Raw genomic sequence first — 57,671 nt, 5'->3', positions numbered from 1 at the left:
ATCTCTAATGGGTGTGGAAGTTACATACTCATTCTAATTTAGCGCTGAGCTAGACTCAGTTGCTTATTAGATAGAAGAGGGGCTTTTAGCCCCTCTTTTTTTATGTCTAGCGTTTGGTGTTTTTGGTATAGTTTGGGTGAGTGACTGCGGTGGTATTAACTAGTTGTGCAGTTGCTGAAATTGCGGATGACAGGCTGAAGGCCTGTCACCGGTGTTTTTCCAAACTACGAAGTGACGGTGACTGGCTTTCAGCCTGTCAACTGCTTTCTCGGATACGAATGAACTTCATCGAACGCTACTCACTCTGGCTACTAATTACTCTCCAAATCCTCGTTTGGGGTGTTATAGCACCTGCCTTCCACACATCACTACCGCTGGATGTTGCAGATATCCTTACTTTAAGCAGCGAAGGTGTCATCGCAAACTACAAACACCCAAATCTACCGGGTTTGTTACTTGATCTTTTTATCGGTGTTACGGGAGAAGTTGAGGTTGTCTATCTACTGTCTCAGCTCTCTATCGTTGTTGCCTACGTTGCTATCTACCTATTAAGCAAAGAGTTTATCGGCAAGCAGAAAGCGCTAGTAGCTACGCTACTGACTAGCTCTATCTTCTACTACCACTGGCCTACGCCGGAATTTAACCACAACGTACTACAGATGCCGTTATGGGCGCTGGTTACCCTGTTTGCTTGGCGAGCGGTGACAGTTCAAAAGCTGCTTTATTGGATAGCTTTAGGGTTGACTGCAGGTGCTATGGTCTGGACCAAGTACTCTGCGGGTATTCTGCTCTTATGGGTATTCATCTGGCTGCTAGTAACTCCATCTGGGCGTAGATCATTTAAGAGTATAGGTCCTTGGTTTACGGGGATTCTCTTTTTGGTAATTGCCTTACCACAGGTGTCGTACTTGATCGATTCCGATTTTCTTCCTATTCACTACGCGCAAGATCGTGCCAGTAGTGGTGGCATTGCGGACAGTGTCTCGTTTTTAGGTGCACAGCTGGCTGATCATCTCTTCTTTATCATTTTGCTTATTATTGGTGGCTTAATAGGGCGAGGTGCTTTAGTTGCTAAGGCATCGCGTGTATTTGATAAAACCAACTTCCTATGGTTGGTTGTCATTGCTCCAGTGGGAATGGTTGCTTTACTGCCGGTTATTGCGGGTATGGGGCTTAAGCCGATGTGGGGCACGCCTATGTTCAATTTTAGTGGATTGGTGATCCTCTACTTCTTGGGCGGTCGTGTAACGGATGCTCGGGTGCGACGAGTCATATTGGGTGCGCTGCTAATAATTCCTTTGGTGGGAATGCTTTATGCAACTCAACATATCTATCGTGCAGATATGAGTGATAAACCGATGCGCACCTTATGGCCTCAGGCTGAAATTGCTGGTGAGTTAAGAGCTGCGTATCAGGTGGAAACAGGTTTGCCATTAAAAATAGTGGCAGCTACAGATTGGTTGGGTGGTTTGATTGCCTCTAGTGGCGGTGAGCAGTTACGTGTGCGTATTGATGCTGACCTAGTCAAATCGCCCTGGGTGACGGATAAAGATGTTTCAGCGAATGGAGTGCTGGTTGCTTGGCTATCAGGGCAGGCGTTACCTGCTTCCATGACTGATTTTATAGAATCTAAAGGATACAAACCTTCGGATGCTAAAAGCCGGTCATTCATTTGGCACCCTTCAAAAGCTGACAAACCGATTCAAATTGAATACATTGCTATACCACCATCCATTAATAAGTGACCTTGCTTGTGAGCGCTACTCCATCATCTCCCTATCTCTCTATTGTTGTTCCTATCTTTAATGAGTCGGAGAGTCTTGCCCCCTTTTTTGAGCGAATTACACCGATTCTTAAATCGACTGGCTTAGATTACGAGATTGTCTGTGTCAATGATGGGAGTCGAGATACCACCTACGAGCAGCTTTGCGAAATGCGAGCAGAGTACCCAGACATCAAGGTAGTCGATCTATCGCGTAACTTCGGTAAAGAGCCCGCTTTAACGGCTGGATTGGAACTATGCAGTGGCGATATTGTGATCCCGATGGATGTCGATCTGCAAGATCCACCAGAATTGATACCTGAAATGATCGCTAAGTGGCAAGAGGGTTTTGATGTCGTATTGGCGATTCGCTCGGATCGCTCGACAGATAGCTTCATGAAGCGTTTTACCGCCAATAGCTTCTATAAGCTGTTTAGTCGTGTCAGTGATGTTGATCTGCCCGATAACGCAGGAGACTTCCGTTTGATGGATAGGCGTGTCGTAGAGGCGCTTAAAACTCTCCCAGAGCGTACACGGTTTATGAAAGGATTGTTTGCCTGGCTCGGCTTTAAAACCACTCAGCTCTACTTCAAACGTGAAGAGCGTTTTGCGGGTGAAGGTAAGTGGGGCAGTTGGAAATTATGGAACTTTGCCTTAGACGGTATTTTCTCTTTTAGCACTACGCCACTGCGTATCTGGACCTATTTAGGTTTTGGTTTGTCAATGCTATCTGTTATGTATCTTCTCTATGTTGTGGTCAGTACCTTGCTATACGGGAATGAAGTAGCGGGTTATCCATCTTTAGTGGCAATTATGCTTTTTTTTAATGGCGCAATCCTCATGGGATTGGGTGTGGTTGGAGAGTACGTTGGTCGTATTTTTCTTGAATCTAAACGCCGACCAATCTATCTAATTAGAGAAAAAGTCGGATTTGATGAAGAAAAAGGTTAAGCATGGATTTAAAAGAGAGTGAATTACTTGGTAATCAGGTTGATAATCATTGGTATTACAGGGCGAAAGCGATTGCTCTTGAAAAAATTTTAGATAACAGAAAATTTAATTCACTATTGGATGTAGGTTCAGGTTCAGGTTTTTTCACTAAGCATTTACTTAATAAAACAACTATAAATGATTCTATATGTGTAGATATCGGTTATGAAGTTGAAACTAAAGAGTTTTTAGGTGAGAAGCATGTTAGTTATTTAAAATCTGTTGAGAATAGTGATGCTGACTTAGTAGTTTTAATGGATGTTCTTGAACATGTAGAAGATGATCATGCTTTATTGAAAGAGTATGTAGATAAGTGTAAGCCTGGAACTACATTCATAATATCTGTTCCAGCTTTTCAATTTATGTGGAGCGATCATGATGTGTTTCTTGAGCATTTTAGAAGATACAATGTCATTGAACTAGAAAGCCTTGTTTCTGGAGCAGGCTTAAAACTAGAGAGAAGTTGTTACTTTTTTTCGTTGGTTTTCCCAATTGCATTTGCAGTTAGAATGTTAGAGAAGATATTTAAGAAGCCTTCCTCGCCTAAGAGCAGTTTGGTAAAGCATTCTCGTATTGTGAATACGGTTTTATTTAGTTTGTGTAAAATTGATTTGTCTTTTTTTAAGTATAATAGATTGTTCGGATTGACTGTTTTTTGTGTTGCTAAAAAATAAATTAACTAATTATAGATTTTTTAAGTTTTTATCGGTTGGCGGTTCTGCAACCCTATTGCATATTATTGTTGTTGTATTTTGTATCGAGTTTTTAGGCTTTAATCAATTGCTTTCTAACTCCATTGCTTATGTGATTTCTAATTTTTTTGCATTTAGTGTCAATACAAAATGGAGTTTTAAGGGAGTGCTTACAAAAAATACATTTTTTAAGTATCAGGTTGTTTCAGTTACTTCTTTTTTTGTGTTGATATTTATATCTTCAGCTAGTGACAGCTTTGGACTCCATTACTTAATAGGTCTTCTTTTTGTTATTTTAGTTATTCCTGTATTTACCTTTATGATGCATAAATATTGGACATACAGGTGACTCAATAAATATGTGATACGATTACGGGCAAGAGTCGCCGATCAGCAGCTCCGTCGGCATTACCACATCCTCACTCATGCGATTCTCAATGAACAGCTTTGCAGCCATACGGCCTTTTTCGAACGAGTGCTGTTGTATAGTGGTGATCGCCTTGGGCATGGCCTGTGCTTCTGGTATGCCATCAAAACCGGTAATTCTGAGCTCTTCTGGGAATTTGATGCCCATTTGCAGTGCTGCACGCATGGCGGCGATAGCCATGACGTCGGATTGGCACAGCAGTAGATCGGGCCTATTGGGTTGGCTTAATACTTGGTAGGCCAGTTTGAACGCTTCGTCATAGTCGTTGACGTGAAGGTTCCAGATCTGATCCATGGGGCGTTCGATTTCTGCTTCATCGAATGCATCAAAATAGCCATTTAGGCGATCGAGAGAGAGACGAAGGCCGACGGTTTTTAGGGTTTCTTCGTTGGCTTGGCTAATGCCTTCATCGGAGGTGATACGCAGTGCCAGTATGGCCGGGTTCTTGGATGTCTGCTTCAGTGCATGTTTAGCGATCTGGTAGCTCGCTTCGCGGTTATCAATGTTAACCGACCCATAACCCTCTATCTTATGATCCACAACAATCAGGCGCTTCTGCTGACGTTTTAGGTGTTCTAGCGTTGGGCCAGGTGGGATAAAGCCGTAGACAATAAATCCATCCACCATTGATTCATGCAGGCGCTGACGGTTGGCGTGATCCAAATCCCTTGCCGACAGCAGCAGCATATTGAGATGCGCCTTATCGAACTCATCGGCTAAGCCAGAAAGAAAGTGGCTAGCGACGTAGTCGTTCATGGAGTAGGCAAGACGATCGGTTAGCACAATGCCTACTACACCCGAGCGGCCTGTGCGTAGATAGCGCCCAGCAGCGCTAGGGCCGACGTAACCGAGCTCTTGGCACTGAGCCAGGATTTTGGTGCGAAGCGCTTCTGAGAGCTGATCAGGGCGGTTAAAGGCGTTTGAGATGGTGGCTGTAGAGACACCAATCGCTTTCGCCACCTCTTTTATTGTCATCTTTTTCATAATCATCTCTACCTGTTGGAGCCTTATTGTCTCTACCCGTTGGAGCCTTATCGAAGATGAGGCGATCCCATTTAAGTTAAAAGCATCGCGACCTTTTTAAGGACGCTCCAACAGCCTGCTAAGAGCACATCCACGTTATTCAAACCTCCGCAAACAAGGCCTGATAGGGCGGCAGTACAATCGCACCATGTTCGTATCGGCCGCTAAAACCGTGCCCAGTTAAAACTGCTTTGATCGCTCCGCTGTAGGGCACCGTTAACTCTGTACCGGTCATATTGATCGCGACTAACAGTGACTGTTCATCAGATTGACGCGTGAATATAAAGGCTTCGCCTGTTTCTTCAACCAACTCCATATCGCCTTTAATCAGTGCAGGCTGTTGTTGGCGCCATTGAATGAACTGACGCATTTTATGAAGCATTGAATCGTTTTGCTGCTCTTGCGTTTCAACGGACAGAGCTAGATGCCTTGGATCGACTGGCAACCAAGGTTTAGCTTCAGAGAAGCCTGCACCTTGGTCTGCATTCCAAACCATCGGGGTACGACAGCCGTCACGGCCTGTGTACTCTGGCCAGAATTCAATGCCGTAGGGGTCTTGTAGTGCTTCAAAAGGGACATCGGCTTCTGGTAGCCCTAGCTCTTCGCCTTGATAGAGACAGACGCTACCGCGCAGGCTCATCAGCATGGCCATAGAGACCAGTGGGAATTGGTTTGGATCCTCTTGCTCGCCCCAGCGTGTCGCGCTGCGCTTCACGTCATGGTTTGATGACGCCCAGCAGGGCCAAGCATCACCCGCGTTCGCTTTAAAGGTGGTCATCACTCGACGGAAGTAGTCCGCACTGTGTTCGGGTGATAACAGGTCAAAGGTGTAGGCCATGTGCAGCTTATCACCACCGGCCGTGTACTCCGCCATGCGCTGCAGTGGATCGGTATGATCGACGCCGATCTCACCGACCATGCTTCGATCGTCATACTCATTGAGCAGGTCTCGCATCGCTTTCAGGAAATTCAGGTTTTCTGGCTGACTCAAATCGTACTGGTGAGTTTGGCGAACATATGGGTTCGAAGCGTCGACACTGTTGATGTACGGTGTGCCCTCTGGATGCGGTGGGTTATCTTGCAGACCAGCGCTGTGGTAGTAGAGGTTCACAGTGTCAAGACGGAAGCCATCGACACCCAAGTCTAACCAGAAGCGCATGTTATCCAAGTTCGCTTGGAACACCTCAGGGTTGTGGAAGTTAAGGTCCGGTTGGCTCGTTAAAAAGTTGTGCAGGTAGTACTGCTGACGTTGTGTATCCCACTGCCATGAAGAACCGCCAAAGATCGATAGCCAGTTATTGGGCGCGGTGCCATCCGGTTTTGGATCAGCCCAAACATACCAATCGGCTTTCGGGTTGGTTCTATTAGACCGGCTTTCAGTAAACCAGGGGTGTTGATCCGAGGTGTGTGACAGCACCTGATCGATCATCACTTTTAAACCGAGTTCGTGTGCGCGAGCAACCAGCGCTTTGAAGTCATCGAGCGTGCCAAACATAGGGTCGACATCGCAGTAGTCAGAGACGTCGTAGCCAAAGTCTTTCATCGGTGACTTGAAGAAAGGGGATAGCCAGATGGCATCGACACCCAATGAAGCGATGTAATCTAGCTTGGATGTGATACCGGGGAGATCACCAATCCCATCGCCGTTGGAGTCCATGTAGCTGCGAGGATAGATTTGGTAGATGATACCGCCTTTCCACCAGGGGTTGTTGTTCATAGTGTTGTCTCTACTTTTATCATTCTATTAGTGGTGTCAGACCAGAGGTCAGACACCGGTATAAATGTTTGGGTCTGACCTCTGGTCTGACCCTGCTTTTGTTGGAGCTTTATCGAAGATGAGGCGATCCCAGATCTATTTAAAGCTTCGCGACCTTTTTAAGGACGCTCCAACACTCTTTTAAGGGTGCTCTGGAAACGACCTTTGCGTAATACTCATCAATCCATCAGCCAGCAGCATCTCTAGCCCTGCTTCACTGAAGATCCACTCTACATTCAGCGGCCCGTTTACACTCAAATCCCGGCTGTATTGATGCGAAAAGTGTCGGTTTAACTCGTCATCAACGGTATTAACAGAGCGACCAATACTTATCTGGTAACGCTCTTCTATACGTTTGATCTCAATGCGATGCTCTTCATCGTTAGAAGCAAAATAGGCCGATTCACCGTCGTTCAAATTGAATTGAGTGCTCTGGTGTTTGCCCTTGTTCAACCTAATAGAGTCGGTTGGCTGAATGACCTCGGCTTCTGAACGACACGCAAACTGTTGTGCGACTCTTAATCCATCAGCGCTCTCTATCAGTTTCAACTGACGAGGCAGTGTCATCTGGCCATTGGTGACTGAGCAGGGGAGCTCATTTGCGTAGCGCCAGTTGCTAAACCATGAGATGGCCAGTCGTTGATTGTTGGGTGCGTCTGACCAGCTCTGTGTCGCATAGTAGTCGCGCCCCTCATCTAACAGCAAAACAGTGTCGGCCGAGTTGCGGTTAGTAAACTGCACTCCGTCAAAGTCACCAATAAAGTATTGGGTGTACGAACCGTAGTGGATGTCGGGTGTCATGCCAATTCCGACTACCAGTACCCAAGCGGTTTGACCCTCTTCGGTGATTAACTCGAATAGATCAGGGCACTCCCAAGGGTGCCATTCGTGAGCCCCTTGGCCTTCACCAAACTCTGAGCAGAAGCTCCAATCGAGTAGATTTTTGGAGCGGTAGAAAGAGATGGTTTGACGTGTTGCCAGACACATAATCCAGTGCTGACTCTCTTCGTGCCAAAAGACTTTAGGGTCACGGAAGTCAGAAAAACCGGGGTTGCTCAAAACAGGGTTGTTTGAATATTTTGTCCAGGTCTCGCCACTGTCGCTAGAGTAGGCGATGCATTGATCCTGCTCGTAGCCGCGATCAAAACCCTTTTTGTCACGGTGAGCGGTATAGAAAGCGATCAGGCCCGCTTGGCCATCAAATAGGCCTGAGTCATCCTTCCAATCGACAATGGCACTGCCAGAAAAGCACATTCCCTGCTCGTCAGGCTCTAAAGCAATGGGTTTGTGCTGCCACTGATTTAGATCGGAGCTGACGGCGTGGCCCCAGTGCATAGGGCCCCAGGTCAGTCCTTCTGGGTAGTGCTGGTAGAGGAGGTGGTAACGACCGTCAAAATAGACCAAGCCGTTTGGATCGTTGATCCAACCGCGCTGAGCTTTAAAGTGCTCTGGTAGTGTTTGGTCTGGTTTGGTCATATTTTATCGCTGTTTTGGTGACAGGCTGAAGCCAGTCACCTTTGTTTTTTTAATTCACAAGTGACAGGCTAAAGCCAGTCACCTAATTCAGTTCATATCAACAGTGACAGGCTTTAGCCTGTCATCTGCTTTCTCAGTAATTTCCACACAGTGGGTGACAGGCTGAAAGCCAGTCACCGTGAAAGGCGGCAGCCATTTAGGCTTAGCCTTTCACTGATCCTGCTACTAAGCCGCGTACGAAGAATCGTTGCAGGGCAAAGAAGACGAGCAGCGGCAAGATAATACTGATGAAGGCGCCAGAGGTTAGCACTTCCCAGTTTGAACCGCGGGTACCGAGTAGGGCACGCAGTTGGGCAGTCAGTACAATCTGATCCTCTCCCTGTCCAAGGAATACCAGAGCTACCAACAGGTCATTCCAAACCCAAAGGAACTGGAAGATCGTGAAGCTGGCCAGTGCTGGTAGAGACAGAGGCAGAATGATTCTAGTGAAGACCTGGAAGTGACTCGCACCATCGACACGGGCACTCTCGATCAAATCACCAGGCAGGCTCTTCATGTAGTTTCGCATTAGGTAGATCGCCAAAGGCAAACCAAAGCCGGTATGTGCCATCCAGACACCGGGGTAGCCCTTACTCTCAAAGCCGAACATCTGACCTAGATCTGAGTAGAGACGCAGTAGCGGAACCAGTGAGGTTTGTAGCGGCACGACCAATAGACCGATAACCACAGCGAACAGCCACTCACGACCGGCAAACTGCATCCAGCTGAAGGCGTAGGCCGCAAAGGCTGCGATCAGAACAGGAATGACGGTCGCTGGAATGGTTACAGCCAGAGTATTCAGAAACGCCTGACCGATCTTGCCCTTATCCAAGACGTTGTCGTAGTTCTCTAGCGTAAAGCGTGGGGGTTGACCGTAAGCGAAGAAGATACGCTTACCACGGCTGCCGGTAATCTCATTGTCCTGGACATAGGTGTAACTACCGTCACTGTTAACCGTAAGCTGTGCGCCATTTTTTAGCGTCGCCGTCTCACCGGCTGGAACCTCTTCTGGATCCCGTGAACTGCTGCCGAACGCCAATATATTCTTGAACTCGGTGCCATCTTCAGCAGTCAGTTGGCCGCTCAAGACAAATTGACCGTCGATCTGCTGTTGTGTCTCAGGTAGATCGGTTCGAGCAAAGGTGACCTGTTTTGACTCATTAAACGAGGTCCACCAGCCCGATGCCGCCAACTGATCTTTGTCACGAATAGAGCTGACAAACAGACCCAGTGTTGGAACTAGCCAAAGAATCACCAGGGCGGTTAGTGCCGTGCCGTTGAAGAACCTTGGCAAGAAAGAAGATTGTGTACTCATTAGCGTCCTGCCTCATCTTTACGGAAACGGTAGATGTTCCAAGCCATGATTGGTGTCACTGACAACATGATAATGATGGCAATGGCACTGCCTCGGCCAAAGTCACCGGCGCCGCGGAACATCCAGTCATACATTAGGTTGGCCAATACTTGGGTTTCCCACTGGCCATTGGTCATCGCCAAGACAATGTCGAATACTTTCAAAACCAGAATGGCGATGGTGGTCCAAACCACGATGACCGTTGGCATGATTTGCGGTAGTGTGATTCGGAAGAATAGCTGACGACGGTTAGCGCCATCGATGATCGCTGCTTCTAGTGTCTCTTCAGGAACGCTACGAAGCGCTGCACCTAAAATCACCATCGCAAAACCGGTCTGAATCCAAATTAGGATGACCATCAGCAGTACAGAGTTCCAGATCTCCATCGATAACCAGAACTGCGGTTCGCCACCAAACGCCACCACAATGGCGTTAAGAATGCCGATTTGAGTGTCGCCCTCACCGTTGTAGTGATAGACGAACTTCCAAATAACCGAGGCGCCAACGAATGAGATCGCCATCGGCATGAAAATGATCGATTTGGCGATGGTACCGAACTTGGCACGATCGGCTAACACAGCTACTGCGAGACCAAAAACAGTAGAGAGCGTTGGCACAATGATCAGCCAAAGTAGGTTGTTGCGCAGCGTAATGTGGAACTGTCCATCATTAAACAGCCAGGCGTAGTTGGACCAGCCAACAAACTCTGTGGAGTCGGAATTTTGGAACGACAACCACAGGGTTTCGAAAACAGGGTAGACAAGGTAGAGCGTCAAGAAGAATAGCGCCGGCCCCGCAAATAGCCATGGGCGGATCTTCTCGCGAAGTACCTCTTTATTAGCGCGTGATGATTTTGAAATCAGTGCATCTAGAATCCAGTTGCTGCCCCAGAAGTAGATAATAACCGCCGATACACCAATAAGGATCGCGATTAGGGCAGAGTAGATCTGTTCAGTCATAGTGGTCTCAATATGAGTCGATCAGAGAGTGGGATCAGACCAAGAGTCTGATCCCTCTTTTGAATCGCGACCTCTGCGAGATCGCTCCTACAAATCTGTAGGAACTTTATCGCAGATGAAGCGAGTGCGGGCGCTATTACTTGATAGCATCCCAAGCTTTTTGGATGTCGGTAGTCACTTCTTCAGCCGATTTGCCTGAAGTGAAGTCAACCATACCTGTCCAGAATGCACCGGCACCGATAGCACCTGGCATTAGGTCAGACGCATCGAAGCGGAAGGTTGTTGCATTCAAGAAGATCTCACCTTGCTTACGTAGCGTGTCGCTTGAGTAAGCTTCTAGTTTCGCGCCTTTGTGTGGTGTTAGGAAGCCTTGGCCAGCCATCCACAACTCGTGTGCGATTGGTGAAGTTAGGTAGTCCATGAAGACTTGTGATTCTGGTGAGTCCTTCATCATCGTGATCAACGTACCACCGCCAAGAACAGGGTTACCTAGATCTTTGCTTTCGTACGATGGGAAGTAGAAGAAGTCAGAATCTGTTCCAATAGTCTCTTTGTACTGATCTGGGAAGAATGCAGGGATGAACGACGCCTGACGGTGCATGTAACACTTAGGTGGCGTATCGAACAAACCTTTTGGTGAGTCGCCGAAGAAGATCGAAGCGACTGCTGACGATGAACCATCCACGTAGTCGTCGTTCAGCACGAACTGACCGAAGGTGTTCATGACTTCAATGACTTTAGGATCGTTGAATGGCATCTCATTCGAAACCCACTGGTCGTAAACAGAAGGTGGCTGAGTGCGAAGCATTAGATCTTCCATCCAGTCAGTACCAACCCAACCGGTTGCGCCGCCAGACTCCATGCCGATACACCAAGGTGTGCCGCCATCTTTAACGATCTGATCAGATAGGGCAATTAGCTCTTCCATCGATTGTGGAATTTCGTAACCCATCTCTTCAAAGTTCTCTGGTACGTACCAAACGAGTGACTTCAAGTTAACGTTGTATGGAAGACCAAACATCGCCTCTTTGCCGTCAGCGCCTTTGTAAGTACCTAGATCAACCCAGCTTTGGCCCGCTGCGTAGTTAGTTGCTACCGCTTGCTCAACACCGTCAGATAGAGCGACTAGGTTACCCTGTGATGCTAGCTCAGACACGGTACCAGGTTGTGGCCATGCTGCTAGGTTGGGTGGGTTGCCCGCTTTCATATCAACTAGAACAAGCTGTTCGAAGTCGTTAGAGCCGTTGTATTCAACAGTCGCGCCGGTCGCTTCTTCGAAGTAGGCAATCACTGTGCGAAGGTTAGCTTCGTCACCATCGATCCATGGTCCGTCAAAGCGAATTGTTTTGCCATTTAGATCCATCTTTTCGAATTTTGACAGTGAATCCCAAGAGAAACGGTTGTCTGTTTTATCGAACTTTAGACCTTCAGCTGCCGCTGTGCCTGAAAGAGTAGCAAGTGCGATTGCTACCGAAAGAGTCTTACGTAGAGTCATCAGGGTAAACCTCTGTTTTGATTTTATTGTGTGAGCGGCTTGCACTATGCCGGGTGCTCAACCCGTGAAAATCATGCCGAATGCACGAAACTCAAATTCTTATTCAACCGGAAGCACACGCTGATCGTTCTGATCAAACAGGTGACAACGTTCAACCGGAATGCCGAGCTTTAATGTTTGGCCGCTCTTTGCAGTGACATCGCCATCAGCGACAACAACAACGGGTGATTCCAAACCTTCCAAATCCATATAGATCATGCACTGGTCACCAAGATGCTCGACATGGCTGACGGTGCTCTCAATAAAGAGATCGCCGCTACCATCTACTGTTAGGTGTTCTGGGCGAATGCCAAGTGCGGCTTTATCGCAGGCAAAAGCATCAGTTTGGCGCTCTAGCGTCAGAGAGTGACCATCAAGAGAGATCGTGATCTGATTTTTCTCGACTGCATCGACACTCACTTCTAGGAAGTTCATCTTCGGTGAGCCAATGAAACCAGCGACAAAACGGTTAGCAGGGCGGTGGTACAGTTCCAGTGGCGCACCCACCTGCTCAATGCGGCCTGCGCTTAGAACGACGATTTTGTCTGCAAGCGTCATCGCTTCGATCTGATCGTGAGTCACGTAGATCATAGTGTTCTTTAGCGTACCGTGAAGACGAGCAATTTCGATACGCATCTGAACACGTAGTGCCGCATCTAAATTAGAAAGAGGCTCGTCGAAAAGGAAGACTTTAGGCTCACGAACTATGGCGCGACCTATAGCAACACGTTGGCGCTGGCCACCTGATAGAGCTTTAGGCTTACGATCCAGTAGATGATCCAGTTGCAGAGTCTTAGCCACTTCAGTTACGCGGCTGCGGATCTCATCCTTAGGCATGCCAGAGAGTTCAAGACCAAACGCCATGTTGTGGTAGACGGACATGTGCGGATAGAGCGCATATGACTGAAAGACCATGCCGATGCCACGCTCTTTAGGTGTGTGATCGTTGACGCGCTCACCAGCGATATTCAGGTCGCCTGAAGAGATCTCTTCAAGTCCTGCAATACAACGAAGTAGGGTTGATTTACCACAGCCTGAAGGCCCAACGAATACCACAAACTCACCGTCGGTGATGTCGAGATTAACATCATGAAGAATGTGGACCGGCGTTTTGCTTTTTTCGCCGTAAATTTTGTTTAGGTTGCTCAGATTGACCGATGCCACCAAAAACCTCCAGTTGCTTATTATTAATACTGCTTCCTGCAGTTATAAGATTATGCAAAACAGACGTTTTACTTAATCGATTTAGTAGCTACGTAATTTAGTCAGGGAACGATTAAGAAACAAGTCAAAAATGCCTCTTAACGGGTTCTTAAATTTTTTGCAGTGCGTTAAGAATGGGGTGTCTGGAAGACGCTGATAAGGCAGATGACAGGCTGAAGCCAGTCACTGTCACTTCGTAAGGTAGATAAACAGGTGACGGGTTGAAGCCAGTCACTGCTAGTTCATAAGAGGGGATATACCGGTGTCAGGCTGAAGCCAGACACCTAACGTGATGTGGTTACTTAATATTCGGTCCGACACGAACGATCTTCATTGTGTTGGTACCACCCTGAGCGTTGACGTAGTCGCCCTTAGTAATCAAGACGATATCACCCTCTTTGACCACCTTACGACGCTGTAGCTCTTCGACAGCACGTTGGTTGATCTCTTCGTTGGGAACCGCTTCTGAATCAAACGGAACGGTTTTAACGCCACGGTAGAGTGCCACGCGGGTCTGTGTCTTTGGATTCTTCGAGAAGGCGAAGATCGGTAGGCCAGAGCGAATGCGCGACATCAGAAGGGGTGTAGCCCCTGATTCAGTCATAGAAATAATCGCAGTGACACCCTCTAAGTGGTTAGCCGTATACATAGCCGCCAAGGCGATCGATTCATCGATTTTGTGGAACCGCTCGTTCATACGGTGCTTAGAGACTTGAGATTGACGGTTCTTCTCGGCGCCTATAATGACGCGAGACATCGCCTCAACGGTCTCAATTGGGAACTCACCAGCAGCCGTTTCAGCTGAGAGCATGACGGCATCGGTTCCATCTAGAACAGCGTTGGCTACGTCAAAAACCTCTGCACGAGTCGGCATGGGGCTGGAGATCATTGACTCCATCATCTGCGTTGCTGTGATTACGGTGCGATCCAGTGTGCGTGCACGATCGATGATCAATTTCTGAATGCCGATCAGTTCTGCATCGCCGATCTCTACGCCTAAGTCGCCACGAGCAACCATAACGCTGTCGGATGCCAGAATGATCTCATCGATATTTTCGACACAGCTAACCGTCTCTGCACGTTCGATCTTAGCAACAATCCCTGCGTCACCACCGGCCGCATTCATCAGTTCGCGTGCTTCTGTGATGTCAGCACCCGAGCGAGGGAAGGAGACCGCTAGGTAGTCCACATTGATCTCTGCCGCGGTAATGATGTCCGCTTTATCTTTTTCAGTCAGAGCAGCAGCTGAAAGGCCACCGCCCTGTAGGTTGATGCCCTTATTGTTTGAAAGTGGGCCGCCAACGGTCACTTCACACTCCAAGCGGTTTGGCTTCTTCTCAACAACGCGCATCTGTACACGACCGTCATCAAGCAGTAGCACATCACCTGGTTTACAATCTTCTACCAGTTGCTCGTAGTCGATACCCACAGCCTCTTGTGTGCCGGCTGTTTTGTCCATGCTCGAGTCCAGAGCAAAACGATCACCCACTTTGAGATGGATCTTAGTGTCTGTGAATCGCGCAATACGAATTTTAGGGCCTTGTAAGTCCCCTAAGATCGCAACGAATCGACCCGCTTTTGCGGCAGCTTCACGAACCATGGCTGCGCGCTTCTTGTGATCATCCGCCTCGCCGTGCGAGAAGTTTAGTCGGACAACGTTCACACCCGCTTGAACGAGGCGTTCAAGTACCTCTGGTGAATCGGTTGCTGGGCCAAGGGTAGCGACAATTTTGGTTCTGCGTTGCATCTTAAATCCTTAAGCGGTTTGCTTTCGGTGGGTAAGCAGGGCTAACTAGTGTTAGCCCTCAGTTGTAGAGAGTTGTAGAAAGTTATACCACGATTAGATGGCGTTTGTGTGAAATGGTTGTTCAGTTTTATTGAGCAACGACTTTAGCAAAACGAAGCATGTTACAGGTGTAGCCATACTCGTTGTCATACCAAGCGACCACTTTCACAAAGGTGTCATCCAATTGGATGCCAGCCTTGCAGTCGAAGATCGATGACTTGTTACAACCACGGAAATCCGTTGCAACAACGGCATCATCAGTAAAGCCTAGCGTTTCACCCAGAGCGCCTGTCTCTGAAGCTTCACGCATTGCACAGCAGATATCTTCGTAGCTCGCTTCACTATTTAGCTCAACGGTTAGGTCAACGACCGATACGTCTGTAGTTGGTACACGGAAAGCCATACCGGTAAGTTTGCCGTTGAGTTCAGGAAGTACTACTCCCACCGCTTTAGCGGCACCAGTAGAGGAGGGGATGATGTTCTCTAGAATACCACGACCGCCGCGCCAATCTTTTGCCGATGGGCCGTCAACGGTTTTTTGAGTCGCTGTAGCGGCGTGAACCGTTGTCATTAGACCGCGTTTCACACCCCATTTGTCGTTTAGGACTTTAGCCACGGGTGCAAGACAGTTGGTTGTACAAGAGGCTGCAGAGACGATCGCTTGGCCTGCGTAGGTTTCATGGTTTACGCCATAAACGAACATCGGAGTGCCGTCTTTTGATGGAGCCGACATGACGACTTTCTTAGCGCCTGCTTCAATATGTTTTTGACAACCCTCTTCGGTTAGGAAGAAGCCAGTACACTCAAGGACGAGATCGACATCGATATCACCCCAAGCAAGATCAGCAGGATCGCGCTCAGCGGTTAGGCGGATGGTTTTGCCGTTCACAATTAGGTTGCCGTTGTCGGTTTGGATATCGCCTTTAAATTGACCGTGCACTGAGTCGTATTTCAGCATGTAAGCCAGGTATTCAGACCCAAGCAGGTCGTTAATACCAACCACCTCAATATCACCATTGAACTCTTGGTAGATTGCACGGAACGCCATGCGGCCGATACGGCCAAAACCGTTAATGCCAACGCGAATTGTCATTTCAAAACCCTCGTAACTAATTTTATTATCAGTTTATGTTGTAAATTTACGTACAGTTTTGCCGACTTTCGTCTAAAGTTCAATCGTATGGGTTATAAAATCCCTATTCTTTTTTGCAATAATGACCCTATTTATAGCGTATATAGCCAATTTTCATAGGGTTTACGCTATTTAAGGCTACTCTCATAAAAGTTATTAACTTACGTAATTTCTTTTAATTCGTAAGTTTTTTACTAACCTTTGGTGTGTTAAAGTAACTTAATTAGATTTCGATGAAATTTGTTGAGGTAGCTAATGCCATCTAACATCATGCAGCAGATCAGTGCAGAGCTTGAGTCGCTGAACCGATCCGAGCGTAAAGTCGCTGAAGTCATTCTTGCAGACCCGCAGGCGGCGACAAGATCCTCTATTGCCGTATTAGCTCGCGCTGCTCAGGTGAGTGAGCCGACGGTTAATCGTTTTTGTAAACGTTTCAATACAGCCGGTTTCCCAGATTTTAAACTGCATCTAGCTCAGGCGTTAGCACACGGTGTTCCCTATGTTAGTCGCAGTGTCGAACCTGATGACGACTCAGAGAGCTACACCAACAAGATCATCGACGCGACCATCGCTGCGTTGGTCACTGCTAAGAAGACCGTTGATCCACAGATGATCAATCTAGCGGTGGATCAGTTGATTCAGGCTAAGCAGATCATGTTTTTTGGCTTGGGTGCCTCTTGGCCTGTTGCGCAAGATGCTCAGCACAAGTTCTTCCGCTTTAACATCCCAGTCGTCGCTTACGACGACGTACTGATGCAGCGTATGACTGCGGCTGCTTCTTCTACAGGCGATGTTATTGTCATTATCAGTTACACCGGTCGTACTCGTGAGTTAGTTGATATTGCTGAGCTAGCCCGTGCGAGTGGTGCCACCGTGGTTGGCATTACCGCACCGAATTCACCACTGGCACAGCACTGTTCTATTGTTGTTGAGGTTGATGCACCAGAAGATACCGATGTCTACATGCCAATGACCTCTCGTATTATGCACCTGACCGTAATCGATATACTGGCGACGGGTGTCACGTTACGTCGCGGACCGGACTTCCTTAAGCACCTCAAGAACATCAAAGACTCATTAAAAGAGACACGTTACCCAGCAAAATAGGTATGAGTGTGGACAACTTCTCTCTAATTGCCGATATCGGTGGCACCAACGCGCGTTTTGCCATGGTTGAAACGGGTTCTATTAATCCGACTAATATTCGTAATTTAGCAGTCGATGACTTTGCATCGATTGATCTGGCGATTAAACAGTACCTTAGTGATCTTGGAAGTGATGTTCCCGATCGTTGCTGTATTGCCATCGCTTGTCCTACTCACAACGATAGGATTTCGATGACCAACAACGGTTGGGTATTTTCAAAGCGAGATCTGCAGAACCATTTTGGTATTGAACAGCTCTCTGTCATCAATGATTACGCTGCGATGGCTTATGCCGCGGCTAATCTGACGGGTGATCAACTGATTCAGGTGGGTCGTGGAGAGCCTTTAGAGGATTTCCCTATTGCTGTGTTGGGCGCAGGCACGGGTTTAGGTGTGTCAGGGTTAGTTCGCTCAGGAGGAGCGTCTATTCCTCTGGTGACCGAGGGCGGGCATGTCGATTTTGCACCGACCACAGAGCAAGAGGTTGCGATTCTGCGTTGGTTGTTAAAACGTTATGAACGTGTCTCAGCAGAACGTCTTGTGTCGGGTATGGGGATTCAAAACATCTACCAAGCGTTAGCGGAATTACGTGGCTCTCCGGTTGAGCGAATCTCACCTGCCGAGATCAGTCGCTTAGCGTTTGAAGAGCGAGATCAGTTTGCATTAGAGACGCTGGAGCAGTTCTGTAAAATCTATGGCAGTGTTGCCGGTAACTTAGCTCTCTCATATGGAGCCCAGGGTGGTGTATTCGTCACTGGAGGAATTGTTCCTAAGATGCTCGACTTCTTTATCGAGAGTGGGTTTAGACAGCGCTTTGAAGCTAAAGGGCGTTTTGATCAGTACATGTCGACCATTCCGACCTATGTTATGACGGCTGAAGAGCCGGGTTTGATTGGGGCTGCAGCGGCGTTGGTTTAAAGCTCTGGAAAACAACTGGTATAGCCGATGACAGGCTGAAGGCCAGTCACGGCAGCTTCGTAGTTGGTTTATACTCCGGTGACTGGCCTTCAGCCTGTCACCCGCTCTCTCCACCAAACTGATGCCTCTTCCGAAACGCCATCGGTGTTTCGCCAAGCTCCCGTTTTACAAACCTTGTAAAGTAACCCGGATCACTGAACCCTAACTCATCCGATATCAGGGCGATTGACCTCTGAGTGAAGGCTAACCGTCGTTTGATCTCAATGGCTAAACGCTGATTGATCGTTTGTAGAGCACTTTTTCCAAAGTGCTTTTTGCACAGACGATTGAGGGTACTCGTTGAAACTCCGCACTGAGATGCGTAATCATCAATATCCAATCGGTTCTCTAAATTTCTTTCGATCAGTTGAGAAAACTGTTTCAACGCATCGGGTAGCTTCTCACTCAATGTTAACGCGGTATCCACTCTTTTGATCATTGCGAACAGTGTGTGGATCAGTTGCAGTGAAACGCTCTGTTGATCGGTAGGTTGTTGCTGCTCTTCTATTAAAAGTTCTGCGATCGTCAGTATCTGTTTTGCCGCTTCCTCTTTATCCCCCAAAAGAAGAATAGAGGCGCTGCTGGTCACAATATCGATGTCTTGCTGAATAATCGGCAGAGCGATGCTTAAAATGACTCCTCTTATACCGCTGTGAAAGTGAAAACCGTGTCTGTTCTCTGGTGGTAACGTAACAATGACCGGTTCGTTAATTGAGACTTGATCCTCCTCCAGTTGAATCTCAGCTTCACCTTGTTCAATGATTAAGACCTGAAATAGATCGCTATGCTTATGCGGTTTGATAACACCGCGATAGGGTCTGCTACTCTCTTGAACTGTTTCTATATGAACAAACCCCGCTTGAGCGTCACTCTGGCTGTCACCGTAGAGTGCATAGTTGGGTGTTGTAGATGACTTTGTAGATCTTTGCATGACGAAAAAAGTAAATCCATTGATGTTATTTACCTTTAATTTCTATTATTTGACCGAAAAGTGCAATTAATTGGCGTTTTTTTGAGTTGGGAGTTCTTAAGCCAATTGAGATACTGACTTCATAAAATTAAAAGGAGTGCGTCATGCATATTCAAAACGCCTGGTACGTCGCGGCTATGTCATCTGAAGTGACCGATAAACCACTCGGTCGCACCATCTGTAACCACAACTTGGTTATGTACCGTGGTAAAGATGATGCCATCGCCTGTATTGAAGACTTTTGTCCTCACCGTGGTGCGGCCATGTCGTTGGGGTATGTAGAAGAGGGTGAGTTGGTCTGTGGTTATCATGGCCTGCGTATGGGACCAGATGGTCAGACGATCTCGATGCCTAAACAGCGTACCGATCGATTCCCTTGCACGCGCTCGTTCCCAGTGATGGAGAAGTACGGGTTTGTCTGGGTGTGGCCGGGTGATAAAGCGCAAGCGGATGAGTCTAAATTGCCTAAATTTCATTGGGCTGAAAATGATGGTTGGGCTTATGGTGGAGGCCTGTTCCACATCAAGTGTGACTACCGTTTGATGATTGATAACCTGATGGATCTTACTCACGAGACCTACGTTCACTCGACCAGCATCGGTCAGAAGGAGATCGATGAAGCGCCGGTAAAAACGCGTATGGAGGGTGATCAGGTCATTACTGAGCGCTTTATGCCAGAGGTTAAAGCACCACCCTTCTGGCAGATGGCGATGGAGTTTCAGGGGTTAGACCCTAATGCGATCGTCGATCGTTGGCAGATCTGCCGCTTTAATGCACCGAGTCATATCATGATTGATGTGGGTGTAGCGCTGGCTGGTAACGGTGGTATTGATGCACCGCTTGAGAAACGTGCTAGCAGTGTGGTGGTCGATTTTATTACCCCTGAGACGGATTCAACAATGCACTACTTCTGGGGTATGGCGCGAAACTTCCAGCCTGAGGATGCCGCGCTAACGGATAAAATTCGTGAAGGACAGGGTGGTATCTTTACTGAAGATCTTGAAGTACTGGAAGCGCAGCAGAAGAACTTGGATCGTTACCCTGATCGTGACCTGCTTAAATTGGATATTGATGCCGGCGGCGTTCAGGCGCGCCGTATGATTGAGCGTGCGATTAAGTTAGAACAGGAGGCGGGCAATGCTTAAGCTGCGGGTTGCGAGTAAAGCTCCACTCACCGATCAGATTGTGAGCCTGAAGTTGGAATCCGTATCAGGCGAGCCACTGCCGGAAGTAGCTGCAGGAGCACATATCAATTTACACCTAGGTACCGGTTTGAGCCGACAGTACTCAATTTGTAACCCTGGCACATCAACTCAGTACTATGAACTTGCAGTGTTGATTGAAACTGAATCACGTGGGGGTTCTAAAGCCGTCGCAGCGCTAGAAGTCGGTGACATCATTGAGGCGGATGAGTCGCAAAATCACTTTGGCTTGAAAACAGCGTCCAATCACCGTTTATTTGCGGCAGGCATCGGTATAACGCCGATGCTTGCGATGGCGCGTGAACTGCACGCACGAGGAAGTCAATTTGATCTACTCTACCGAGCAAAGTCACCGGAGAGAGCGGCCTTTTACTCTCAACTGCAGCAGTGTGATTTCTCTGAGGCCTGCCGTTTCTCTCTCTCTAGTGATGGTGGACTTGATCTCGCAGCTGAGTTGGCAAGTCCTCAGGCCGATGAGCAGCTCTATGTGTGTGGCCCACAGCGTTTTATTGATGCGTTAATTGATGCTGCTAAAGAGGCTGGCTGGCGTACGGATCAGATCAATCGCGAGTATTTCAATGCGGCCGTTCCAGAAGTGGAAGAGGGTGATCAGCCCTTTACCGTGAGGTTGAAATCGACCGGTGATGAGTATCTGGTACCGGTTGATCAAACCATTGCTGAAGTTCTAGAGGATGCAGGTGTCTTTGTGCCTCTCTCTTGTGAATCGGGTGTCTGTGGTACCTGTCTAGTTGATGTTGTTTCCGGTGAGCCGGATCACCGAGATCTGTATCAAAGCGAAGAGGAGCAGGCCTCAAATCGACAAATGACGGTCTGCTGTTCACGCAGTAAAACGCCTCTGATCGAGATTGATTTGTAGAACGAATGCAGCGCGTTTGGCGACGAGGCCCTCCCCGAAATCTGGGTCACAACCCTGGGTTTAATGAGATTCGCAATTTCTTCGATTTTCGTTCGGTGCGCATTGGTGGGTGGGTCACCGCTGAAGAGCAGGCGATACGGGCTGAAGAGTTCTTTATTGCTCTGTTAGATCTGCAAGAGATTCTCGGTCTTCCAAATTTTGCGCTGTCACTTCGTGGCGAACTATCACTCCATTATGGCACCGGTGGACGTCCCGGTGTCTGTGCGCACTATCAACCCTCAGCTAGAACCCTTGCCCTGGCTAAAAAAGCCGGAATTGGCAGTTTGGCTCATGAGTGGGCGCACGCTTTAGACCACTATCTGGCTAAGACCTCTTTCGAAGAGGATGTTGGTGCATGTTTCGCAACGACAGCATGGTTGGCTGACTTTACCCACAAAGTGCATCCGCTGAATGATGCCTTAGACCGGCTCTACACGACGCTCTACCTTTCAAAGGATAAGCAGAGTCCAAGTGACTATGTCACTCGATCCGTTGTATTAGATAAGCAAGCAGGATCGCTCTATTGGAGCCTGCCTGAGGAGTTGTTTGCTCGTGCATTTGAGGCTTGGATATCGAGAGCGGAGATAAAGAATAGCTTACTGATAAACCCTAAAGATATCGTTCGGGATACAAAAGGGCTCTATCCGTTGGAGGGGGAGGCGGTTGTTATAGATAAGGCGTTTGAGGATTACTTTGGGTTGTTGGGGTATGCGCTTTCTAGGTAGTTTCTGAAACGCTGTTGGTGCCGATGACAGGCTAAAGCCAGTCACGGTAGCTCCGTTAGGTGACAAGCTAAAGCCAGTCACGTCAGTACTAGTTAGCGTTTGCCCTGGTGACTGGCTTTCAGCCTGTCACCCCCTGTTGAGTCAACGGCAAGCTACTCAATCACATGTCTCCTGAGTATGGCTCGATTATGCATCTGAACCTCTGGCCGTTCACGCCAACCCCAAAACAGCTCTCTGGCTTCAGCAGCTGAATGTTTTAGATCGATAATTGGATCTGGATAGCTCTGCTCTCTCTCTAGCATCTGTCTCTCAAGTCCACCCATCGCCCAAGGGGAGTGTCTGAGCTCTTTGGGTAGTTCCGCTAGTTCAGGTACCCATTTCGCGATGAAGTGACCCTCTGGATCATGCTCCTCGGCCTGTAGAGTGGGGTTATATATTCTCAGTGTATGAATACCCGTCGTTCCTGCTTGCATCTGCAGCTGTGGGAAGTGAATGCCCGGTTCAAAATCTAGAAACTGTCGAGCTAAGTGAGGTGAGCCGAGACGCCAGTCTATTTTCAGGTAGTGACAGAGAAAGCTGACGAGCATCGCTCGCATTCTAAAGTTGATGTAACCGGTGCGATTGAGTGCTCGCATACAGGCATCAACCAGAGGTACACCGGTCATGCCACTCTCCCAAGCCTTTAGATCTTCTTCAACTTTGTCATCGGTTCGCCACGGAAAGTGGTTATAGCCTGCATTGATCGGTTGGGTTTCGATCTCGATCTCAGATTCAAACTTCTGAATGAAGTGGCAGTGCCAGTGCAGACGCGATCGAAACGCTCTAAGGGATCTCTCCCACTGGCCTTTAATGCCAGGGGGTTTGGATTGTTGGTAAACCTCAGCTAGGCTGATATTTCCCCACGCAAGGTAGGGGGACAGTCGACTGCAGTGCTTGCGAGAGGCGGAGGGTTTAGAGATCGCTTTGGAATAGAGCTGACCACGCTCCGTGAAAAAGCTCTCTATCACAGATGCTGCTGCGCTAGGGCCACCGTATTGCATCAGCGAGTCAGTCTCTAACCAATCCGGTTGAGGTTTAAAATAGGGTAGTGGGTTTGAGTGATCTAGCCTAGCAGGGATGAGTTGGGTTAGGTCCGGTTGATGTAGTGGGCCTTTGATCCGTGCATCCCAATTATCCAACCAGTTATCACGACTGCGAGCCCCTCTAATAACGGCTCCGTAGGGTGACTCATTCCACTGAATGCCCTGCTTCATGCATAACCTCTTTACCCGTTTATCACGGGCAAAGGTTTTGGCCATGCCGATCTCTTCGTGGCTATAGATTGAGTGAACAGACGTGATCGAGAGTATTTTAGAGAGCACCTCGGTTGGCTCACCGTTGAGCATGACTATTTCAGAATTAAATGCCGCAAGCTGATGATTGATATCGTTGATGCTCTGATAGACAAACCGCCAGTGACGTTCACTGTAGTGGCTATCTTCCATGAGCTCAGGTTCGAAAATGTAGATAAGCAGTAGAGGTAAGCCTGATTCAATCGCCTCTTTTAGAGGTCGGTGATCGGTCAGGCGAAGATCGCGTTTGAACCAGACAATATTGATGGGGGTTGGCATGTGTACCTCTGTTGATGCAGAGGTATAGGTTGAGGGGAATGAATCGGATCACTGCCGGCTGATAAAGCCGATGACAGGTTGAAGCCAGTCACTTTATAGTTTGTTCGGTGACTGGCATTAGCCTGTCAGCCGCTCTAAATGGGGGATTTGATCTTTAATATCTTGCCCAACCCCATGTTCACCCAATAAACCGCCCAGAGTGCAAAGACAGTATCGGATAGGAAGTGCCCACCTTGGACAATCCGTGTGATACCAACAATCACGCCAATTCCTAAACCAATGTAGAACCAGCGCTTAGATTGCATTAACCAGCCCAAGCCGATAAAGAAGAATCCCATCGACGCGTGACCGCTGACAAACGAGCAGTTGCTGTCACAGGCGCCTGAATATTCAAAGGCACGAGTAAAGTCTGCTTGCCCGCCAAACTCGGTGATTTGTGACGGGCGAGCACGGCCGATCGAGTTGTTTTTCAACAGTGCGTTAACCAATATGCCCGGGCCTAAAATCAAAGAGAGTGACAAAAAGGTATAGATCCTTTTTTGAAAAGGGTCACTTTTATCAGTGGTCGTCATCCAGAAATAGATCGCAAGAATAATAAGAATCGGCAAGATTGCAAAATGAAGATAAGCAAATAGCCAGTAGATTGAGCCAAAGAAGAGAGATGATTTTGAGAAAAACGTACCATCATAAAAAAGTGAAGAGACCCAAAGATCTAAATTTGGCAGTGTAGTAAATAGGATCACTGATAAGATGGTTAGTAAGAGGTCACTCCTAATTGTCATCTTTAAAACCTCTGACTAGTGTGACATAGACCTGTCGCTCAAGCCCCTTCATGACAGTCACTTTTTTGTAATCTAAATGTACTGCTTGATTGAAATAACGCTCCAGTGATTTTGCATCCATTCGCTCACTTAAAAATAAAAAGCTCGCTTCCGGTTCATTTGAGACAGGGTAGAGGAGTTCGTAGTGACTCTTAATGTGATTGTCTAAATCTAACGCTCTTGCATTTAAATTTTTTGGATCACGGTAGAAACCAAAATAGGCGGCAACTTTGCGAGATTCACTAGCAACAATTAATTCAGGGTACTGAGCTAATGATGGGGCAATCTCGTTAGAGAGTTCATACCAACCCTGGATTCTAGAGTAAGGATTGTTTTTCGGGGTTGGTTCGAACCCTAGACCCTTTTGAATTGATGTGTAGTGATAAAAGCCAATCATTAATAATAGATTGATGCTCACAGTCAAGGTGAGTATTTTGTGGCTGTTTCTGAGTGATAAAAGAATCGCTACCAGTAATACACCGGTTATGTAAGCCGGTGCACCCCAGTTAATATTGGCTCGTGCTGAGAGTGCTTGAAAACTGATAACCAAAAAGATGGGTATGAATATTGCCCATAGAAGCTTTGTACCTTTCACTCTTTTTAGCATGAAAGTTGATGCGAAAAGCGCTAGTGCACTCACGGGGCCAACTACGGCAAGTTGAGTAGCCAAAAATTCGATTAAACGAACAATGCTGAAACTGGATTCAGATTGTTGAGAGATCTCAGCCGTGTGCTGAAAACTGATGAAGTCGTGTTGATAGTTCCACCACAGGTTCGGTAGTAGCAATAGAATAGCAATGCCACAGGCGACCCAAAATCTGGGGTTAGCTAGGAGTTCGCGACCCTCTTTTGAAATCGCAGCGTAGACTAGAAAGCCTGCCGGAAAGAGTATGAAGGTGTATTTAGAGAGCAACCCCAGTCCACCTACGATACCAGCAGCCATCCATACTACCCATTGATTGGACTGCTGTGCCTTCAAAAAGAGCAAAAGAGCTAATGTCCAGAAAAAGAGCAGAGGTGCGTCAGTGGTAATGAACAACGAATTGAAACTAACCAGCGGCATGGTAAGAAACAGTAAGCCGGCATAAAGTCCTGCTCTAGTCGAGTGCAGACGTTGACCAATCGAGAACAGGATAAGCGAAGTGATTGAGTAGAGAAGCGGGGAGGCCAGTTTGATTGCCCACTCGCTGCTACCGAATAGATCCGTGGTGAGTCGAATCAGCCATGCCACCATTGGTGGCTTAGAGTAATAGCCCCAGTCTAGGCTCTGCGACCAGCCATAGTAGTAGGCTTCATCAAAAAAGAGGTGAATCGGTGCTGACTGCGTAATCCATTCACGGTAAGCAAATAGAATCGCAGCCGCAAATAACAGAAATTGAAAACTGCGATCTCTAAACAGCGTTAGCATTACTCGTGATCAGCTCTTTTCCAGCACTCATCATCAGCAATGGGAGCTGATGGACGAACAACAAAACTGGCGCTTCGATTATCTTGGAAAAAGATACGACTCAACATCTCTGCGATAACGCCAGTGGTTAGAAACTGCAAAGCCATCAAGATCAAAAAGATGGCGATCATCAACATTGGACGGCTGCCGATGTCTTCGCCTAAGAAAAATTTAACGGCAAATAGCCAGCTCAGCATAGCACCGCCGATGGCACCGGATGCCAGACCAATCGACCCAAAGAAGTGTCCAGGACGTGCTTTGTAACGAAGAAAGAAGAAAACGGAGATGATGTCGATAATCACTCGAAAGGTTCGGCTAATGCCATATTTAGACTCACCGAATTCACGAGCGTGATGTGTTACAGGTGTTTCACCGATCCGTCTTGGTGAGGTGACACCAGCAACCCAGACGGGGATAAAGCGGTGCATTTCACCGAACAGACGCACCTGTTTAAGCACGGACGCGCGATACACTTTAAGACTGCAGCCGTAATCGTGAAGTTTTACCCCGGTGATTTTTGCAATCAAACGGTTGGCAATTTTTGACGGCAGTTTGCGTTTGATGGCGGCATCTTGACGATTGACTCGCCAGCCTTGGAGTAGGTCGAGGTCACGTTCAATGAGCTCATCGACCATTCTAGGGATGTCTTTAGGATCGTTTTGTAGATCCCCATCCATCGTCACGATCAGTTCACCACGTGCTGCATCAATACCCGCTTGCATGGCAGCTGTCTGACCAAAGTTACGTTGCAGCTCAATGACTCTAACCTGATTACCAAACTGTTCTGCGGCGGCCTTTAAGCGGTCTACCGTCTGATCGGGTGATCCATCGTCCACACAGACAAGTTCCCAGTTACCTTGGTAATCAGAAAGACCATCATGAACCCGCTCGACAAGCAGTTGTGCGACATCTTCCTCTTTATACATAGGAACTACAACGGAGAGGGTGGGTCTGTTTGACATGGTGATCTCGTGTCTGGATTTGAGTGGTGAATCATACCTTATGGCTGACTCTTAACAAAGTTTGTCGTCTCTTTTTAAAAGCTAGTTTTCCTGCTAGGGCTGGGCAGAAGTAGCGCAATAGGGACAGATAGCAGTGACGCGCCCAAAAGGTAGATGTGCACATTAATGGCCGCTTTTACGGCCTCTATGGTTTCAAATCCCATCGGGTATAAAGCAGCTAACATTGCAGCCTCATAAGTGCCAGAACCTGCTAGTCCATGAATCGGCAAAACGCCTGAAATGTCGGCCAATATGACAGCCAGTGCACCATTGAAAAAGTCGATATTAAGGAAGCTCATTAGGATTAGAATAAGTGCTACCAACTTCACAATCCATATAAGTAGAGTCATAAGGTAGGTTTTGCCTAACAGCCTGTAGTCTTTTGGCCATAGGTGTTCAACTTTATTGAGTAAGTTCCTAATTTTTTCTGGAAATAGACGGATTAGTGACTCTCCTCCAACTCTCATTAACAGTGGTAACAAGATAAGGGCTGTACAAGCTATGCCTCCCAGCAGGGGTGTTACTGAGAAGAGGGTAAACGAAGCAAGAAGTAGTAAAACATGAAGGTCCATCAAGCGAATCACCAGCAACCCCGCCGATGTGGTCAGCATGGATTCTGAAAATTCACGTTTCATCAACAATGGGAAGGCGGCTTCGCCGAGTCTCATCGGTAAAAAGTTATTCAGCGCGTTATGTAAAAAGCTGATCTTTATGTAGCTAACGCGGGAGTGTGATTCAGAGGCAAAGTAGTTAAAGACACGCTCAGCTCTTAGGAGGTATGAGATAAAGGTGAGCAGGGTCAAAAAGAGTAGATTGGTTATAGAGAGAGTCTGCCAATCTTCGAGAATGGATCTCCACCCGATTGTTAACTCAACTCCAATCGCTAGGGCTAAAAATAGAGTGGTCGCGATAAACCAACGAAGCGTTTTACTCATAAAACCATACACACTTAAAGTTAGCCTTCAGTGTGCCATCAAACCACTCTAATGTCTGTCTTTAGTCGGACAAAGCCGCTTTGGCGCATTTGCTCATGCGCGTATCGGACTCGTTGTGAAGAGTGCACCAGGCTTGGTATTGGCTGAGGAATACTTGGCCAGTCAGTTCGTTTAGGAAATGACTCTTCTTTAGTTGGTCCATAACTGGGCCTTTTACCTCTGATAGGTGGAAGCAGACACCAAAGTCTTTGAGTCGCTGATTAATCGCCTCAAGAGACTCTAGAGCCGATGCATCGATCAGATTGACGGCTGGGCACATCAGAACAAAGTGCTGGACCCCTTTTTGTTGGGCAATCAGGTCGTAGACGCGATCTTCTAAATAACGCGCGTTAACGAAGTAGAGGCTCATGTCGATACGCAGTGTGATGATCTTCTCATCGTACTCCACTTCAAAACGATCGACGTTGCGGAAGTGCTCTGTGCCAGGAATTCGGCCGACAATCGCATCGTGTGGCTTACTTGTACGCTGCAGAAACAGGGCGATCGATAGGGTCACACCAGCGATGATGCCTGCTTCTACACCGACTAACAGCGTCAGTAGTATGGTTGCCAGCATTGCCATGAAGTCAGGCTTCGAGTAGCTCCAAGTGCGTTTTAGAGCACCAAGATCTACTAGCGATAAAACAGCCACGATAATGGTTGCTGCCAGTGTAGCTTTGGGTAAGAAGAATAGAAGCGGTGTTAGGAAGAGGGTAGCCACGGCAATACCCACTGCTGTGAATGCCCCAGCAGCTGGTGTCTCTGCGCCGGCATCAAAGTTGACAACGGAGCGAGAGAATCCACCTGTCACTGGGAAGCCGCCAGATACCGCTGAACCTACGTTGGATGCGCCTAGGCCAATCAACTCTTGGCTGGGATCAATTCTTTGACGACGCTTCGCTGCCAGTGTTTGTGCAACAGAGACTGACTCAACAAAACCGACAATACTGATCAGCATGGCTGAAATTAACAGTTGTTGCCAAAGTTCTGCATCAAAATGTGGCAGTGCAAACTCGGGTAGTCCTGTTGGAACGATACCAACGACTTTGACCCCCTCAAGCTCTAGGCGGTAGTAGTAGGTCGCAAAGGCTGTGGCGGCTACAGCCAAAACAGGTCCCGCTTTGGCAATGACATCAGCCAGTTTTGAGTTCATCCCGGTTTTAAGCAGAAGTGGCTTTAAGCACTTACGGGTCCAGAACAAGAAGGCTGTCGCAGAGACACCGATAATCAGTGTCGGGATGTTGGTGTCCTCTAGGTGAATGATGATTGAAGAGAGAATGTCATATAGATTGTGGCCAGACGCGTTGATGCCAAGAATATGTTTTAGCTGGCTGGCGGCGATGATCAGTCCAGAGGCGGTAATGAAGCCGGAGATGACCGGGTGGCTGAGCAAGTTGGCCATCGCGCCCAATTTAAAAAAGCCCATCAGTATTAGCAGTGTGCCCGAAATGAGCGCCAAAGCACCGGCAGCGGCAATGTAATCGGTGGTGTTGGCAAGTCCGAGGCTACCTAAAGCGGTTGCGGTCATCAGTGAAACAACAGCAACAGGGCCAACGGCTAGAGTACGACTGGTTCCGAAAATAGCGTAAGCGATCAGCGGCAATATACTTGCATATAGACCCACCTCTGGCGGTAATCCAGCAAGCAGAGCATAGGCCAGTGATTGAGGAATCAACATGATCGTTACAATCACTGCCGCGATAAGATCGTTGGTCAGCGTCAGCTTATTGTACGATTTTGCCCAGTCTAAAATCGGAAAATAGTTCTTCAAAGTATTAATCCTGAAAAGCAGAAAACGCTGCTTTATTACTGACGTGCCTCGATTCGCGCTCTAATTCCGTTAAGGTCATACCCAGCATTAGCGGCCTTATCGATAATCGCTTGGGCTTCCTGTCTTGACCCTTCTGCCATTCCCCATAGCATGGTGCAGCGAGTGCCGGTGCGACAAAAAGCGAAGATTGGGGTTTGCGCAGAGGCTAGGAATTGATCAAATGCCTCAACATCTTGGTCGCTGATGTTGCCAGAGATAACGGGCTGAGAGACGTAGGTTAACCCTAGCTTCTGACACTCCGCTTCAATCAGTGCTAAATCAGGTTGATCCTCACTCTCGCCGTTTGGTCGGTTGCAAATGACGGTTTTAAAGCCTGCATCAGCAATGGACTTAATATCTTCAATCGCTACTTGAGGTGACACGCTGATTGAATCGGTGAGTTTTCTTACATCCATGAAATGTTTCCTTAATCAGAAAAGGTCTACCGGAATTTTTAGGTAGCGCTGCCCGTTATCTTCAGCCGGTGGCAGGTGACCAGCACGCATATTGACTTGAACCGACGGCAGAATCAGGCGAGGCATATCAAGTGTTGCATCACGTGATTCACGCATTTGAATAAAGTCAGCCTGATCATGCTCTACGCTGACGTGAATATTGTGCTGGCGCTCTTCACCGATGGTGGTTTCAAATTGGTACTCATCACGACCAGGTGCCTTGTAGTCATGACACATAAAGACACGGGTCTCATCCGGTAGGGTGAATAGCTTCTGAATCGACTGGTAGAGGGTTGTTGCATCGCCCCCAGGAAAATCGCAACGCGCGGTTCCGTAGTCAGGCATGAATAAGGTGTCACCCACAAACAGAGCGTCACCGATTAAATAGCTCATACAAGCAGGGGTGTGTCCGGGTGTGTGGATCGCTTTTGCAGCGATTGAGCCGATATTGAATGACTCATCATCCTTGAATAGATGATCAAACTGGCTGCCATCACGCTCAAATTCTGTGCCGGCATTAAAAGCCTTTCCGAAAACATCTTGTACCACAGTGATGTGATCACCAATGGCTAGGGTGCCGCCCAGTTGATCCTTTAAGTAGGGTGCTGCAGATAGGTGATCGGCATGAACGTGAGTTTCAAGAATCCATTTGGTCTGCAGCCCCTCTTCTTTTATGTAGGTGATGATTTGATCGGCTGATACTCGATCAGTTTTACCTGACGCGTAATCGAAATCGAGAACGGAATCGATAATTGCACACTCTTTCGTTTCAGAGTCTGAAACAACGTGGCTGAAGGTAAAGGTGGGTTCATCAAAGAAGGTTTTAACGATAGGCTGCATTGGATGCTCCATCTAGCTTTTAAGGTGCAATTAACGGTCTGTCTAGACTTTAGTTATATGCTTATAGCTTAAGATAAGTATCGTACTCTTAATTTGCGAATTGTCAATTACGACGGGGGATGTAAAGGGGATTTATTCGAAGGTGTAGAGTCTAAGAATTAAAATGAATTCAACAGCTCTAAAACAAGTGATTGATCGGTTGCTGACATCTTGTCGACCTTGAATGATTCGCTAATCTCAGTGATCAATTGAGCTAGATTCAGTTTTGCATCTTGGCTATGAAGTAGATCGATATGCCCCCTGATATAGGAGATCGCAAACAGCTGATCAGGGTTGTCCAGTGAGACGGTTTCAAGCTCTAACAGTTGATCGGATAGGGTCTTTAAATCAATCATAAAATTCCACGGATTTTAAGTTAAGAAGGTGCTCTTTGCCGTCTGCATCGATTCGGATTAAACGTATGGTGAGGTAGTCGAGCTCTTTTGCCATCCAGATAAGAGTCGTATGCTGTTGGCCGGCTCGAACCAGTTGCAATTTTTCACATAGAAAAGTTCCTGCAGGGGTTTTCAGTAACTCTTCGCCAAGCCTATTAAACTGATAATTTTTTATCTGCCCACCATCAGCGATTCTATAGTCAAGTTGTTGCCGCCCTGACTTTAAATCTTCTCTGAGTTGAAGCTGGTAACTGAGCCTATCTTGAACTGCACTCTCCCAAGGTTGATTCCAGGGGTCCCCATTGACCAGTGTCGTAATTCGGCCTCCAGCCTCATCAAAGTCAATTGAGATAGAGCGTGAGCGACCAAACAGACTGCGCTCGTAGTTGTATAAGAGCGGTGACCACTCACCATGACTGAATTTGAGCTCGCTGGTTTCTCTCTGCTTGGCCATAAACGCTGAGGCTCTGTTGGTAAATCGCCAGGTTCCTGTGGAGGTTTTAACGAGCTCTCGTGTCGCAGTCACTGGAACATCAATTAAAAGATCGATGTTGGCACTGTAAGAGGCTTTAAAAGGGGTAGGTTGAGCAAAGGATGGGCCGATAAGAAGTATCGATAACAGTGCTACCCAACTTCTCATCTTCCCATTAATCCTCATTTACACTCGGTAAAGGTAGCCTGTTTCACCCAAAGGTGATCCGTCTAGAAAGACTCGGTTGTTCTCTAGAGTGATGCGTTCAGAGGCAAACCAAGAGACTGCAAGTGGGTAGATTTTATGCTCTAGCTGATGCACTTTTTGGATCAATGAATCAACAGTGTCGCCTTGCTCGATGTAGGTAGCAGCCTGAATGATGGCAGCTCCGCCGTCCAGCTCTTCTGAGACAAAGTGCACAGTACAGCCATGCTCTGTATCGCCAGCCTCCAATGCTCTCTGATGGGTGTTGGTGCCTTTATATTTAGGCAGAAGAGAGGGGTGGATGTTAAGAAGTCGACCGCTGAAGTGCTGAACAAATTCGTCTGTCAAGATCCGCATGAAGCCAGCCAATACCACGAGGTCCGCTTGCCATGCATCGATCTGCTCCATCAGTGCACTATCAAACGCAAGGCGTGAATCGAAATGGGTATGATCAACCACAGCTGTCTCTATACCGGCTTTTTTAGCGCGCTCTAAACCATAGGCTCTCTCTCTGTTTGAGAGCACGCCAACAACACGGCAGTGCTGGTCGTTGGCGGTAGCATCTATGATGGCTTGTAGATTCGATCCCGACCCTGAGATTAGAACTACAATGTTCTTCATAGTTAGTGGCTCATACCTGCCAGCTCAACTTGCTCGTCGCCCGCTGAAGCGTTTGCGATTGAACCGATCAGCCAAGCCTCTTCGCCAGCTGCAGACAGGATCTCAATGGCCTTATCAGCTTCACTGCCAGGAACACAGATCACCATGCCAACGCCACAGTTAAGGGTGCGGTACATCTCTGTTTGATCAACGTTGCCGCCGGCTTGAATCCAACGGAATACTTCTGGAATCTCCCAGCTATTGGTATCGATCACCGCTTTTGCGCTCTCAGGAAGTACGCGTGGGATGTTCTCTAGAAGGCCACCGCCGGTGATGTGAGACAGAGCGTTAACCTGTACCTTCGAGATCAGCTCAAGAACCGATTTAACGTAGATGCGAGTAGGTTCCATCAGTGCATCTGCGAGCGTACCCTTACCCATTGGTTGGTTTAGGTCAGCGTTAGACACTTCAAGAATTTTACGAATCAGTGAGTAACCGTTTGAGTGAGGACCCGATGAACCCAGTGCGATTAGAGCGTCACCAGCTTGTACTTTAGTACCATCAATGATCTCTGATTTCTCGACAACGCCAGTACAGAAGCCGGCTAGATCGTAATCGTCGCCTTCGTACATGCCTGGCATTTCGGCTGTTTCACCACCAACCAGTGCGGCACCGGCCAGTTCACACCCTTTACCAATACCGGATACAACGTCTGCTGCCATATCGACATTCAGTTTGCCTGTTGCGTAGTAGTCAAGGAAGAATAGAGGCTCTGCACCAGCAACGACTAGGTCATTAACACACATAGCCACCAAGTCGATACCGATGGTGTCATGACGGCCAAGATCCATGGCCAACTTCAGTTTAGTACCGACACCGTCGGTGCCGGAGACCAGTACTGGCTGGCGGTAACCCTCCGGGATTTCACACAGAGCACCAAAGCCACCCAAACCACCCATCACTTCTGGACGGGCTGTGCGTTTAGCAACACCTTTTATTTTCTCGACAAGGGCGTTACCTGCATCGATATCGACTCCAGCATCTTTGTAGCTGATTGAAGGGGTATTGGTATTGCTAGACATCTGTGTTTAACCTCAGGGGTGAAAGCGAATTTAATAGGTTGTGAATTCTATCAGTTTGCGCACCGCTGAGCTATTGTGTGTTACAGTTCTTAGCAAATTTAGCGATGATTTTTTCTTAGGTTTTTTGATGTCTCGCCATTTAATGAAAATCAAGGTTCTAGCTCTAGCTTCAGCTCTACTGACTTGCTCAGTGAGTGCGGTGGCTAAAGATCTACTATTGTGGCCAGTTGATGGGCGCGAATCGCCGGTTAAAGCTGAGCAGGAGAGTGCTCGTTGGGTGCAATTCTTGGTCGAAAAAGGTCGATCTGAATCTATCTCAGTCGCACTGCCCAGTGAATTTGGCGTCGGGCCACTCTTCTACCCTCAACTGGTTCAGGGCAAAGCCATTGATGAAACACTTCAACGCAGTGCGGCCGGCACCGGAAATGGTGCTGCAGTGCTCGTGCAATTGAACGAGGGTGGTATCAATTGGCGATTTATTAAAGAGGGTGTAGGTCAAAATCTTCGTACTTCCGTGACCAGCGATGGGCTTGCCTTGGGTGTGAGTTGGCTAAAAATGCAACTGGATTTAGAGGCGGGTCCGGCCATTGATGAGCGCTCCACCGCTGATGAAATAGTCGAGCAGCCCAATGCTAACACCGCAGACGTAGAATCGATTAAACCGGAAAGGGTTGAGGCTCCAACGGCTCAGGTAGATCAGGTTGCGCCTCCGGTTATCTCGGCTGTTGAAACCGCTGCGCCCGTTTTACCCACACAGAGCTCTGCGATTGTTTCCAGTAACTATCAACACACTGGTCATGAGATCAGCGTGACAGGTCTGGATGATCTCTCTTCACTGTTACGAGTGACAGGTAAACTACGTGAGACAGAGGGTGTTAAATTTTTGTATGTGTCACAGATGAACGACGTTGAAATCCGTTTAGTGGTGGGTTCTGATCTCGGGCTTGCCGAACTGAGTGCTCTATTGGTTGAGCAATCTTGGTTAGAGGAGACGGGTATTGATGCTTACCAGTACAAACCCTTTCAGCTGGAAGAGCCAGCAACCCTTGAAGCCTTATTAGAGCCTTTGTCTACTGATAGTGATGCTACTCTTGTGCCTGAGGCAGAAATCACTCCATCAATTGAAGAAGTGATCGAATAATGCAGCAGCGTTGGTTTATTCTCTCAGTTCTAATTGTTATCACAATCCTTCTATATCTATTGGCACCGGTATTAAGTCCCTTTGTTGCGGGTGCTCTATTGGCATACATATCAGACCCTATTGCTGATCGATTAGAGGCAAAAGGCATGGGTCGAACCCCGGCCGTCATTGTTGTATTTACCTCCTTAGCCTTGGTTCTGGTGGGTGCATTACTGCTGCTGATACCACAGTTGTCACATCAAATTCAGATTGTCGCTCAGCGAATTCCAGTAGTTATCGAACTGGTTAACAACGAGTTGATCCCTCTGATTGAAGCTAACTTAGGTCTGTCCATTGCTAAACCGGATCTGGCTCAAATTACAGCCGTGTTGGCTCAACACTGGCAGAGTACCGGTTCAATCGCGACCGCTCTTATATCCTCTATTACACAGTCTGGATTGGCTATCGCTGCTTGGTTAGCCAATCTGGTATTGATTCCAGTCGTCACTTTCTATCTGTTGAGAGATTGGGACACGATGGTCGCAAACATCGCTGAGTTGTTGCCAAGAAATCTAGAACCTAAGGTCTCTATCTGGGCAAAAGAGTGTGATTTTGTCCTCGGTGCTTTCATGAAAGGGCAGTTAGTGGTCATGCTGGTGTTGGGTGTTATCTATGCGATAGGCCTGGCACTTCTCGGGGTAGATCTTGCTCTGCTGTTAGGATTGATTGCAGGGTTGGCGAGTATCGTTCCTTACCTTGGCGTGATCATTGGCATTCTCTCCTCTTCGGTTGCGGCCTATGTTCAGTTCCAAGATCCGACCATTCTTCTGGGTGTAGCAGCGGTCTTTATGGTCGGCCAACTGCTGGAAGGTATGGTCCTGACCCCGAAACTCGTCGGTGATCAGATCGGTCTTCATCCGGTTACGGTCATTTTTGCGATTATGGCGGGTGGTCAGCTGTTTGGCTTCATTGGTGTGTTGTTGGCGCTGCCGGTGGCGGCTATTATTCGCGTGTTATTGTCACATCTTCACAGTGGCTATAAACAGAGTTCGCTTTACCATCACGCAGTTGATCAGGATGAACCGTCAGTCTGATGTCTCTCTCATCACAGAATACTCCTCAGCAACTCCCTTTAGGTGTTCAGCTTCGCAGTGACGCTAAGCTATCTCGTTTTGTTCAGTCCCAACAGAGTGCATTAATACCAGCGTTAAAGGGTTTGATTAATAGACAAGAGAATCAGTCCCAAGAGTCTTTTGTCTATCTATACGGTCGTGAGAATACCGGTAAGAGCTATCTTCTTCAGGCGCTCTGTAACGAGGCAGAGCTTCTCGGTATTTCGGCGATCTATCTACCACTGAGTCAAACCGATGAATTGTCGGTGGAGATGCTTGAAGGGTTGGAGCATTTTCAGCTGGTCTGTTTGGATGATGTGGGTGCTGTGATAGGAGATTCAGCTTGGCAAGAGGCGCTTTTTCATCTATTCAATCGCATTCGAGACATTGGCCACTCATTGTTGATCAGTGGTGTGGATTCCCCCGCAAACAGCCAAATTGAGCTTCCAGACCTTCGTTCACGCTTGGCTTGGGGGCTGGCTTTCAAGCTGGAGGCTCTCTCGGATGAGCAGAAACGGGAAGCGATTCAGCAAGAGGCTGCCGCTAGAGGCTTGGTGTTGGCTGATGAGGTCGCACAGTATCTATTGAATCATGGTGAGCGAGACCTTTCGAAACAGTATGAATACCTGGATCAGTTGGATCGAGCCTCTTTGCAGGCGCAACGAAAACTGACCATCCCCTTTGCTAAACAGGTGTTGGGTTGGCTGTGACGCTGCAACGCCTTTTTGATCACCCCGATTTTATGGCCATCTACAAGCCGATAGGCGTTGGGATGCACTCTGAGTCAGGAGAGTTGGGTCTTCAATTGCTTGCTGAACAACAGTTTGGGTTAAAGCTTTGGATGGTGCACCGGTTAGATAAGGTGACATCGGGCGTGCTTCTGTTCGCTAAACATGCCGAAGCAGCCGCGCAGCTATCAAACCTGTTCAGTGAACAGTCGATTCAAAAAACTTATCTCGCCCTAAGCCAATCGAAGCCGAAACGAAAGCAGGGTCGCATCAAAGGTGATATGGCAGCGGCGCGGAATGGAAGTTATAAGCTGCTCAAAACTCAGTCTAACCCTGCTATTACTGACTTCTTTTCACTCTCTATTGAGCCGGGTTTACGTCTCTTCGTCTGTCGACCTAAAACCGGTAAGACGCACCAGATTCGAGTCGCCCTGAAAAGTGAAGGTGCGGCAATACTCGGTGACCAGCGATATGGCCAGCCCTCTGATCGTACCTACCTGCATGCTTGGCGTATCGCATTTCAGTACCAAAAAGAGGCTTTTCAGATAGAGGCAGCCCCTCTAGAAGGTGAGTGGTTCAACAAAAACACTTTTATCGACAAGCTGAAGCAACTTGAAAATGGCAACTATTGGCCAGAACATTGGCTTAAGAACCAGAATTAATGAGACAAAAGTTATGAGTGATGATCGAGTCATTAGAGATTTTACACTGCGCAGCAAAGAGGATCGTGAAGAGCTGCTACTGCATACCTGGTGCGACCATTGTCAGAAAGTGGATCTGGGTATGAGTGATCCTGTTGAGTACGAACTGCACGGTATTATCTTTCTGGAAGGGAAATGCCAGATGTGTGGAGAGGTTGTTCTGACTGAGATTACAGACGATGAATTCTGATTACCTTGATCGATTCGCAGGTATTGGGCGCCTCTATGGCACTGATTCACTCGAAAAGTTTCACAAGGCTCATGTTGCCGTTGTCGGTTTAGGTGGCGTTGGCTCCTGGGTGGTAGAGGCGCTTGCCCGGAGTGGTATCGGTGAGCTTAGCCTCATTGATCTAGATGAAATTTGTGTCTCAAACACGAATCGCCAGATGCATGCGGTTAGCTCAAATTTAGGTGCCTCAAAAGTTCAGGTGATGGCGGATCGTGCGCGCGAGATTAATCCCGATTTAATTATTCACGAGCATGAGTGTTTTGCGACGCAAGATAATCTTGCCGACCTGTTGGTTGAGCCGATTGATTATGTCGTCGATGCCATTGATAGTGCCGGTGTTAAAGCAGCAATGATTGCGTACTGCCGTCGCCGCAAGATTCCGATCGTTACTACCGGCGGGGCTGGTGGGCTCATTGATCCGCTTAAAATCGAAGTAGCTGATCTAAGTAAAACTCAGCACGATGCGCTGGCCGCTAAGGTTCGTTCAATATTGAAACGCCATTTCGGGTTCAGTCGAAGCGGTAAACGATTTGGTGTCGAGTGTGTCTTCTCGCAGGAGCAGGCTAGGTATCCACAGTTGGATGGATCTGTCTGTGCAACAAAAAACTTTGGTGAGAGTGATGTGCGTTTAGACTGTTCTGGAGGCTTAGGAGCAGTTACTTCAGTCACGGCTGCGTTCGCAAATGTTGCAGTAAGCCGAGTGTTGATCAAGATGAGTGAGCGAGTCGCCCGAGAGAGAAAACAGGCCGATCAGAGCTGAGTCTGACCGGCCAAAGAGCAATATGCTTTGGAGGCTTAAGCAGCCTGAGTTAGACGTGCTAGCGCTGATTCACGAGTTGTGCGAAGTTCGCTAACAAAAACACGGCTTAGACGTTTGCTTGTAGTGTCAACCAACTCAGCCAGTGCTTGGCTGCGAAGTGCTTGAGCTTCTTTGATTGCTGCTTCTAGATCTACAGTTGCGTATGTGTAAGGCATGTTCATTTCCTCTAATTCGTTTCGCTGTTCAATTTGTGATCATACTAAAGGTGTATAAGCCTCTCGACAAACGATCCTTTTTTGATTTATTGTTGAGTTAAATTCACTTACAGGAATCTTCTATGCGACGCTTACCACCACTTAATGCTCTTCGTGTGTTCGATGCTGCTGCCCGCCATGGTAGCTTTAACCGCGCCAGTGAAGAGCTTTGTGTCACGCCATCGGCGGTTAGCCATCAGTTGAAGTCACTTGAAGAGTTTTTAGGTGTCGAGCTTTTTAAACGTGAGAAGCGAACCATTTCGTTGACGGCTGCAGGGGAGCGTTATTTACCCTCGGTGCAGATAGCCTTAGACGAACTGGAGCAGGCGACACGCAGATTGGTTGCAGCGCCTAATACCAACGTGGTGAAGGTGAGCATCGCGCCAGCCTTCTTAACACGTTGGTTGGTACCACGCATCACGCGTTTTCAAGAGCGCTTTCCTGAAGTTGAGCTTCGAGTTGAATCTTCGATTGAGTACATCGACTTTGATAACTCCGAGACTGATATGGCTGTCTATTATGGTACTGGCCATTGGAAAGGAATCGAGTCGCATATGATGCGTAATATCTTTCTGACACCCGTCATGAGTCCCAAACTCCTTGAGGGTAAAGATCCACTCAACACACCCAAAGACATGCTAAACCACACTTTGATTAATGTCTCAGGTCGTAGTCATGAGTGGACAAAGCTGCTCCAAGAACAGGGGATCTCCATCACTGAGATAAACAAAACCATCTCCTTCTCCAGCACCTCGTTGGCGGTATCGGCGGCATCAGAGGGGATCGGTATAGCACTGGCTGATACAGCTCTGTTGGGCCGAGAGCTAGAGAGCGGTCGTTTAATCGCGCCCTTTGATATCAGTTTGGATAGCCATAACGCTTTCTATCTTGTCTACCGTAAGAATCATGGGCTTACGCCTGCAATGATGGCGTTCCGCGACTGGATTCTGGAAGAGATGCAAGCGGATATCGATGCCGCTAACGTTGGAAACTAGTTTCAATGCAGCGTATTAAGCCACTCCTGACGGCGTTGTTAATCATTCTGCCGCTGGGCGTCAGTGTCTATCTTTTGCAATCGGTGTTAAATGGCTTTTTAGAGCGAGATCCCATAACAACGGATTGCGATGTTAATTTGGAGACCTGCCTAATTGAACTCCCGTCCGATAGCGAGGAGAGCAGGGTGCTGAGCCTCAGCATGAATCCCAAACCGGCTAAATCGCTGGTACCTCTGACATTCAGCTTTACAGTCGATGGGCAGCAGCCTGCGAGTGCTTGGCTCGATCTGCAAGGGACCACTGAATATATGGGCATCAACCAGACTCCTATTAAATTCAATGGTGGGAGTTGGTCGGGAGTCACCGAGCTTTCAGTCTGTACGACGGGGTTAATGGTCTGGAAGGCTCGCTTGATCATTACCGAACAAGATGGCGAGAGTTATCCCGTCGATTTCTTTTTTGAGGCAGAGTGATTTTTCTGTTGGAGCCATATCGAAGATGTGGCGATCTTTTCGGTGACAGGCCTTCAGCCTGTCATCCGCTAGTAGGCTTTACTACCTTTCTGGAAGACGTTGAGAGAGTGGATGTCAGGCTAAAGCCAGACACCGGTGAATTACTCTTAACCGTGAAAAATCATCGTACTCACTCTCGATCGGACGTGGACGATTGGCACGAGACTCGAGTTCGGCACTGTTGGAGCGGTCTAGAAAAGGCCGCGAAGGAATAGGTGCGTGGGGGAACAGTGGTGTCAGACCAGAGGTCAGACACCGGAGTATCAAACTTGCTACGCAGCTTCGGGTCTGACCTCTGGTCTGAGCCAACTTTCTCAGCATTTTCCAGATTGTCTGATAAATTCTACCAGCGGATGACAGGCTGAGAGCCTGTCACCGGCACCATTGCTCACACAAAGAAGAAGGCTAGCCGACGACAGTCGGTTAGAGGTGTGGCAAGGCCCTAGTTTTCTAGACAACTGCTAGCTTTTCTAAATACTGTTTTTCATACTGAACTGGAGATAGCCCATCATTGTTGCCATGGCGACGTTTCGGGTTATAAAACAGCTCGATGTAATTAAAGATATCAGCTCTTGCATCGTTGCGAGTTTGATAGATTTTTCGTTTGATCCTCTCGGCTTTCAGATTAGAGAAAAAGCTCTCAGCAACCGCGTTATCGTGACAGTTACCACGTCGACTCATGCTGGCTTCGAGCTTATGGTCTTTTAAGAACGACCGCCAGTCGCTACTTGTATACTGAACACCTTGGTCTGAGTGAATAAGTACATTTTCGGCTGGTTGCCTGCGCCATATAGCCATCATCAGAGCATCAATGACCAGCTCTGAGCGCGGGTTATTCTTCATACTCCATCCGATGACTTGTCGGTTAAATAGATCTAAGACAATCGCCAGATACAACCAGCCTTCATGTGTTCTGATATAGGTAAAATCAGTGACCCATGCCTTGTCAGGAGCGTCCACTTCGAACTCGCGTGCAAGAGTGTTTGGAACAACGAGGTTCAAGTCACCTCCGCTAAAACCTCTGTGCTTCTTGTAACCCCGTTGTGAGCGAACATCGTTCTGACGCATGATCCGATAAACTCTGTTCTTTCCAACGCTTTCGCGATCGTCTTTTAGATCTTTAGTGATGTTTCTGTAGCCATAAGAAAAGCCACTCTCCGCCCAGAACTGCTTAATCTTTTGCAGAAGCCTCTTATCCTCTTTGGCCCGCTTAGATTCAGGTTGCTTAAGCCAGGCATAGAATCCGCTACGATTAACTTTAAGCACGCGACACATCGCTGAAACAGAGAACTTCTTGAGTCGTGACTTTATGAACGCGTATCTTTCCTTGACTCGGCTGCAAAGAACGCGGCGGCCTCCTTTAAGATATCTCGCTCTTCGGTGACTCGCCTTAGTTCCGCTTTGAGCTTCCTGAGCTCTTCTTGCTGATCATTGATCGTATGATGCTGTGAACTCGTCGATCCATACTTCTTGACCCAATTGCGTAATGTGGGCTCCGAAACTCCAAGTCGACTAGCAACTTCACACAATTTGTAATTGCGATCAGTGACCTGTTTAGTCGCTTCGATCTTGAACTCTTCGGTGTAACGTTTTGCACTCATGGATGATCACCTCTTGTTAGGCGTTATTCTAACGCTAACAGGTGTCTACAATACTAGGGCCTTGCCAGTGTTTTTGCTTTTAAACCTTTATGCCATAAAAAAGCCCCGCATTGCGGGGCTAAAAAGGAATCTTCAATCGATGAAAAATGAAGAAAACGAACACAAGGGATTTGTTCGTTACCTAATCCATTAGGCATGTATTAAATATAAGTCTTATTTGTGCGGTGCACAATATGTAAAAGCTGATTTTTAAGTCAACTTATTTATAAGACTCAATCCTGTATGCTGCAGTGCGGAATAAAACTACTCTTCGATGATTAGATTGCTCTTTCTGAATGGGTGTGCGGCATAGGTGCCCATGACGCGAACCTCTTTAGCAAAGAAGTGAAGCTCTTGTAGGGCTAGCTGCATGGCTGGCTCCTGAGGGTGCGATGCCACATCTAGATGGAAGCTGGTGACCTGCATCGTATCCGAAGCCATGTAACTTTCCAGCTTAAGAATGTTCAGGCCATTAGTGGCAAAACCACCCAGTGCTTTATACAGCGACGCTGGGATATTTCGAGCGGTGAACAGGATCGAGGTCATGAACTCTTTGTCAGCATCGTATTCCGGCACCTTACTGTCACGTGCCAATATTAGGAAGCGAGTGGTATTACCTTCGACGTCTCTAAAACCCTCTTTGACGATATCTAAGCCATAGAGTTCTGCAGCAAGTGAAGAGGCGATAGCGCCTAGCTCTGGATCTGGATTCTCTGAAAGATCCGACGCAGAGCCTGCCGTGTCAAGTGCCGCGATAGGTTCAAGTCCTAGTGCTCGAATGTTGCCATCACACTGTGCCAGCGCCTGGGGGTGTGACCAAACACGTTTTAGCTGCTCAACTTTAGTGCCCGGAATAGCGAGTAGGCAGTGATTAACCGGCTCAAAGTGTTCAGCAATGATGTGCAGTTGAGTCTTAGGCATTAAGCGGTAGATCTCTTCGACACGACCGGCAGTGCTGTTCTCAAGTGGGATCATCGCTAAACGCGCTTCACCACGTTCAACCATAAACATTGCATCAGCAAAGCTCTCACATGCGTGTGCCTCCAATTCTGGGTGGACACGGGTACAAGAGAGGTGAGAGTAGGCACCAGGAACACCCTGATAAGCGATTTTTGCGGGTAGGTCTGTCATATAAACTGCTTAATGAGAGAATTAAAGCGATATTATTGCACATCTCTTTACTCGGCCAATAGCCTTCAGAGGACTGAGGGAAGTTTTAATGATAAAAAAACCTGCCGAGCGTGAGCAGGGCAGGCTTTTATTCAAGTCAGATTTTAGAGTGCATATATGACTGCAAGCAGACCGGTTACCGACATCGTAATCGTGTAAGGCAGTGCCATCCACACCATCGTACCGTACGAGAGGCGAATCAACGGAGCAATCGCAGAGGTTAGCAGGAATAGGAACGCTGCTTGACCGTTAGGAGTCGCTACCGATGGGATATTAGTACCGGTATTTACAGCAACTGCTAGGTGGTCAAACTGTTCACGAGTGATATCACCTGCATTCAATGCTGCTAGGATCTCATTAATGTAGACCGTCGCAACAAATACGTTATCCGAGATTGCCGATAGCACACCGTTTGCAATGAAGAAGACGGACGGCTGTTGGCTTGGCTCTAGTGAAAGTGCCATGTGAATGATCGGCTGGAACAGGTGCTGATCGTGAATCACGGATACTACAGTAAAAAATACAACCAGCAGAGCGGTGAAAGGGAGTGCCTCTTCAAACGCTTTACCGATCTGGTGCTCTTCTGTGATGCCGTTAAAGGCGGTCAATAGAATGATTACGGTCAAACCGATCATGCCCACTGGGGCCAAGTGGAAGGCTAGACCAATGACTAGGAATACTGCCACTGCAGCCTGAACGATTAGGCTAACGCGTTGTTTCTTGGTCATCTTAGCCGATTGATCTTTATCGTAATCAACCAGAATTTGGCGAACATTCTCAGGCAATTTAGCGCCGTAACCGAAGGTGCCGGTCTTCTCTAGTACTACAACGGTTAGAAGGCCAACCGCCAGTACAGGCATAGTGATCGGTGCCATGCGTACGAAGAACTCAATAAAGGTCCACTCAGCTTTCTGGGCAATCAACAGGTTTTGTGGCTCACCGACTAGCGTACAGACGCCGCCTAGTGCTGTACCCACAGCACCGTGCATCAAGAGACTTCTTAAGAAACCACGGAAGTTTTCTAGGTCTTGGCGACGCTCTTCATGAACGTCATGGTCAGACGTATGGTCGTGTGCCGAGTCGTTGTTTTTACCCGAGGCAACCTTATGGTAGACCGAGTAGAAACCGACACCGACACTGATCAATACAGCAGTCACTGTCAAAGCGTCTAAGAAGGCTGATAGGAAGGCCGCAGAGATAGAGAAAAGGAGAGAGATTGTTGTCTTAGAGCGAACCTTAACCAGTATCTTAGTGAAGACCCATAGAAGAAGGTCCTTCATGAAGTAGATACCAGCAACCATGAACATCAACAGTAGGATGACTTCTAAGTTGGCGTTGATCTCGTGGTATACGTTATATGGATCGGTTAAGCCGATCACGACCGCTTCAATCGCAATCAAACCTCCCGGCTGAAGTGGGTAACATTTAAGCGCCATCGCCAGTGTGAAAATGAATTCGAAGATTAGCAACCAGCCTGTTACGACAGGGCCAGCTGTTAAAAGTAGGATAGGATTGGCTACAAGGAAGAAAAGGATTGCTTGCTTGTACCAAATTGGCGAGTTGCCCAAAAAGTTTCGGGTAATTGCCGACATGGTTGATTGATTCATGTAGGGTCCTTACAGTTATTTTAATTTGCCCAAAAGCAAAAAAGCGCAAAGATTATAAGGTTATTCCTTTAGTTTGGAAACTGCGGTTTTAATACTTTAGTTTTATATAACTATTACAAATAAGCATTGCCGTTTTTAGGGAGTCTTCTTGAAATACTTAATTGCCCATCAAAATCGTCTGATCTTGGCTGACCCAAAACTAGGGGTTGTGTTGGATCGTATTGATCTCTCCCTATCCTTTGACAGCGAGTATGAGATCGAACGTTACCCTGTGTTACCGGGCTATGAGTTGGTCAGAATGTCTGAGGTACCTGGCAGTGCCAAAGTGGTGGATCTTCGAGCTGAACTTGAACGGTCTGATCCATTCCAGTATCAGTTGCTCTCCAGAGCTCAGCAGTTATTGAATTGGCGAGTGAATCATCAGTTTTGTGGTCGCTGTGGTGGGGGTATGGCGTTTGGTTTAACCGAGATGGTCTTGAAATGTACGGACTGTGGGCATCACGCTTACCCGAGACTCTCTCCCTGTATCATCACTCTCGTTGAGGACGGGGATCGAATCTTGTTGGCCCATAACGCTAAGTTCACACCTAATCGATTCAGTACTTTAGCTGGATTTATTGATGCCGGTGAGACGGCTGAGCAGGCGGTAGCACGAGAGGTCAAAGAGGAGGTGGGTGTTGAAATTAGCAACATTCGTTACTTCAAAAGCCAGCAGTGGCCATTTCCTGACTCGTTGATGTTGGCGTTTTTTGCTCAGTATGCCGGTGGCGACATTAAACCTGATGGTCGTGAGATATTAGAAGGGCGTTGGTTTACCAAGGAAGAGCTGCACACTGTGGTGCTGCCACCCAAATTCGCTATCTCAAGAGCGTTGATCGACGACTGGGTTGCACGACAAGGCTGATTTGCAGCTATAGCTGGGTATCAGTGCCTAAAAAGTTTGCCTAGCTTGGTGGCGAGCATGACATCACCCTCGGCGCGCAGAAGACCTTTCATGAAAGCACTCATGCCATCGATCTCACCCTGTATAACACCAATGAATGTCGCTTCATCCATGATCAGTGTGATGTTTGGGTCGGAGTGCTCACCCCAGTTGGCATCTAACTTAGAATCCTCGATCGTTAGGTAGAACGAATCTGCATCATTCAACGAGAACTGAAACGTCTTATTTAGACCTTTGGCGTTGTCAGAATTGAATCGATCTTGCAGCTTGTTGAAAACCTGCGTGAGGGTGACATTTGAAGACATAAAAACCTAGCGCTCATTAGAAGTGGCTATGTTAACCTACCCCTCTCTGTTAATCGACTTTCTTACGAGGTAATCAGTGGTCGAATTTTTTTCTGAATACGGTCTTTTCTTGGCTAAAACGGTCACTTGGGTGGTTGCGATTGGGCTAGTGCTTGCGATGATTGCAGCAGCGGCTCAAAAACGCCGTAAGCCTAATGATGGAGAGATTGAAGTCGAGTCGCTGAATGATCACTTCACCGAGCTAAAAGAGACGTTAGAAGACCACATATTGGATGAGCATCGCCTCAAACAGATGCATAAAGCGCAAAAGAAGCAGGATAAAGAGGAGGCTAAGGCCCGTAAAAAGGCGGCCAAGTCCGATGCTCAAGCAGAAGAGGATCGAAAACGAATCTATGTCATCGATTTTGATGGCGACATCCAAGCCTCTGAAGTCGACAAGATGCGCCAAGAGATCACAGCGGTTCTGACGTTGGCAAGAGAGGTCGACGAAGTGGTTGTTCGTCTAGAGAGCCCTGGCGGTCTAGTGCATGGCTATGGCTTGGCTGCATCACAACTCGAGCGCATTCGTCGTAAGCAGATTCCACTGACGGTGTGTGTCGATAAAGTGGCTGCCAGCGGTGGTTATATGATGGCTTGTATCGCCAATAAGATTATCGCAGCTCCCTTTGCACTGATCGGTTCCATTGGTGTGGTTGCACAGATTCCCAATTTCCATCGCCTTCTTAAGAAGAATGACATCGATTACGAAGTCCTAACGGCGGGTGATTACAAGCGAACTCTAACGATGTTTGGCGAGAACACCGAAAAGGGGCGTGAAAAGTTTGTTGAAGAGCTAGAAGATACGCACGCTCTTTTCAAAGAGTTTGTCTCTGACTACCGCTCGGATTTAGACATTGAGAAAGTGGCGACGGGTGAAGTCTGGTTTGGTCGTCGCGCCATTGCCAATGGTCTTATTGATCAGATAGAGACCAGTGATGACTATCTGGTTAATGCCGCCGATGACGCTGATATCTACAAAGTGAGCTATCAGGTGAAGCAGAGCCTACAAGAGCGCCTCGAACACTTTGGTATCTCTGCTGTCACTGGCGTTGCTGGTAAAGCGTGGTCGAGCCTGACACAGAGCCGTTTCTGGGCGCGCTGATGAGTCGTATTGAGATCTCCATTGCTGATCAAACCTTAAGGTTACTGACCGATTCGGGTGAGCAGAGTTGGAGCGTCTCAACGGCTTTAAACGGGCCGGGGAATATTAAAGGGTCAGGCTGTACACCGCTTGGGCAGCACAAAGTAAAGCTTAAAATTGGCGAATCTGCACCGACCAACAGTGTCTTTGTTGGTCGTCGATCAACCGGTGAAATCTATTCAGAAACGCTAGCCAAGCAGTACCCAGAACGAGATTGGATTTTGACACGAATCATCTGGCTACAGGGTATGGAGTACGGCTTCAATCGTGGTGGTCAGGTCGATACACTAAGTCGTTTCATATACATCCATGGCACACCTGATACTGAGCCGATGGGGGTGCCTAAATCACACGGCTGCATCCGAATGAGAAACCAGAATCTGATTGAGCTGTTTGATCAGGTCAACAACAACATGATCGTAAATATTACGGCTTAATTGGAGAGAGTAATGAGCAGTGGCGCCCTAATGCTGGATATTGCTGGGACTGAGTTAACGCCCGCTGAGGTTGAGACTCTCAAGTCTCCCCAAGTGGGAGGGTTGATTCTCTTTGCTCGTAACTACCAAAACCCTGCACAACTTCGACAACTTATGACGTCGATCCGTCAGGTCCGTCCTGACCTGTTAGTGGCGGTCGACCAAGAGGGTGGTCGTGTGCAGCGATTTAAAGAGGGCTTCACCCGACTGCCACCAATGCGAGTATTCAGTGAAGCTTGGCAAGAGAACCCTAGCAAAGCGGTCGCTTGGGCTCATGAGTTTGGCTGGTTGATGGCGACAGAGTTGCGCGACTATGACATCGATATCTCATTCGCCCCTGTGTTAGATCTCGATTACGGCCACTCAGAGGTGATCGGCGACCGTTCGTTTGGCAGCGATAGCGAACAGGTTGAAGCACTGGCGGGAGCCTTCATGTCAGGCATGCATGAAGCGGGCATGGCGACCACGGGTAAGCACTTTCCAGGGCATGGCTGGGTGGAGGTGGATTCACATTTGGGTCTTCCAGAAGATCAGCGCAGTTTTGCTGAGATAGATGCTCAAGACCTACAGCCCTTTGCCAAGTTGATTAAACGCGGCTTGGATGCGGTCATGCCGGCCCATATTAAATACACCAGTGTCTGCTCACAGCCCGCAGGCTTCTCAGAGTTTTGGTTGCAACGCCAACTGCGTGAGCGATTAAGTTTTGATGGCGTGATCTTCAGTGATGATCTCTCTATGGAGGGGGCAGCAGAGACTGGCAGTTATTCTGATAGAGCCGACGCCGCGCTGGCAGCTGGCTGTGACATGGTGCTTGTCTGCAACGCACCCGAGCGTGCGCAAGAGGTGTTGCAGCACCTAACCAACCTTGGGCACACTGGTTCTGATCGAATTGTAAGAATGCGTGCTAGACCTAAGCGCCCGAGTGATTCTGAACGATTGGCTCGCGTAAGAACGATGGCGAAAGAGTTGGTCTAACTGATTGTTTATTGGAGTTTTTAAGTGACTGAATTGTTGAGTTGGGTGCTTAACCCACTGTTAAATGCTATTCCTGCCTTGAATCAATATCAGTGGTTGCTACAAGGCGCTGTGATTCTGTTGATGACACTGATCGTCTCTCTAGTCAGCAATACTTTGTTGAATCGACTGATTCCCTTTATCAACAATCTCTCGTCCGTTTGGAATCAGGTATTCATTGATACCGTGCGTGCCCCTTTAAGTCTTCTAGTCTGGGTGGTGGGTATTACGCTCTCACTCGATATTGCCGCTCGAGCACTGGACGAGATAGACCTGGTTCTGACGCAATCTTTGCGCTCACTAGCGTATATTCTGTTAGCGGCATGGACGTTGATCCGTCTAATTAAGCGGGTTGAGCAGCAGTTAGTGGATGGCGTTTCTGGTCGTCCTGGTGTTGATCGAACCACCGCTGATGCGGTCGCAAAACTACTGCGATTAACCGTCCTTCTGTTTGCGGGTTTGGTGCTGCTTCAACATTTGGGCGTCAGTGTCTCAGGCATACTAGCGTTCGGTGGTGTTGGTGGTTTGGCTGTCGGTTTTGCCGCAAAGGACCTACTGGCTAACTTCTTCGGTGGGTTGATGATCTACATGGATCGCCCCTTCAAAGTGGGGGATTGGATTCGCTCCCCCGACAAAGAGATTGAGGGTACAGTTGAAGAGATCGGCTGGCGCTTAACCCGAATTCGCACCTTTGATAAACGACCGCTCTACGTCCCTAACTCAACCTTCGCCAGTATTGCCGTTGAGAATCCATCGCGTATGACCAACCGTCGTATCTATGAAACCATTGGTGTTCGTTATGACGATGCGGCTGTGGTTGAGCAGATTGTTGCAGATATTAAATCGATGTTGCAGAGCCATGCTGACATCGATCAGAGCCAAACTCTGATCGTAAACCTGAACCACTTTGGTGCCTCATCAATCGATATCATGGTCTACACCTTTACCAAAACGGTTAACTGGGTGGAGTTCCACTCGGTTAAGCAGGATGTACTGGTTAAGATTATCAATCTGGTTGAAGCGCGTGGCGCAGAGATCGCTTTCCCAACCTCTACGATTCATATTGCCCCGAATGAGGCGCCGTCGAACTAGTTTACGGTGTTTGCTGTCTCTGTTGAGGTCACCAGATCGGTGACCTCCATCTCAACCGCTTCGATCGGTCTAAAGAGTACCAGCATTCCCAGAACGGGGTGATCGATGTAGTGCAGATCCTTCGATCGCATGCGACGTGACTCCTCAAAACGGATCGTTTCAGCGGGCTCGTCGGTCAAGCTTAAACCGTTAGGGTAGTAGTTGATCGATGGGTAGATATGCAGATAACGCTGACGCTCAATGCGTAATGTACCTTCGAAGTTTCCAAATGCATCCAATAACAGAGTGGTGCGGTTAGCGCCAGGTTTAAACTGATCCAGCCAGCTATTGTGGTAGAGCAGCTCATACCCTTTTTGCGCCAATCGATTGGCTTGTTCAGTCAATGCAAAGGTGGTTATTGGCAACTCTTCATTCAGGGCTAAGGGTTCGCCATCATTGACGAGAGGAAGCTCAGCGTTGGTGAATTCTATACTTTCTAAGTCGGCAGGCCAGGTTTCGCTCTCTTTGTCGGCTTCAGCCTGTTTGAAAATAACCACTTCAACAGTGTAGAGACTCTCTTCTCTGATCAGTTCAGGGGCAACCGCTAGCTTGACCGCCTCATCGTCAGCCACGGCTTGGCCGATACCAGCCAATAGCAAAAGGGTCGTTGCAATCACTCTCACTTTAATATGCTCCTGAAGGTTCAAATCAATCACTTGCCGGTGTCAGTGTATCAAGCAGCGCTTCAACTGTCTGGAATCGAGTTTCACTGTTTTCCATCGGTACACTGAACTTAAACGCGGTAGCCCCATCGAGTTTATAGACCTTTGGCTGTGTCTGCACCAGTTTTACAAGGGTGTAAGGATCGACACAGGTCTCCTCAGCAAACTCCAAGCGTCCTGACCCAGCGCCAGCATCCAACTTGATAATATCGAGTTTTTCAGCCCGCAACTTGATTGAAGTCTGTCGAATTAGGTTCTGAAGAGGCGTTGGTAGCAGACCAAAGCGATCAATCATCTCCACCTGAAGCTCACGCAACTCTTCGTCATTGGCTGCATTGGCAATGCGTTTATAGAGCGTCAATCGGTTATGCACATCCGGCAGATAGTCATCGGGAATCAGTGCCGGTAGGTGCAAGTTTACTTCACAGCCGTGATGAAGAGGCTGATCAAAGTTGGGTGTTTTACCCTCTTTAATCGACTCTACTGCTTGCTCTAGCATCTCCATGTAGAGGGAGAAACCAATTGTCTGCATTTGACCCGACTGCTCTTCACCTAACAGCTCACCGGCACCCCGTATCTCAAGGTCGTGGGTTGCTAGGGTAAAGCCTGCCCCTAGAGTGCTCGCTTCGACAATCGCCTCCAAACGTTTGGTGGCATCTGAAGTCATCGCCTTGTGGTGCGGTGTAAGCAGGTAAGCGTAAGCCTGATGATGCGAACGACCGACTCGTCCACGCAACTGGTGCAATTGAGCCAGACCAAATTTATCAGCGCGATCGATGATGATCGTATTGGCGTTAGGAACGTCGATACCGGTTTCGATGATGGTGGTGGAGACCAATACGTTGAATCGCTTGTGATAGAAGTCACTCATCACCTGTTCCAGTTCACGCTCACGCATCTGGCCATGGCCGATACCAATACGGGCCTCTGGAATCAGCTCACCCAACTCTTTAGCGGTCTGTTCAATGGTTTTCACTTCATTGTGCAGATAGTAGACCTGACCACCGCGAAGCAACTCACGCAGAATGGCCTCTTTAATCAGCGCTGGATCTGATTGACGCACAAAGGTTTTAACCGATAGACGCTTAGCCGGTGCCGTCGCGATGATCGAAAGATCACGCATGCCCGACATCGCCATGTTCAGTGTGCGAGGTATAGGCGTTGCGGTTAGGGTTAGAATATCAACCTCAGAACGGAGCGATTTGAGCTTCTCTTTCTGCTGAACACCAAAACGGTGCTCCTCATCGATTATCAACAGCCCTAGGTTGCTGAATTTCAAATCGCCCTGAATCAGTTTGTGAGTACCAATCAGAATATCGACTTGACCCGCCTCTACCTTGGCTGCGATCTGATCCTGTTGTTTGCCTGTTTTGAAGCGAGAGATCAGATCGACCTCCATAGGCCAGTCGGCGAAACGATCACGGAAATTCTCAAAGTGCTGCTGGGCGAGGAGGGTGGTTGGTACCAATACAGCAACCTGTTTGCCCGCTTGTGCCGCAATGAAGGCGGCCCGCATAGCCACTTCAGTTTTACCAAAGCCAACATCACCGCAGACTAGACGATCCATCGGTTGCACGGCTTGCATGTCTCGGCGCACCGCTTCAATGGCCATCGCTTGATCTGGCGTCTCTTCGAATGGGAATGCACGTGAGAATTGATCGTACATAGCATCATCAATGCTGTATTGATACCCCTGGCGAGCGGCACGACGTGCATAGATATCTAACAGCTCGGCAGCTGCATCACGTACCTTCTCGGCCGCTTTACGGCGCGCTTTGGACCACTGCTCTGTGCCAAGACGGTGCAGCGGTGCAGACTCTTCACTGGCACCGGTGTATCGGCTAATCAGATGCAGAGAGGAGACCGGAACATAGAGTTTGGCATCATTCGCGTACTGCAGGGTCAGAAACTCGGTGGCTGATCCATCCAAATCGATCGTCTGCAGACCGAGATAGCGACCTACGCCGTGATCAATGTGGACCACAGGATTCCCGACGCTCAGTTCAGACAGTGATTTAACGGCTTGGTCGGCATCGCTCTGTTCACGCTGGCGACGACGACGTTGGAAGACCTGATTGCCAAACAGCTGTGCCTCCGAGATCACCTCAAATTGATCACTGATGGCAAGACCCTGTTCAAGCGGTGCAACGCTTATTGCGAGTGACTCATTGCTGTTTTGAAAAGCGTGCCAGCTGTCGAGTTGCACAGGCTTGATCGACATCGCTTGCAGTTGCGTTAATAGAGATTCACGACGGCCCGCTGATTCAGCAAGAATGAGAACCGGAGTAGTGGCTTTGTCTAGGTGATTGGCCAGTGGGCGCAGAGGCTCTGCCGCAGTGGGAGAGGTGCTTAAACTGGGAGGTTCAGTCGCACCGATATTCTCACGCCCCGGTTTAACCTCTTCAGGCTCAGCACTTAGTCGGATTCCCGGCCAACGTTTTAGGTCACTTGCCAAGTTATCCGGTGTTAAAAAGAGCTCATCTGGCGTCAAGATTGGGCGAGTGATATCGCCTTGGCGTTCGTTATGTCGACTTACCACACCGCTATGGAATTGTGATGCGGCCTCCAGTATCCCTTTCTGCTGAATCACAAGGGTTGATTCAGGAAGGTAATCGAACAGGGTAGAGCACTGCTCAAAGAAGAGCGGCAGATAATACTCGATCCCCGCCGGCGCTAAACCGCTCGAGATGTCTTGGTAGATGGGGCAGTTGCCATAATCGACATCAAATCGTTGACGCCAGCGCTGTTTAAAGCCATCAATCGCGTTGGAGTGGAAAGGGTATTCACGCGCCGGCAAAATGCGAATGCGCTCGATCTGTTCAATGGAGCGTTGTGTCTCCGGATCGAATGTCCTTAGAGTATCGATCTCATCATCAAATAGGTCGATACGAAGAGGCGCGCTAGTGCCGGTAGGGTAGAGATCAATAATGGCGCCACGTACAGCAAATTCACCGTGCTCATAGACGGTGTCGACCAGGTTATACCCTGCATCGATCAGTTGCTCTCGCATCCTGTCGGCGTCTAATTGCTGACCTTTTTCAAGCCAGAAGACATTACCACTGACAAACTCTTTAGGAGCGACACGCTGCATCGCCGTCGAAGCAGGCACGACAATGACACCTGACTTTAAACCTTGAAGTCGGTAGAGCGTCTCTAAGCGAGTGGAGGTAATATCCTGGTGTGGAGAGAAGCTATCGTAAGCTAGGGTTTCCCAGTCTGGAAAGAGCATCACAGGCAGAGAGTCACCGGCAAAAAAGCGTATCTCACGACGAATACGGCTAGCGCTCTCACTGTCGTTGCAGAGCATCAGTATAGGTCCCTGATGCTTGTCGCGTATCTGATCGATTAGCCAACCGGTGGCGGCCCCTTTTACATCACCAATACGGCGCAAATCACCGGCTTTAGTTGGGGCAATAAACTGATCTAGACCTGACAATCTTGGACTCCAGTGAAAATAGCATGAGAAAGATTCTATTGTAGCGATCAATCAGTGATTAGGGCAGGTAAGTAGAGAAAAAATCACAGTTTTTATCTGTTTCGCAGGTGCGGTATCGGCCATAATAGACGTCTACTCCACATGGACTTGGAATCGCATGAATCACTTCGAGCTGTTTGCTCAAATATTTGCTGTTACGGCCCCCATTTTCTCCCTGGTCATCATCGGATTGCTGCTAAAACGATTTAACCTGTTGAGTGATGGTTTCATCAGTGGCGCCTCGATGTTGGTCTACAAAGCAACCCTGCCTACTCTGTTAGGTTTAGCTACCTACCGAGCGGACGTGGTTGGACTGCTTGATTCCGTTCTGTTTGGCTACTACATCCTGGCGAACTTCGCAGTCGTCATACTCATGGGATTTATCGCCTATCGTTGGATTCGACCGGATCAGCGTGCTGTTTTTATTCAGGCTGGTTTCAGAGGTAATCACGGCATTATCGCACTGGCGCTGGTATTGAGCCTTTATGGCAATGAGGGGCTGCAAGTGGCCGGATTAATGGCTGGTTTAGCGGGAATCCTAAACAACGGTCTTTCGGTCGTGCTCTTTTCGGTCTTCAGTACACGCTATCGTCCTACACCATTGGTGGTTGCGAAAGAGGTGGTGCTGAACCCGATGATTATTGGGGTGTTAATCGGTGCGTTGCTGTCACTCTTGCATCTGCGATTGCCACTCTGGGTAGAGGAGTCGGCTCAACTCTTCGGGTCTATGTCACTGCCACTAGCACTGCTCTGCATTGGCGCAACGCTGTCGTTAAAAGCCTTTCGTCTGTCAGGTTGGTTGGCCGTCAATGCTACGCTGGTCAAGTTGATTTGGGTACCACTGCTGTTCACGGCCATTGGCGCCTACTTGGGTATCAGTGGAATGGAGTTAGGGACTCTGTTTCTGTTCCTAGCATCTCCTACCGCGGCTGCCAGTTATGTGATGGCCAAAATTGCAGGTGATGACGATGAACTTGCCGCCAACATCATCGTTCTGACGACCTTTGTGTCGATGATCACGATAACTTTCGGGCTCTACCTACTGCAGTTGTTGGCATTAATTTAGTAGACTAGAAACCTCTTTAATCACCACCTAAAGGAATTTTTCACATGAGCGTATGGACGCCCAATAGCTGGCGCGATCTGCCGGTTAAACAGTTACCGACTTACCCAGACCTAACGGCACTGCAATCGATTGAGGCTGAGCTGAAACAACAGCCACCTCTGGTTTTTGCAGGAGAGATCCGATCTTTAAAAGCTGATCTAGCACGTGTCAGTCGTGGTGAAGCGTTTCTGTTACAGGGTGGTGACTGTGCAGAGAGCTTTAACGAGTTCAGTGCTGATAAGATCAAAGATACCTTTAAATTGCTAATGCAGATGGCCGTTGTGTTGGCTTTCGCGGGTAGTTGTCCTGTAGTAAAAGTAGGGCGAATTGCTGGCCAATTCGCTAAACCTCGCTCTAGCGATACTGAGACGATTGATGGTGTCGAGCTACCTTCATACCGTGGTGACAACGTCAACTCGGCCGAGTTCACGGCAGAAGCGCGTATTCCAGATCCTGAGCGTATGTTGAAGGCTTATCATCAATCCTCAGCAACGTTAAACCTACTGCGCGCCTTCTCACGTGGTGGCTTTGCCGATCTGCATCAGGTTCATAAATGGAACCAAGGCTTCGTGTCTCAGTCGCCTGCGCATGAAAAGTATGAAGCGCTAGCCGCACAGATCGATCAAGCGTTGTCGTTCATGGCGGCCTGTGGATTGAATACAGACAATACACCGCAGCTATCTGAGACAACGCTCTACACCTCACACGAAGCACTGTTGCTGCCTTATGAAGAGGCGTTGACGCGCCAAGACAGTTTGACCAACGGTTGGTATGACTGTTCAGCGCACATGCTCTGGATTGGTGATCGGACTCGTCAGCCTGATCATGCGCACGTTGAGTTCTTGCGTGGTGTTCAAAACCCGGTCGGTGTAAAAGTGGGCCCAACCACTCAAGTGGATGATTTAAAACGTCTATTAGAGATTCTAAACCCAGAGAACGAAGCGGGTCGTATCAATCTGATTGCCCGCATGGGTGCCGATAAGATCGGCGATCACCTTCCACAGCTAGTGCGTGCTGTGAATGATCTGGGCGTGAATGTTGTCTGGAGCAACGACCCGATGCACGGCAATACGGTAAAAGCTAGCAGCGGTTACAAAACCCGCTCGGTCGATGCGATTCTCTCTGAGATGAAATCCTTCTTCGAGATTCACAAGGCAGAGGGCAGCTACGCAGGTGGTGTTCACTTTGAGATGACCGGTAACCATGTAACCGAGTGTGTCGGTGGCGCCTACCAAATCACAGAATCAGCCCTGGCAGAGCGCTACATCACCCAGTGTGACCCACGCCTCAATGCTGACCAGTCACTTGAGTTAGCGTTTATGATTGCGGATACACTTAAGGCAGCACGTAAGTAATCTGAGTTGGAGCGGTCTTAAAAAGGCCGCGATATTTGGTGACAGGCCTTCAGCCTGTCATCCGCAGGTAAGATTTACTAATAATCTGGAAAACGCTGAGAAAGTGGATGTCAGGCTAAAGCCAGACACTGGTGCCAATAGCTAAGCTTAACTTAATACCCATCGCGGCCTTTTCAAGACCGCTCCAACAGTGCCAGATTCGAATCTGGCACCCCGTTCCCCGTCCGACTGAGAACGAGCACGGTGCTCTTTTTCGTTAAGACGTTGAAAGGATCGAGCCCCGGATGGGCGAGAGTTTCAGCGCCTGCACGGAGCAGGCTCTGAAATGTGCCTTTTGATGTTAGAAAAAGAGTATCGCGCGCAGTGTGCCGAAGGCCGAAGGAGCGGGGTGTGTTTTCTTGCTTCTTCTTTGCTCACACAAAGAAGAAGGCTAGCCGACGCTAGTCGGATAGAAATGCGGTTGACAGGCTGAAGGCCAGTCACCGAAAAGATCGCGCAAATCTACTCTAACCGCCCAAACTGCTCAGCTAGGAAACTCTCTGCTCTCTCAAGCATAAAGTATCGGAACGCTTCTGCAGCAGGGGAGAGTACCTTCGATTGTGTATGCACAAGGTTCCAGGCTCGAACAATCGGCGCGCCATCGACATTGAGTATTCCCAATTTTTGGTGCTCCAGTTCTAAACCGACAGTGTGCTGTGACACAAATCCTATCCCCAGATCGGCCATTACGGCCTGTTTGATCATTTCGTTGGAATCCAGTTCAAACTTATAATGCGGTTCAATACTTCTCCCCTCGAAAAAGCGTTCCATCGCTGCTCGTGTGCCTGAGCCCTCTTCACGAACAATAAACGGGATATCTCGCAGCTCCTCGGGTGTTAACCGCTCATCCAGGCTTCTTAAAAATAACGGGTTTGTGGGCGCGGCCACAAAAACGTGAGGGTGAGCCGCAAAGGGTTCATTTCGGGTCCGCATCTCTTTGGGTGGTCGACCCATAATAGCGAGATCAACTTCATTGTTTTGCAAAGATTTGAGCAGCTGTTCACGATTACCAATCGATAGCTTTATGTCGACACTCTTATGTTCTTCAATGAATTCAGAAATAAGGTGCATCATGAAGTATTTTGCGGTTCTAACAATCCCTATCGTAATTGTTCCAGCTTCTGCGTGAATTAATCTTGCTGCAGCATCTTCAGCGTCTTTAACGGTCGCTAGGATTCTTCTAGCGTAGACCAGCATATATTCACCTGCTGTGGTTAGCGTGACTTTTTTGCCAGCACGATCAAACAACGGCATGCCTACGTTACTTTCAAGCTCTTTAATTTGCATGGTAATCGCCGGGGGAGTTAGGTGAAGAGATTCCGCGGCTCTAATGAAACTCAGCTGTTTTGCGACTTCATTA

General features: G+C 48.2%; 55 protein-coding genes (2 of these 55 running past the window's edge). 25 read left to right on the top strand and 30 right to left on the bottom strand.

Going from position 1 to position 57,671, the window contains the following annotated elements; translation table 11 throughout:
* The 5 genes from XMG59_RS01925 to XMG59_RS01905 form a co-directional block, all read left to right on the top strand.
* Window positions 1-37, top strand: partial view of a porin gene (locus XMG59_RS01925; protein WP_173498129.1) — the final stretch only. Its footprint begins 806 nt before the window's first position; 37 of the gene's 843 nt are visible here — the last part of the coding sequence; its start codon lies beyond the left edge, outside the window; its stop codon occupies window positions 35-37.
* Window positions 38-278: 241 nt separating this feature from the next.
* A complete protein-coding gene (locus XMG59_RS01920) occupies window positions 279-1,745 on the top strand; it encodes a glycosyltransferase family 39 protein (protein WP_173498128.1) in 1,467 nt (488 codons plus the stop codon).
* 8 nt (window positions 1,746-1,753) lie between these two features.
* A complete protein-coding gene (locus XMG59_RS01915; RefSeq protein ID WP_173498127.1) occupies window positions 1,754-2,713 on the top strand; it encodes a glycosyltransferase family 2 protein in 960 nt (319 codons plus the stop codon).
* A gap of 2 nt (window positions 2,714-2,715) precedes the next feature.
* A complete protein-coding gene (locus XMG59_RS01910) occupies window positions 2,716-3,426 on the top strand; it encodes a bifunctional 2-polyprenyl-6-hydroxyphenol methylase/3-demethylubiquinol 3-O-methyltransferase UbiG (RefSeq protein WP_173498126.1) in 711 nt (236 codons plus the stop codon).
* The gene (locus XMG59_RS01905) at window positions 3,410-3,793 is read left to right on the top strand and encodes a GtrA family protein (protein WP_173498125.1); all 384 of its coding nucleotides are present in this window, start codon (window positions 3,410-3,412) and stop codon (window positions 3,791-3,793) included. Before XMG59_RS01910 ends, XMG59_RS01905 begins: the two co-directional genes overlap by 17 nt.
* Before the next feature lie 21 nt (window positions 3,794-3,814).
* Here XMG59_RS01905 and XMG59_RS01900 read toward each other — a convergent pair whose 3' ends face one another.
* From XMG59_RS01900 to gap, 9 genes are all read right to left on the bottom strand, one after another.
* Window positions 3,815-4,855 carry a LacI family DNA-binding transcriptional regulator gene (locus XMG59_RS01900; protein WP_173498124.1) on the bottom strand — a complete coding sequence of 347 codons (1,041 nt, stop codon included), beginning with the start codon at window positions 4,853-4,855 and terminating at the stop codon, window positions 3,815-3,817.
* A gap of 139 nt (window positions 4,856-4,994) precedes the next feature.
* The gene (locus XMG59_RS01895) at window positions 4,995-6,611 is read right to left on the bottom strand and encodes an alpha-glucosidase (RefSeq protein WP_173498123.1); all 1,617 of its coding nucleotides are present in this window, start codon (window positions 6,609-6,611) and stop codon (window positions 4,995-4,997) included.
* 180 nt (window positions 6,612-6,791) lie between these two features.
* The gene (locus XMG59_RS01890; protein WP_173498122.1) at window positions 6,792-8,126 is read right to left on the bottom strand and encodes a glycoside hydrolase family 32 protein; all 1,335 of its coding nucleotides are present in this window, start codon (window positions 8,124-8,126) and stop codon (window positions 6,792-6,794) included.
* Between the two features lie 202 nt (window positions 8,127-8,328).
* Complete coding sequence (locus XMG59_RS01885; RefSeq protein ID WP_173498121.1) at window positions 8,329-9,480, bottom strand: carbohydrate ABC transporter permease; 1,152 nt, start codon at window positions 9,478-9,480, stop codon at window positions 8,329-8,331.
* Window positions 9,480-10,478, bottom strand: a complete 999-nt coding sequence (locus tag XMG59_RS01880; RefSeq protein WP_173483173.1) for a carbohydrate ABC transporter permease — start codon at window positions 10,476-10,478, stop codon at window positions 9,480-9,482. The genes XMG59_RS01885 and XMG59_RS01880 overlap by 1 nt, the downstream gene beginning before the upstream one ends.
* A 136-nt stretch (window positions 10,479-10,614) precedes the next feature.
* Window positions 10,615-11,973 carry an ABC transporter substrate-binding protein gene (locus tag XMG59_RS01875; protein WP_173498120.1) on the bottom strand — a complete coding sequence of 453 codons (1,359 nt, stop codon included), beginning with the start codon at window positions 11,971-11,973 and terminating at the stop codon, window positions 10,615-10,617.
* A 99-nt stretch (window positions 11,974-12,072) separates the two neighbouring features.
* Entirely contained in the window at window positions 12,073-13,176 is a 1,104-nt protein-coding gene (locus tag XMG59_RS01870; RefSeq protein ID WP_173494356.1) for a sn-glycerol-3-phosphate ABC transporter ATP-binding protein UgpC, read from the bottom strand.
* A gap of 337 nt (window positions 13,177-13,513) precedes the next feature.
* Entirely contained in the window at window positions 13,514-14,962 is a 1,449-nt protein-coding gene (gene pyk / locus XMG59_RS01865; protein ID WP_173481557.1) for a pyruvate kinase, read from the bottom strand.
* A gap of 127 nt (window positions 14,963-15,089) precedes the next feature.
* Window positions 15,090-16,094, bottom strand: a complete 1,005-nt coding sequence (gene gap / locus XMG59_RS01860) for a type I glyceraldehyde-3-phosphate dehydrogenase (RefSeq protein WP_173481556.1) — start codon at window positions 16,092-16,094, stop codon at window positions 15,090-15,092.
* A gap of 294 nt (window positions 16,095-16,388) precedes the next feature.
* Here gap and XMG59_RS01855 point away from each other — a divergent pair, with 294 nt between their 5' ends.
* Window positions 16,389-17,240 carry a MurR/RpiR family transcriptional regulator gene (locus tag XMG59_RS01855; protein WP_173481555.1) on the top strand — a complete coding sequence of 284 codons (852 nt, stop codon included), beginning with the start codon at window positions 16,389-16,391 and terminating at the stop codon, window positions 17,238-17,240.
* Window positions 17,241-17,242: 2 nt separating this feature from the next.
* Complete coding sequence (glk, locus tag XMG59_RS01850; protein ID WP_173494357.1) at window positions 17,243-18,196, top strand: glucokinase; 954 nt, start codon at window positions 17,243-17,245, stop codon at window positions 18,194-18,196.
* 97 nt (window positions 18,197-18,293) lie between these two features.
* Here the strand turns inward: glk and XMG59_RS01845 are convergent, their stop codons facing one another.
* Entirely contained in the window at window positions 18,294-19,166 is an 873-nt protein-coding gene (locus tag XMG59_RS01845) for a helix-turn-helix domain-containing protein (protein ID WP_173498119.1), read from the bottom strand.
* Window positions 19,167-19,309: 143 nt separating this feature from the next.
* Here XMG59_RS01845 and XMG59_RS01840 point away from each other — a divergent pair, with 143 nt between their 5' ends.
* Genes XMG59_RS01840 through XMG59_RS01830 form a run of 3 tightly spaced genes read left to right on the top strand, consistent with a single transcriptional unit; the run spans window position 19,310 to window position 22,048 of the window.
* Complete coding sequence (locus XMG59_RS01840) at window positions 19,310-20,350, top strand: aromatic ring-hydroxylating dioxygenase subunit alpha (protein WP_173498118.1); 1,041 nt, start codon at window positions 19,310-19,312, stop codon at window positions 20,348-20,350.
* Complete coding sequence (locus XMG59_RS01835) at window positions 20,343-21,284, top strand: PDR/VanB family oxidoreductase (RefSeq protein WP_173498117.1); 942 nt, start codon at window positions 20,343-20,345, stop codon at window positions 21,282-21,284. The genes XMG59_RS01840 and XMG59_RS01835 overlap by 8 nt, the downstream gene beginning before the upstream one ends.
* A gap of 5 nt (window positions 21,285-21,289) precedes the next feature.
* Entirely contained in the window at window positions 21,290-22,048 is a 759-nt protein-coding gene (locus XMG59_RS01830) for a CLCA_X family protein (RefSeq protein ID WP_173498116.1), read from the top strand.
* A gap of 152 nt (window positions 22,049-22,200) precedes the next feature.
* On the opposite strand, the gene XMG59_RS01825 is transcribed toward XMG59_RS01830, so the two are convergent.
* The 12 genes from XMG59_RS01825 to purM form a co-directional block, all read right to left on the bottom strand.
* Window positions 22,201-23,658, bottom strand: coding sequence for a deoxyribodipyrimidine photo-lyase (locus tag XMG59_RS01825; protein WP_173498115.1), 1,458 nt, complete (start codon window positions 23,656-23,658; stop codon window positions 22,201-22,203).
* A 134-nt stretch (window positions 23,659-23,792) separates the two neighbouring features.
* Entirely contained in the window at window positions 23,793-24,440 is a 648-nt protein-coding gene (locus tag XMG59_RS01820) for a phosphatase PAP2 family protein (RefSeq protein ID WP_173483167.1), read from the bottom strand.
* Window positions 24,430-25,887 (bottom strand): glycosyltransferase family 39 protein, encoded by a 1,458-nt coding sequence (locus XMG59_RS01815; RefSeq protein ID WP_173498114.1) that lies wholly within the window; start codon window positions 25,885-25,887, stop codon window positions 24,430-24,432. Before XMG59_RS01815 ends, XMG59_RS01820 begins: the two co-directional genes overlap by 11 nt.
* A complete protein-coding gene (locus XMG59_RS01810) occupies window positions 25,887-26,888 on the bottom strand; it encodes a glycosyltransferase family 2 protein (protein WP_173498113.1) in 1,002 nt (333 codons plus the stop codon). The genes XMG59_RS01815 and XMG59_RS01810 overlap by 1 nt, the downstream gene beginning before the upstream one ends.
* Window positions 26,889-26,962: 74 nt before the next feature.
* Entirely contained in the window at window positions 26,963-27,862 is a 900-nt protein-coding gene (locus XMG59_RS01805; RefSeq protein WP_173483164.1) for a lysylphosphatidylglycerol synthase domain-containing protein, read from the bottom strand.
* 61 nt (window positions 27,863-27,923) lie between these two features.
* The gene (locus XMG59_RS01800; protein ID WP_173494522.1) at window positions 27,924-29,681 is read right to left on the bottom strand and encodes a sulfate permease; all 1,758 of its coding nucleotides are present in this window, start codon (window positions 29,679-29,681) and stop codon (window positions 27,924-27,926) included.
* Between the two features lie 26 nt (window positions 29,682-29,707).
* On the bottom strand, window positions 29,708-30,127 hold the full coding sequence (locus tag XMG59_RS01795; protein WP_173483163.1) for a TIGR01244 family sulfur transferase: 420 nt from the start codon (window positions 30,125-30,127) through the stop codon (window positions 29,708-29,710).
* Between the two features lie 15 nt (window positions 30,128-30,142).
* The gene (locus XMG59_RS01790) at window positions 30,143-31,006 is read right to left on the bottom strand and encodes an MBL fold metallo-hydrolase (RefSeq protein ID WP_173483162.1); all 864 of its coding nucleotides are present in this window, start codon (window positions 31,004-31,006) and stop codon (window positions 30,143-30,145) included.
* Window positions 31,007-31,164: 158 nt separating this feature from the next.
* Window positions 31,165-31,401, bottom strand: a complete 237-nt coding sequence (locus XMG59_RS01785; RefSeq protein ID WP_173498112.1) for a YfcL family protein — start codon at window positions 31,399-31,401, stop codon at window positions 31,165-31,167.
* The gene (locus tag XMG59_RS01780; protein ID WP_173498111.1) at window positions 31,394-32,080 is read right to left on the bottom strand and encodes a DUF3108 domain-containing protein; all 687 of its coding nucleotides are present in this window, start codon (window positions 32,078-32,080) and stop codon (window positions 31,394-31,396) included. The genes XMG59_RS01785 and XMG59_RS01780 overlap by 8 nt, the downstream gene beginning before the upstream one ends.
* Before the next feature lie 18 nt (window positions 32,081-32,098).
* Window positions 32,099-32,737, bottom strand: coding sequence for a phosphoribosylglycinamide formyltransferase (gene purN, locus XMG59_RS01775; RefSeq protein ID WP_173498110.1), 639 nt, complete (start codon window positions 32,735-32,737; stop codon window positions 32,099-32,101).
* A 2-nt stretch (window positions 32,738-32,739) separates the two neighbouring features.
* Window positions 32,740-33,798, bottom strand: coding sequence for a phosphoribosylformylglycinamidine cyclo-ligase (gene purM / locus XMG59_RS01770; RefSeq protein ID WP_173498109.1), 1,059 nt, complete (start codon window positions 33,796-33,798; stop codon window positions 32,740-32,742).
* 127 nt (window positions 33,799-33,925) lie between these two features.
* Between purM and XMG59_RS01765 the strand changes: the two genes are divergently transcribed.
* The 6 genes from XMG59_RS01765 to tcdA are packed head-to-tail and all read left to right on the top strand — an operon-like array spanning window position 33,926 to window position 38,448.
* Entirely contained in the window at window positions 33,926-34,939 is a 1,014-nt protein-coding gene (locus XMG59_RS01765) for a hypothetical protein (RefSeq protein WP_173481542.1), read from the top strand.
* Window positions 34,939-36,012: an AI-2E family transporter gene (locus XMG59_RS01760; RefSeq protein WP_173481541.1), complete on the top strand. Its 1,074-nt coding sequence runs from the start codon at window positions 34,939-34,941 to the stop codon at window positions 36,010-36,012. Before XMG59_RS01765 ends, XMG59_RS01760 begins: the two co-directional genes overlap by 1 nt.
* Window positions 36,012-36,740 carry a DnaA regulatory inactivator Hda gene (gene hda, locus XMG59_RS01755; RefSeq protein WP_173484274.1) on the top strand — a complete coding sequence of 243 codons (729 nt, stop codon included), beginning with the start codon at window positions 36,012-36,014 and terminating at the stop codon, window positions 36,738-36,740. The genes XMG59_RS01760 and hda overlap by 1 nt, the downstream gene beginning before the upstream one ends.
* On the top strand, window positions 36,737-37,420 hold the full coding sequence (locus XMG59_RS01750; RefSeq protein ID WP_173498108.1) for a TIGR01621 family pseudouridine synthase: 684 nt from the start codon (window positions 36,737-36,739) through the stop codon (window positions 37,418-37,420). Before hda ends, XMG59_RS01750 begins: the two co-directional genes overlap by 4 nt.
* Window positions 37,421-37,433: 13 nt before the next feature.
* On the top strand, window positions 37,434-37,649 hold the full coding sequence (locus XMG59_RS01745) for a hypothetical protein (RefSeq protein ID WP_173481538.1): 216 nt from the start codon (window positions 37,434-37,436) through the stop codon (window positions 37,647-37,649).
* Window positions 37,639-38,448, top strand: a complete 810-nt coding sequence (gene tcdA, locus XMG59_RS01740) for a tRNA cyclic N6-threonylcarbamoyladenosine(37) synthase TcdA (protein WP_173481537.1) — start codon at window positions 37,639-37,641, stop codon at window positions 38,446-38,448. The genes XMG59_RS01745 and tcdA overlap by 11 nt, the downstream gene beginning before the upstream one ends.
* Before the next feature lie 35 nt (window positions 38,449-38,483).
* Here tcdA and XMG59_RS01735 read toward each other — a convergent pair whose 3' ends face one another.
* Window positions 38,484-38,663 carry an RSP_7527 family protein gene (locus tag XMG59_RS01735; RefSeq protein ID WP_173481536.1) on the bottom strand — a complete coding sequence of 60 codons (180 nt, stop codon included), beginning with the start codon at window positions 38,661-38,663 and terminating at the stop codon, window positions 38,484-38,486.
* Between the two features lie 122 nt (window positions 38,664-38,785).
* Here XMG59_RS01735 and gcvA point away from each other — a divergent pair, with 122 nt between their 5' ends.
* Window positions 38,786-39,697 carry a transcriptional regulator GcvA gene (gcvA, locus tag XMG59_RS01730; RefSeq protein ID WP_173481535.1) on the top strand — a complete coding sequence of 304 codons (912 nt, stop codon included), beginning with the start codon at window positions 38,786-38,788 and terminating at the stop codon, window positions 39,695-39,697.
* Window positions 39,698-39,702: 5 nt separating this feature from the next.
* A complete protein-coding gene (locus tag XMG59_RS01725) occupies window positions 39,703-40,170 on the top strand; it encodes a hypothetical protein (RefSeq protein ID WP_173498107.1) in 468 nt (155 codons plus the stop codon).
* A 489-nt stretch (window positions 40,171-40,659) separates the two neighbouring features.
* On the opposite strand, the gene XMG59_RS01720 is transcribed toward XMG59_RS01725, so the two are convergent.
* From XMG59_RS01720 to nhaB, 3 genes are all read right to left on the bottom strand, one after another.
* A protein-coding gene (locus XMG59_RS01720; RefSeq protein ID WP_371743711.1) for an IS3 family transposase occupies window positions 40,660-41,810 on the bottom strand; the annotation gives its coding sequence in 2 pieces (ribosomal slippage) (window positions 40,660-41,576 and window positions 41,576-41,810; 1,152 coding nt in all).
* 303 nt (window positions 41,811-42,113) lie between these two features.
* Window positions 42,114-42,980, bottom strand: coding sequence for a prephenate dehydratase (locus tag XMG59_RS01715; protein WP_173481533.1), 867 nt, complete (start codon window positions 42,978-42,980; stop codon window positions 42,114-42,116).
* A 143-nt stretch (window positions 42,981-43,123) separates the two neighbouring features.
* Window positions 43,124-44,626, bottom strand: coding sequence for a sodium/proton antiporter NhaB (gene nhaB / locus XMG59_RS01710; protein ID WP_173498105.1), 1,503 nt, complete (start codon window positions 44,624-44,626; stop codon window positions 43,124-43,126).
* 148 nt (window positions 44,627-44,774) lie between these two features.
* Between nhaB and nudC the strand changes: the two genes are divergently transcribed.
* Window positions 44,775-45,530: an NAD(+) diphosphatase gene (gene nudC, locus XMG59_RS01705; RefSeq protein ID WP_173498104.1), complete on the top strand. Its 756-nt coding sequence runs from the start codon at window positions 44,775-44,777 to the stop codon at window positions 45,528-45,530.
* Between the two features lie 20 nt (window positions 45,531-45,550).
* Here the strand turns inward: nudC and XMG59_RS01700 are convergent, their stop codons facing one another.
* Window positions 45,551-45,874, bottom strand: coding sequence for an SCP2 sterol-binding domain-containing protein (locus XMG59_RS01700; RefSeq protein WP_173483150.1), 324 nt, complete (start codon window positions 45,872-45,874; stop codon window positions 45,551-45,553).
* A gap of 76 nt (window positions 45,875-45,950) precedes the next feature.
* Here XMG59_RS01700 and sohB point away from each other — a divergent pair, with 76 nt between their 5' ends.
* The 4 genes from sohB to XMG59_RS01680 are packed head-to-tail and all read left to right on the top strand — an operon-like array spanning window position 45,951 to window position 49,636.
* On the top strand, window positions 45,951-47,015 hold the full coding sequence (gene sohB, locus XMG59_RS01695; RefSeq protein WP_173481529.1) for a protease SohB: 1,065 nt from the start codon (window positions 45,951-45,953) through the stop codon (window positions 47,013-47,015).
* The gene (locus tag XMG59_RS01690; RefSeq protein ID WP_173498103.1) at window positions 47,015-47,491 is read left to right on the top strand and encodes a L,D-transpeptidase; all 477 of its coding nucleotides are present in this window, start codon (window positions 47,015-47,017) and stop codon (window positions 47,489-47,491) included. Before sohB ends, XMG59_RS01690 begins: the two co-directional genes overlap by 1 nt.
* Window positions 47,492-47,503: 12 nt before the next feature.
* Window positions 47,504-48,505 carry a beta-N-acetylhexosaminidase gene (gene nagZ / locus XMG59_RS01685; RefSeq protein ID WP_173481527.1) on the top strand — a complete coding sequence of 334 codons (1,002 nt, stop codon included), beginning with the start codon at window positions 47,504-47,506 and terminating at the stop codon, window positions 48,503-48,505.
* A 24-nt stretch (window positions 48,506-48,529) separates the two neighbouring features.
* Window positions 48,530-49,636: a mechanosensitive ion channel family protein gene (locus XMG59_RS01680; RefSeq protein ID WP_371731441.1), complete on the top strand. Its 1,107-nt coding sequence runs from the start codon at window positions 48,530-48,532 to the stop codon at window positions 49,634-49,636.
* Here the strand turns inward: XMG59_RS01680 and XMG59_RS01675 are convergent.
* Window positions 49,633-50,298, bottom strand: coding sequence for a CsiV family protein (locus tag XMG59_RS01675; protein ID WP_173498102.1), 666 nt, complete (start codon window positions 50,296-50,298; stop codon window positions 49,633-49,635). The genes XMG59_RS01680 and XMG59_RS01675 overlap by 4 nt on opposite strands.
* Before the next feature lie 25 nt (window positions 50,299-50,323).
* Window positions 50,324-53,773, bottom strand: coding sequence for a transcription-repair coupling factor (gene mfd / locus XMG59_RS01670; RefSeq protein ID WP_173484263.1), 3,450 nt, complete (start codon window positions 53,771-53,773; stop codon window positions 50,324-50,326).
* Window positions 53,774-53,930: 157 nt separating this feature from the next.
* Here mfd and XMG59_RS01665 point away from each other — a divergent pair, with 157 nt between their 5' ends.
* Window positions 53,931-54,878, top strand: a complete 948-nt coding sequence (locus tag XMG59_RS01665; RefSeq protein WP_173483146.1) for an AEC family transporter — start codon at window positions 53,931-53,933, stop codon at window positions 54,876-54,878.
* A gap of 44 nt (window positions 54,879-54,922) precedes the next feature.
* Window positions 54,923-56,272: a class II 3-deoxy-7-phosphoheptulonate synthase gene (locus XMG59_RS01660; protein ID WP_173498101.1), complete on the top strand. Its 1,350-nt coding sequence runs from the start codon at window positions 54,923-54,925 to the stop codon at window positions 56,270-56,272.
* A gap of 501 nt (window positions 56,273-56,773) precedes the next feature.
* On the opposite strand, the gene XMG59_RS01655 is transcribed toward XMG59_RS01660, so the two are convergent.
* Window positions 56,774-57,671, bottom strand: partial view of a LysR family transcriptional regulator gene (locus XMG59_RS01655; RefSeq protein WP_173481522.1) — the 3' portion only. It continues 35 nt past the right edge of the window; 898 of the gene's 933 nt are visible here — the last part of the coding sequence; its start codon lies off the right edge, out of view — the gene reads right to left on this strand; its stop codon occupies window positions 56,774-56,776.

It is taken from the genome of Marinobacterium sp. xm-g-59, assembly GCF_013283315.1.
GTDB lineage: Bacteria > Pseudomonadota > Gammaproteobacteria > Pseudomonadales > Balneatricaceae > Marinobacterium_E.
Note: the sequence above shows the minus strand (reverse complement) of the source record. Positions and strands in the feature narration are given on the sequence as shown.

What these genes read in the sequence shown, in the direction of transcription:
- XMG59_RS01765 (WP_173481542.1), top strand. Translation starts at nt 33,926, where the DNA reads ATGTCTCGCCATTTAATGAAAATCAAGGTTCTAGCTCTAGCTTCAGCT.
- gap (WP_173481556.1), bottom strand. Translation starts at nt 16,094, where the DNA reads ATGACAATTCGCGTTGGCATTAACGGTTTTGGCCGTATCGGCCGCATG.
- XMG59_RS01885 (WP_173498121.1), bottom strand. Translation starts at nt 9,480, where the DNA reads ATGAGTACACAATCTTCTTTCTTGCCAAGGTTCTTCAACGGCACGGCA.
- tcdA (WP_173481537.1), top strand. Translation starts at nt 37,639, where the DNA reads ATGAATTCTGATTACCTTGATCGATTCGCAGGTATTGGGCGCCTCTAT.
- XMG59_RS01875 (WP_173498120.1), bottom strand. Translation starts at nt 11,973, where the DNA reads ATGACTCTACGTAAGACTCTTTCGGTAGCAATCGCACTTGCTACTCTT.
- XMG59_RS01660 (WP_173498101.1), top strand. Translation starts at nt 54,923, where the DNA reads ATGAGCGTATGGACGCCCAATAGCTGGCGCGATCTGCCGGTTAAACAG.
- XMG59_RS01820 (WP_173483167.1), bottom strand. Translation starts at nt 24,440, where the DNA reads ATGACAATTAGGAGTGACCTCTTACTAACCATCTTATCAGTGATCCTA.
- XMG59_RS01780 (WP_173498111.1), bottom strand. Translation starts at nt 32,080, where the DNA reads ATGAGAAGTTGGGTAGCACTGTTATCGATACTTCTTATCGGCCCATCC.
- XMG59_RS01890 (WP_173498122.1), bottom strand. Translation starts at nt 8,126, where the DNA reads ATGACCAAACCAGACCAAACACTACCAGAGCACTTTAAAGCTCAGCGC.
- XMG59_RS01845 (WP_173498119.1), bottom strand. Translation starts at nt 19,166, where the DNA reads ATGCAAAGATCTACAAAGTCATCTACAACACCCAACTATGCACTCTAC.
- purM (WP_173498109.1), bottom strand. Translation starts at nt 33,798, where the DNA reads ATGTCTAGCAATACCAATACCCCTTCAATCAGCTACAAAGATGCTGGA.
- XMG59_RS01795 (WP_173483163.1), bottom strand. Translation starts at nt 30,127, where the DNA reads ATGGATGTAAGAAAACTCACCGATTCAATCAGCGTGTCACCTCAAGTA.
- XMG59_RS01895 (WP_173498123.1), bottom strand. Translation starts at nt 6,611, where the DNA reads ATGAACAACAACCCCTGGTGGAAAGGCGGTATCATCTACCAAATCTAT.
- XMG59_RS01725 (WP_173498107.1), top strand. Translation starts at nt 39,703, where the DNA reads ATGCAGCGTATTAAGCCACTCCTGACGGCGTTGTTAATCATTCTGCCG.
- nhaB (WP_173498105.1), bottom strand. Translation starts at nt 44,626, where the DNA reads ATGAATCAATCAACCATGTCGGCAATTACCCGAAACTTTTTGGGCAAC.
- pyk (WP_173481557.1), bottom strand. Translation starts at nt 14,962, where the DNA reads ATGCAACGCAGAACCAAAATTGTCGCTACCCTTGGCCCAGCAACCGAT.
- XMG59_RS01825 (WP_173498115.1), bottom strand. Translation starts at nt 23,658, where the DNA reads ATGCCAACCCCCATCAATATTGTCTGGTTCAAACGCGATCTTCGCCTG.
- glk (WP_173494357.1), top strand. Translation starts at nt 17,243, where the DNA reads ATGAGTGTGGACAACTTCTCTCTAATTGCCGATATCGGTGGCACCAAC.
- XMG59_RS01690 (WP_173498103.1), top strand. Translation starts at nt 47,015, where the DNA reads ATGAGTCGTATTGAGATCTCCATTGCTGATCAAACCTTAAGGTTACTG.
- XMG59_RS01840 (WP_173498118.1), top strand. Translation starts at nt 19,310, where the DNA reads ATGCATATTCAAAACGCCTGGTACGTCGCGGCTATGTCATCTGAAGTG.
- XMG59_RS01880 (WP_173483173.1), bottom strand. Translation starts at nt 10,478, where the DNA reads ATGACTGAACAGATCTACTCTGCCCTAATCGCGATCCTTATTGGTGTA.
- XMG59_RS01830 (WP_173498116.1), top strand. Translation starts at nt 21,290, where the DNA reads ATGCAGCGCGTTTGGCGACGAGGCCCTCCCCGAAATCTGGGTCACAAC.
- gcvA (WP_173481535.1), top strand. Translation starts at nt 38,786, where the DNA reads ATGCGACGCTTACCACCACTTAATGCTCTTCGTGTGTTCGATGCTGCT.
- XMG59_RS01805 (WP_173483164.1), bottom strand. Translation starts at nt 27,862, where the DNA reads ATGAGTAAAACGCTTCGTTGGTTTATCGCGACCACTCTATTTTTAGCC.
- XMG59_RS01790 (WP_173483162.1), bottom strand. Translation starts at nt 31,006, where the DNA reads ATGCAGCCTATCGTTAAAACCTTCTTTGATGAACCCACCTTTACCTTC.
- XMG59_RS01920 (WP_173498128.1), top strand. Translation starts at nt 279, where the DNA reads ATGAACTTCATCGAACGCTACTCACTCTGGCTACTAATTACTCTCCAA.
- XMG59_RS01665 (WP_173483146.1), top strand. Translation starts at nt 53,931, where the DNA reads ATGAATCACTTCGAGCTGTTTGCTCAAATATTTGCTGTTACGGCCCCC.
- XMG59_RS01745 (WP_173481538.1), top strand. Translation starts at nt 37,434, where the DNA reads ATGAGTGATGATCGAGTCATTAGAGATTTTACACTGCGCAGCAAAGAG.
- XMG59_RS01700 (WP_173483150.1), bottom strand. Translation starts at nt 45,874, where the DNA reads ATGTCTTCAAATGTCACCCTCACGCAGGTTTTCAACAAGCTGCAAGAT.
- XMG59_RS01735 (WP_173481536.1), bottom strand. Translation starts at nt 38,663, where the DNA reads ATGCCTTACACATACGCAACTGTAGATCTAGAAGCAGCAATCAAAGAA.
- nagZ (WP_173481527.1), top strand. Translation starts at nt 47,504, where the DNA reads ATGAGCAGTGGCGCCCTAATGCTGGATATTGCTGGGACTGAGTTAACG.
- hda (WP_173484274.1), top strand. Translation starts at nt 36,012, where the DNA reads ATGTCTCTCTCATCACAGAATACTCCTCAGCAACTCCCTTTAGGTGTT.
- XMG59_RS01760 (WP_173481541.1), top strand. Translation starts at nt 34,939, where the DNA reads ATGCAGCAGCGTTGGTTTATTCTCTCAGTTCTAATTGTTATCACAATC.
- XMG59_RS01910 (WP_173498126.1), top strand. Translation starts at nt 2,716, where the DNA reads ATGGATTTAAAAGAGAGTGAATTACTTGGTAATCAGGTTGATAATCAT.
- XMG59_RS01900 (WP_173498124.1), bottom strand. Translation starts at nt 4,855, where the DNA reads ATGAAAAAGATGACAATAAAAGAGGTGGCGAAAGCGATTGGTGTCTCT.
- XMG59_RS01715 (WP_173481533.1), bottom strand. Translation starts at nt 42,980, where the DNA reads ATGACAGACCTACCCGCAAAAATCGCTTATCAGGGTGTTCCTGGTGCC.
- XMG59_RS01835 (WP_173498117.1), top strand. Translation starts at nt 20,343, where the DNA reads ATGCTTAAGCTGCGGGTTGCGAGTAAAGCTCCACTCACCGATCAGATT.
- XMG59_RS01815 (WP_173498114.1), bottom strand. Translation starts at nt 25,887, where the DNA reads ATGCTAACGCTGTTTAGAGATCGCAGTTTTCAATTTCTGTTATTTGCG.
- purN (WP_173498110.1), bottom strand. Translation starts at nt 32,737, where the DNA reads ATGAAGAACATTGTAGTTCTAATCTCAGGGTCGGGATCGAATCTACAA.
- XMG59_RS01855 (WP_173481555.1), top strand. Translation starts at nt 16,389, where the DNA reads ATGCCATCTAACATCATGCAGCAGATCAGTGCAGAGCTTGAGTCGCTG.
- XMG59_RS01785 (WP_173498112.1), bottom strand. Translation starts at nt 31,401, where the DNA reads ATGATTGATTTAAAGACCCTATCCGATCAACTGTTAGAGCTTGAAACC.
- XMG59_RS01810 (WP_173498113.1), bottom strand. Translation starts at nt 26,888, where the DNA reads ATGTCAAACAGACCCACCCTCTCCGTTGTAGTTCCTATGTATAAAGAG.